The sequence below is a fragment of the Carnobacterium sp. genome (assembly GCF_045617425.1).
GTDB lineage: Bacteria > Bacillota > Bacilli > Lactobacillales > Carnobacteriaceae > Carnobacterium_B.
This window is the reverse complement of the sequence record NZ_JAZLIO010000003.1, coordinates 173,014-230,684: the sequence shown is the minus strand read 5'-3', so window position 1 is coordinate 230,684 and position 57,671 is coordinate 173,014. Positions and strand designations below refer to the sequence as shown.

Below are 57,671 nucleotides of genomic sequence, written 5' to 3'. Positions count from 1 at the left end.
TAATAAATTCCATAAACCAATGGCAGAAAAATGATGAAAAACAAAGCTAAAATACAAGGCAATAAGAATACCCAATAATACATTGAATTTTTTCTCTTTTTCACTCTACTCCCCCCTTAATCAGCATAGGATAAAAAAATGTAAAAGATAAATTCATTCGTATACAAATAGAATTTATCTTTTGACAAAACAAGTTGTATTTCATTAAATTTACTACTGTTTCATACTTGAAAATTGTTCTGCAGTTGTTTGTTCAAATTCATCCCAAGTAATGTCACCATTTAAATATCTTTGAAATTCAGGATGCAAGACATTTTGGAAATACCCGTCTGGATATTGTTTATGAGCCATTGCAGTTGTTTCACCATCAAGAAGTGCCTGGTAAATTTCTTTCGAAACAGGATCTTTGATACTGTCTACATCAAATCCTTCATGCGCAGGAATAAATTGTAACTCATCAACAATCGTTTGCTTTCCAATATCTGAAGTAAACATCCAATCTAAAAATTCTTTTGCCTCTGCTACTTCTTGTTCATCTCCATTTTTATTAATCCCCAAATACCAAGGAGCCCCAACTACAAGCTTACCTTCTGTATCACTCTCAACGAAAAGAGGGAGAATACCTAATTTATTTCCGGCGAATTCTGGATCTAACCCATTCAAAGTTGGTACGATCCAGTTTCCTTGATGAACCATTGCAACCCGTCCGTTGATAAATAAATCTTCTACAGATGAACTGTAATCTACTGTTAAGATAGGTTGGACATTGTGTTCGATGATCAAATCTGTATAATTTTTCATTTTATCGCCATATTCCCAATTTAATTCTGTAGCATCATAAGCTGCAAGAATATTATTATCAAATTCAGGAGCTGTAAAATTAGCTGAAAATTGATTGGTCACAAAGTCCTCTCCACCGCTATAAGCAAAAACCGCATCCAATCCTAAATCATCTTTTTGACTTTCTAGAGTATTAACTGCATCCACAAAATCATCATATGATTGAATTTCTTCTGGATTTATACCAGCTTTTTCAAAAATTTCTTTATTGTACATCCAGCCAAATCCTTCATTATTCATCGGTATACCATAAGGAACCCCATCAATTGTTCCACCATCTAATTGACCCTCTATACTCGATGTCGCAGCGTCCATATCTGAAACATCTAATAGGGTGTTTTTATAGCGTTCAATCTCTGGCAACCCACCTAGCATTAGAATAGTTGGCTCATCTCCTGAAGCAAATTTGGCTTGCATTGCTGCAGCACCATCCCCACTTCCAACGGTAGTAAATCTAATTTGTACATTCGGATTTTCTTCATTATATTTTTCAGCTAGAGCTTCCAATTGTTCATTGATTTCTATTTTTTGATTAAAAAAATCTACGACAACTTCATCTTCACTTCCTGAATCATTCGAAGTGCTACAACCTACCAAAAACACGATCAAAATAAAAAAAGGTAACATTAGTTTCTTAACCTGTCTTTTCATATTTTTCTCCCCTTACCGTATGGTATATTTGTAATAGCCAATAAAATCAGGTGATCATTTCCCCCTCCTACTATTTGAAATACAATCAACTAAATCCTTTTTGTTAAGTTAGCCATTTCACATCAAGAGTAAAGTTACTGTTTACTCCTCCTTAACTTATGGGTAAATTTTAACATATCGTAAAACGGTTTCATAATTTTAAGCACCTTAATAAGATAGAACAAAGGAATAGACTAAATCTTTTTTTTACGAATTATGCAGCAGAACATAGCCAAAAAAAAAGGTTAGGACAATTTAATTTGTCCCAACCTTTTTACTTTATTATTTAATTAAACGTCTAATAATTCTTTTTCTTTATCTGCAGCAATACCATCAATATTTTTAACACTGTCATTTGTAATTTTTTGGATATCTTCTTCAAAAGTACGCAAATCATCTTGAGTAATTTCATTATTTTTTTCTGCTTTTTTCAATTCATCAATTGCTTCACGACGAATGTTACGAACTGAAACTTTAGCATTTTCAGCTTCTTTACCCACTTTTTTTGCTAATTCTTTGCGACGTTCTTCTGTTAGTTGTGGAATGACCAAGCGAATAACATTTCCATCATTTGCTGGACTGATACCTAGGTCACTTTGCATGATCGCTTTTTCAATATCCGCAATAGATGTTTTGTCAAAAGGTGTAATCATTAACACACGAGGTTCTGGTACTGAAATTTGAGCCAATTGTTTTAATGGTGTTGGTGCTCCATAATACACAACATTGATTCTGTCTAATAATCCTGCATTCGCACGGCCTGCACGAATTGTTCCTAGTTCACGCTGTAAAGCACCTTCTGTTTTAACCATTTTTTCTTTCATTGTTTCTAAAATTGCGTTTGTCATAGTTATTTCCCCCTAACCGTTGTCCCAATAGTTTCACCTAATGCAACACGTTTTATGTTTCCAGTTTCATTTAAATTAAATACGACCAATGGAATGTTGTTATCCATACTCAATGAACTTGCAGTTGTATCCATTACTTGTAAACCTTTATTAATGATTTCTAAATGTGTTAATTCTTCAAATTTTGTAGCTGTTTTATCTAGTTTAGGATCCGCTGAGTAAATACCATCAACGTTATTTTTAGCCATCAAGATAACATCAGCATCAATTTCTGCTGCTCTTAAAGCAGATGTTGTATCTGTTGAGAAATAAGGGTTTCCAGTTCCACCAGCAAAGATGACAACTCTTCCTTTTTCTAAATGACGCACTGCTTTTCTACGAATATACGGTTCAGCAATTTGACGCATTTCAATAGACGTTTGTACACGAGTTGGAACTCCTTCATTTTCAAGGCAATCTTGCAATGCTAAAGCATTCATAACTGTAGCGAGCATTCCCATATAGTCTGCTTGCGCTCGTTCCATACCCATCTCAGAGCCTACTTGACCGCGCCAAATATTTCCGCCTCCAACAACAATAGCAATTTCTACACCTAATTCTTTTACTTCTTTAATTTCTTTACAGATTTCTTTGATTGTTGGTGGTTTTATTCCAAATCCTGTATCACCAGCTAAGGCTTCACCGCTTAGTTTTAAAACAACTCGTTTGTACTTTGGTTCATTCATTTATATTTCCCTCCATCGGCTCGTTCACTTTTACTATTTTACCACACTCTGACAGAAACTTCATTTAAAAGATGGACCTTGTACCGGTTCCTTTATTGAGATCACTATGTATCAAAAATTTACAGAACGAACAAGCTTATTCTCTTTTAACTAGCTCAATCCAAAGCAAATGAGTCAACAAAAAAACTGTAGTAAAAAAGGAACGCAATTGTTGCGCTCCTTTTTTAACTAAAATCGAATTATTTATTAACTTGATTCATAACTTCTTCAGCAAAGTTATCTTCACGTTTTTCAATTCCTTCGCCAACTTCAAAGCGAACAAATGATTTAACTGAAGCACCTTTAGATGCAATATATTTACCAACTGTTAAATCAGGATCTTTAACAAAAGGTTGATCAACTAGAGAAATTTCAGCTAGATATTTGTTTAAACGGCCTTGGATCATTTTTTCAACGATATTAGCTGGTTTGCCTTCATTTAAAGCTTGCTCAGTCAATATTTTTGTTTCATGATCGATTTCTTCTTGAGAAACTTGATCGCGAGAAACGTATTTAGGGTTGATAGCAGCAATGTGCATAGCAATATCGCGAGCAACATTTTCGTCAGTTGTTCCTTCAAGAACAACTAATACAGCAATACGTCCTCCCATGTGAGAGTATGCTCCAAAAGCGTCTGCGTCAGTTTTTTCAACGCGTGCAAAACGACGTAACTCGATTTTTTCACCGATTTTAGTTACTCCTGCTAATATTTCAGTTTCTACAGTCCCATTTCCTGCTTTAAGAGATTGAGCCGCTTCAACTGTTTCAGGGTTTCCTTCAGCAATTGCTTCAGTTACATCTTTAACTAATTTTTGGAATTGTTCATTTTTAGAAACAAAGTCAGTTTCAGAGTTGATTTCTGTAATAGAACCAACATTTCCATTAATGTATACACCAGCTAATCCTTCAGCAGCAATACGATCAGCCTTTTTAGCTGCTTTTGCCAGACCTGTTTCTCTTAAGTGATCCACTGCAGCGTCGATGTCTCCATCAACAGCAACCAATGCTTTTTTAGCGTCCATCATTCCAACGCCTGTCATATCACGTAATTTTTTAACTAGTTGAGCTGTTACTTTTGCCATTCTATATTTCCTCCTAGTGAGTTGTATTAGTCTTTTTTTTAAGTTGATTTTCATAAAAAAAAACTGTCTCGTCATGAAAGAAATGACGCCGCTTCGTAAAAAGTCGCTTCTCACTTCTCCCTACTCGAGACAGCCTATATCAATTTAATTAGTTATTATTCAGCGTTATTTCCTTCAACAACTTCAACGATTTCTTCAATTGAAGCAGTTTCAGTAGATTCTGGTGCTTCAGCTGTGAAAGTTTCTTCAACAACTTCATCTTCACCTTGGTTTCCTTCAATCATAGCATCAGCCATTTTTGAAGTAATCAATTTAACAGCGCGGATAGCGTCATCGTTTGATGGGATGATAACATCGATTTCATCTGGATCACAGTTAGTATCAACCATTGCTACTACTGGAATGTTTAATTTGTGTGCTTCTTGAATCGCAATACGTTCTTTACGAGGGTCAACAACAAACATTACATCAGGAATTCTAGGCATATCTTGGATCCCACCTAAGAATTTTTCAAGACGGTCACGTTGTTTAATCAAGATTCCAACTTCTTTTTTAGGAAGGACATCAAAAGTTCCGTCTTCTTCCATTTTGTTGATAGCTTTCAAACGTTTGATACGTTTTTGGATAGTGTCCCAGTTTGTTAATGTTCCACCTAACCAACGGTGGTTTACAAAGTATTGTCCAGAACGAGTTGCTTCGTCTTTAATAGCTTCTTGTGCTTGTTTTTTAGTACCAACGAATAAAGCGATTCCGCCATTTTCAGATACTTCTTTCATGTAGTTGTATGCTGTATCAGCTAACTTAACAGTTTTTTGTAAGTCGATGATGTAGATACCGTTTCTTTCTGTAAAGATGTAACGTTTCATTTTAGGGTTCCAACGACGTGTTTGGTGACCAAAATGAACTCCTGCTTCAAGCAATTGTTTCATTGAAATTACTGCCATAATATATTTCCTCCATTGGTTTTTTATTTTCCTCCTTCAAATTCAACTGTAAGGAGACTTGAATAATCAAGCACCGTCCTTTACATCCTTTGAAGTGTGAAATAATTTTCAGTGCTTTTAGCACCGTTAATAATTGTATAGGATATAGATGAAAAAATCAAGCCTAACTATCGTTTTTTATTTCTTATTACATCCCGATACTCAAAATTTCACGAATGTCATCTTCACTTAACTGACTTCCTTCTTTTTGTATTGTTCCGTCTTCTGTAATAATTTGATCAAACAAGGCTTTTTTCTCTTGTTGCAACTGGTCTATTTTCTCTTCAATGGTTCCTTCAGCAATTAGACGTAACACTTGAACAACTTTTTTCTGTCCGATTCGGTGTGCACGACCTGCTGCCTGTTCTTCAACTGCTGGATTCCACCATAGATCATAAAGAATAACCATATCGGCACCGGTAAGGTTCAATCCTGTTCCACCTGCTTTAAGGGAAATAAGGAATACATCTTTTTCTCCAGCATTAAATTGATTCACCATTTCAATTCGTTCTTTTGGTTTTGTTTGACCACTTAAATAAAACGTTTCAACTTCTTGCTCGTCTAATTCTTTTTCAATAATTGCCAGCATTGAAGTAAATTGAGAAAAAATTAAAATACGTCTCCCATTCTCTCTTGCGGTTTGAATCGTTTCTTTAAGTTGCTCCAATTTTCCGGAACTGCCTTCATAATCATCAATGAATAATTTAGGATCACAACAAATTTGTCTTAGACGTGTTAATCCTGCCAAAATCTCGATTCGATTCTTTTTGAACTCTGCTCCATTCATGCTGTTTACACTTTCTTGGATTCGCTGTAAATATGCAAGATAGACAGTTTTTTGTTCTTTGGTCATTTGACTGTATAAGTTGGTTTCAATTTTATCTGGTAACTCTTTCAGCACGTCTTTTTTAATTCGTCTTAGTACAAAAGGACGAATCATTTTAGCAATCTGTTCATTTGGAAGAGTTTTGAACTTTTTAATTGAAGGGAAAAACCCTGGCATGATCAATTGGAAAATTGCCCATAATTCTTCAATTTTATTTTCAATAGGTGTTCCACTTAATGCAAAACGTTTTTTTATGGTTAGATCTCTTAACGCTTGAGACGTTTTTGTATTATGATTTTTCACCATTTGTGATTCATCTAAAATTAGTGTACTAAACGGCATTTTCTTATAATGAACAACATCTTGCCTGAAACTAGGATAGGATGTAATCAAAACTTGATTTGGTTTAACATTTTCAATTAACTGCATTCTTTCTTCAGCTGTACCAGAAATCACAATGCTTTCAACTGATGGAGCAAATTTTTCGATTTCAAAATGCCAATTATAGATCAATGACGCTGGAGCAACAATAAGAAACGGATCATTTTGCCCCTTTTCCTCAATTTCAGATAAAATATAAGTGATAACTTGAATGGTTTTCCCAAGTCCCATATCATCAGCTAAGATACCGCCAAATCCATATTGAGACAACATTTTTAACCATTGGAATCCTGTTTTCTGATAAGGTCTTAATTCAGCGTTTAAAGACTTAGGAACATCAACCTCGAATTCATCTGGAAAATTTAAATCGCGTATCAAATTTTTGAACTTTTTTGATACGGTTCCTTTGGTTTTTTCATCCAGAGAAAATTTTTCGTTCAATTCTAAACCACGATAACTTGGCAGTTGGACCCCACCATTTTGAAATTTCTTTGTGACACGCAATTCATTCAATACGTCACTCACTTGCTTGAAGCTTTCTGATTCTAATGAAAGGATGGTTCCATTATCAAACTTATGAAAAGCTTTTTTCTCTACTAAACTTTTCAGTACATCATCTACTTCTTCAGGTGTAATTCCTTTAATGTCAAAACGAACATCAAGAAATGACCCTTCATTTTGCAAGTCAATAATAGTTTCAGGATCAATTTGATTCAAGAACATACTGTCCAATAAATCATCTACATAAACAGTAGCATCTAATTCAAGTGTTGGAATCTCTTTTGTAAACAAGGTATAAAAATCATCATCACGAACCATTCGTTTCGTATAATCTGTATCTGTACGGTGATAATCAAATCCAATAAGTTGATTAATAACTTTCATTTCTTTTTCACTGTCTCGAATAATTTGTACGCCTTCTTCTGGTAATTGATTTTTTGAAGGGTCAGTAGACAAAATCATGTGTTTATAATTAAATTCTACTGTCGCATGTACTGCTTCATTTCGATATTCAAAATAAACGGATGTTGCTAAAGGTTCTTGAACAAAAGAATCTTTTAATTGGTCATCAATTGAGACATTTCCTATTTTCACAAGTAATGGCATGACATAAGCAGTGAAATCAGGCATATCCGTAGGTTCTATTGTAATATTGTCGCTATCGTACCGTTGTAAAAACTGTTGTAGTGGACGATACGCACGCATTTGTTCTAAAGTTGGCTGAAATATAATATTGTCAGCAACAAACCAATCGTATTCTTTTAGATGGCTGTCTGCTAGACTTGTAATGGATAACATTACCGTATTATTCTTTTGTGAAATATCAAAAGAAAACGGCATTTTATCTTCTACAAACATAATCGTTTTATGCGTGCTAGCTGTTGCAATAAACTGCAGATTCCCACTATCTTGTAAATCTAAAAGCGTTTCTTCCGCTAAAGCAGTCATCAATATTAAATAACGACTGTTTGACAGTAATGATTTTGCATCTTTATTTTCTCCAGCAATCAATTGAATAGATTTCTGTTGCTTATATAAATTTGTTAAAATTTCATTGTCTTCTTTTCTAATAGAAATATCTTTAAAATTAATTTCTTGACCAGCTTTTAGCTCTACCGTTTCTTTTTTAATAAAACTTTCTAAAAATAACGGCAAATCTTTTATAATATACATTTTATCTGTTCCAGCTTTAAGACTTAAGACTAGTACATCAAACGAGGTTCTTGTAAGTGCTGTAGTCATTGGTTTTACTTCAACTTTATATTCTAGTTTCAATGATTGTTTTTGTTTAGCAGAAGTAGTCATTTTTCTATTCTCATTTAAAAATATACGTGTAAAAGACTCCGTTAACTCTTGACCTGGATTAGGTGAGTCAATAGCAACTTTTTTAGCATTCTCAGCTGTCATTACTCGGCTAATTTTTCTATCTCTCAATTCCAATTCAACAGCAACTGTATGTTTGCAATAACCATGATTTTTCCAATAAAGACATTCACAAAAATCATCTTCCTTTGTTGAACCATCTAATTCAACATGAAATATGTCGCTTCCCATGACTTCGGCAGACCATATTTTTTTATCTAATATTGAGTTGACTGAAAGGACGCGTTTTTCTGCAACATATTGTCTTCCTTGCTCAATTACGCGTTCTGGTATACTCCATTTCATTCAACATTCCCCTACTTTCTTGCTTTTCATAATTTTATTTTTTTCAAGCACGTTTTTTTCTATCTCTCTATTGTACGTCATTATGGGTAAAAAAGAAAATTTTTTCTTTTAAATTTGTAGGCTTCAACCGTTTTTGTTCTGCAAACATTTTATATATTCTAGACAATAATGGTTAAATTAAAAATAGCTTGCTAAAATACAGGTTATGAATCATACTATTAGTATAAAAATGTACTAGAAAATTGAATTAATGAGAGGTTGAATCATTTTGTTTTATAGAATTTTACGCGGCACTTTACGCTTTTTGTTAGCGATCTTAAACGGCAATGCCCATTATGAAAATCGTGACAAACTTCCAACAGACACATCTTATATATTAGTGGCACCTCATAGAACCTGGATTGACCCAGTCTATTTAGCACTAGCTGCAAGCCCTAAACCATTTACATTTATGGCTAAAAAAGAATTGTTCAAAAATCCTATCCTTAGTTGGATCATCAGACACGCAAATGCATTTCCTGTCGATCGAACTAACCCCGGTCCAAGTGCTATTAAAACGCCTGTAAAGATCCTTAAAAAAGGGAATTTAAGTTTAATGATTTTTCCAACAGGAACAAGACACTCAAATGAAATAAAGGGTGGTGCTGCTACAATTGCTAAACTAAGTGGTGTGCCAATTATTCCAGCTGTTTATCAAGGACCCATGACTTTAAGTGGATTGTTGAAAAGAAAAAGAGTAACCGTTCGTTTTGGAGACCCAATCACTATAGACCGTACAGTGAAGCTTTCAAAAGAAAACTTAAAGGCAATCGATGAACAAATTCAACAAGCCTTTGACCAATTAGATAACCAAATTGATCCTTCATTTAAGTACGACTATACGAAATAACAAAAAGAGGAGCTGGGACAAATTGTCCTAGCTCCTCTTTTTGTACATACTATGCCGTATTCATCTTAAACTTTTTTTGATGTGCGTTTAACTGTTTTCGGACACACTCTCTTCATTTTTAAGACCATTATTTTGCAAGCGATACATATCATAATAGATACCATTTTGCTGAATCAACTCATCATGTGTGCCACGCTCGACAATTCTTCCATGATCCAATACAAGAATTAAATCGGCATCACGAATGGTAGATAGGCGATGAGCAATAGCCAACGTTGTACGACCTTTCCGCATTTTTCTGAGCCCTTCTTGAATAAGCGCTTCGGTTTCAGTATCAATATTTGCCGTTGCTTCATCCAAAATCAAAATTTTAGGATCAGTAACTATTGTACTTGCAAACGAAATCAATTGCTTTTGTCCTGTTGAATAACTGGCTCCCCGCTCAATGACTTTAGAATCATATTGATTCGGCAATTTCTCAATAAAGGTGTCTGCTTGAACAAATTGAGCAGCTTCTTCTATTTGAAAATCCGTTATAGCTGGATTCTTTAACCGAATATTGTCTTTGATTGTCCCATAAAATAAAAAAGAATCTTGTAAAACTAAACCCATTTTTTTCCTTAATTCTTTTATCGGGTAATTCTTAATAGGAACGTCATCAATCAAGATCTCACCTTCAAAAAATTCATAAAAGCGCATCATAACATTAATAATAGAACTTTTACCACTCCCTGTGTGTCCTACTAAGGCAACCGTTTGTCCAGGTAATGCAACAAAAGAAATATCATTTAATACATTGTGTTTTCCGTCATAAGAAAAACTCACATGTTTAAATTCAATTTTAGCAGCTTGAATCTCAGCCTCTGCTTTTTTGTGTTGTTGCGGTGTATATTCATCATTATCTAACACGTTCAATACTCGACTACTTGAAACGATACCATCTTGAAAGATACTCAAGCTGTCCATCATACTTGTCATAGGATTAAAGAAATTTCGCGCATAAGATGTAAATGCATAAATCACACCTACACTTACTGATCCGTTTAACGAGTCATATCCAAAAAAACCTAAAATAAGAATTAGTGAAAGAGTATATAGAAAATCGATGACTGGACTTAATAAAATTGAATTTGTCTTCACCATTGCATAGCGTAGTTTGTAATAGTCCATATTTGTTTCATCAAACTCTTTTTGCAATCTTTTTTCTTGACGAAATTGTTGGATAATACTCATTCCATTAATTGATTCAGCTAATTTTGAATTTAACAAACTTAGTTTTTCTCTCATATTTCGGTACAATCTTGAACTAAATTTTTGATAATACCAAATGACCACTCCTAGTATTGGGATTAATGCAACAATCCATAGAGAAACCTGAACGTTCAATAGCATCATAGCGATAAGTGAAGTGATAACACCCAGCATCCCTTGTATAATCGTTAAAAATACCGACCAAAATTCTTTAATGGTTTCTGTATCATTTGTCACTCTTGTAACAATTGAACCAGCAGGAGTTTGGTCAAAAAAACGCATACCTAAAGTGTGCAGTTTTTTAAAAATTGCATTACGGATATTTTCTACGGTTTGTTCAGAAGCCATATTATATAAATAAAGATTCAGGTACCAAAAAACAATTTTTACCATCGTCATACCAAAATATATTAAAGCAAACATTCCAATAATTTGATTTGTTGCCGTCCCTTTTGATAAATAATTGTCAATAAACACCTGAAGGATTCTTGGCAAAATGATATTTGTGATAGCTAACAAAACACCAAATAAGATTCCCGCTATGAATTGAAATTTGAAGGGTGAGGCAAACATAATGATCCGTCTTAAAATAGTCACTTGTTCTTTAGTGGTAAATGATTTTGACCAAACTGATTCTTGTTCCATTAGTCTGCACCTCCTTCAATTTTTTGTTCAAGTTGCTGACTGTCAAACATCTCTTTATACCATCCATTTTGAATGATTAAATCAGCGTGTGTCCCTCGTTCGATGACTTCACCATTGTCGATAACAATAATCTCATCTGCATGCATCACACTGCTGATTCGATGAGCAGCTATAATCGTTGTTTGTTCCGAACGTTCATTTTTCAAAGCAGATAATATCCTCTCTTCCGTTTTAGCATCCACTGCGGATAGAGCATCATCTAGAATTAATAATTCAGGTTTAATAATCAGCGCGCGAGCAATTGAAATTCGTTGCTTTTGTCCTCCTGATAATGAAACTCCCCGTTCTCCAACTACCGTATCATATCCATTAGGCATTTCCATGATATCAGAATGAATGGCCGTTAACTCTGCAGCATTTTCAACTTCTTCTTGTGATAGTTCTGGATTAGAAAAGCGAATATTTTCTTTGATACTCGTAGAAAATAAAAATTGATCTTGTGGTACATAACCGATTTGCTGTAACAAGGCATCTAACGTGTAATCTCTGATGTCTTCATTTCCATATAGAATACGTCCACGATAACGATCGTATTCTCTTAAAAGTAATTTAAAAATGCTGGTTTTTCCAGCTCCTGTTTTTCCTACTACGCCGAGCGTTTGTCCACGTTTCAGCTCAAAATGTACCTCTTTTAACGCTGGAACATCGGATTTAGGGTAAGAAAATTTATCAATGGAATAATGAATATCTCCTCTTACTTTTTTCGTTAATGCCGAGGGTTTTTCAATAATTTTCGATCGTTCTAATAGTAATTTCTCTACCCGATTGTAACTTGCACTTCCACGTTCCAAAATATTAAATAATCGGCCAATGGCAAACATCGGCCATACCAGCATAGCTATATAGTTAATAAAGGAAATTAGTTCACCAATAGTGATGGTGCCTGAATTTATATATCTCCCACCCATTACGATGGTCAATACGTAAGAAATTCCCATGATAAAAGTGATTGTAGGGTCAAACAGCGAATCAATTTTATACACTTTTCGATTTTCAGCAACTACTTGCTCTGTTTTTTGTCTGAATTCTTCAACGTCTTCATCTTCTTGACCGAATGTTTTCAAGACCTTCATCCCTGAAATACTCTCTTGCGCTTTATCATTCATATTAGAAAAAGCCGCTTGCGCTCCTCTAAATCGCTCATGGAGTTTTGAACCCAAAACGCGTGAGGCTATAGCAAGCAATGGGAGTGGTATCAATGCAATCAACGTTAATCTCCAGTCAACTACTAGAGCCATGGCAATAATCGTTGTACCCCCTGTAATAATTGAATCAGCTAAGGTCAATATCCCACCACCTGCGACATTTCGAACTGCCGTTAAATCATTTGTTGCATGAGCCATTAAATCGCCCGTGCGGTATTTTTGAAAAAAACTATTGTCCATTTCAGTAAAGTGGTTGAATAATCGTGTTCTAAGTATCCGTTCCAATTTGGCAGATGTTCCCCAAATATTCACACGCCAAATGTAACGAAATAAGTAACTGGCAATTGCCGCACCTATCAAAATACTTAACCACTGGATTAATTTTTTAAGCGTTAACGTTCCTTGACCAACTTCATCTACAATAATTCCCACTATCCTAGGCGGGACTAGTTGAATGATTGCTACAAGAAATAAAAATATCACACCCGTGATATATGCTTTTTTTTCTTGTTTAAAAAACCAACCTAATTTTTTATAAATACCCATTTTCTTCCCTCACCTCTTTACTAATAATCCTATTAATCAAAAAACGCGAACAGATACATATCTGCTCGCACGTTAGTATTATAAGGCAGTGTGTGCCCTTATTTTTTTTTAGTCGTTTTTGTTGTTTGTGTTTTCATTGACGACATCATTTGTTTAATTTTCTTTTCTGATGGTTTTTGTCCCATTTGCATCATTAACATACGCAACATATTTTCGTCAACTGGCGGATTTTTTTTAAAATAATCCATCATGTATTTTCTAGCAAGGAAGAAACCAGCGACTGCTCCACCAACTAAGGCTAAAATAATTAAAAAGATAGCAAGACCTAAATTCATTTTTGATTCACTCCTTTCGAACCTCTCAAGTCTTAATTGTACTAAATATTATTGGAAAAATAAACTAAAATTCTTCTTCTTACGTTAAAAAGTCGCAATTTATCCCATTTACTCACAAAAGAAAGCCATGTAAGTTGAACTTTCAACTCACATGGCCATTTTTTTATAAGTTGTTGTATGTTTTCACAACGTTTTCAACTGTAAAGCCATAGTTTTCAATAACTGTTGCTCCTGGAGCACTTGCACCGTATTTATCTATCCCTACTGAAGCACCATCTAAGCCAACATAACGTTCCCAACCAAATGTGGCTCCCATTTCAATAGATACACGTTTGCGTACTCCATTTGGTAGAACACTTTCTTTATAAGCTGCATCTTGTTTGTCGAATAAATCAAAACTTGGAACAGAAACAACAGAAACATCTTGTCCGCTTTCTTTCAAAGCTTTTTGAGCTTCAATAGCTAACGCTACTTCAGAACCGGATGCCAACAGAATTCCTTCTGGTTTTTCCCCAGCTTGAGGAGAAATAACATAAGCTCCTTTAGCAACATTTGTACGCGCGCCTTCTTTAGTTCCTGGCAATACAGGTAAATTTTGGCGAGATAAAACCAACATTGTTGGATGATCAACTGAAGTGATTGCTAATTCCCAAGCAGCTACAACTTCATTTCCATCTGCTGGACGAAGAATAGACAGATTAGGCATACTGCGCAAACTAGATAATTGTTCTACTGGCTCATGAGTTGGACCATCTTCTCCTACAGCAACTGAATCATGTGTGAATACGTAAGTTACCGGCAACTTAGATATAGCAGCTAACCGAACTGCCGCACGCAAGTAATCTGTAAAGACAAAGAATGTCCCACCGTAAGTTCTAGTTCCACCATGTAAAACGATTCCGTTCATTGCAGCTGTCATTGCAAATTCACGAACACCATACCAAATGTTTCTTCCATCATATTGACCAGCTTGGAAATCTTTTACATCTGCTATCATTGTATTATTAGATGACGACAAATCAGCAGAACCACCCCATAGATAAGGAACTTTTTTTGCGATAGCATTTAACACTTGGCTACTTGTAACACGAGAAGCCAATGCATTGTCTCCAACTTCATATGTTGGTAATTCAGCATCCCAGTTTTTTGGCAATTCATTTTTTAAAGATAACTCGAATTGTTCTGCTAATTCTGGATATTCCGTACGATAAGCTTCAAATGATGCTTTCCATTCTTCTTCCACTTTAGCTCCTTGGTCAACCATTGTTTCTTTAAAGCGTTCTGCTACTTCAGAAGGTACAAAGAAGTCTTCGCCTTCCCAGCCATAAGCCTTCTTAGCTGCTTCAATTCCTTCTGCTCCAAGTGGTGCGCCATGGACTTTATGTGTTCCAGCATTCGGAGCACCAAATCCAATAATCGTTTTCACTTCGATTAAAGTAGGTTTTTTTGTCTCAGCTTTTGCAGCTTCAATTGCTGCATTAATTTCTTCTAAATCATTTCCATCTTTTACAAGAATATGTTGCCAACCATAAGCTTCAAAACGTTGTCCAACATTTTCAGTAAAAGCTTTAGAGGTTGGTCCATCTAAAGAGATATCGTTTGAATCATAAAGAACAACTAATTTCCCAAGTTCCAAATGAGCAGCTAAACTAGCCGCTTCAGCTGAAATTCCTTCCATTAAGTCGCCGTCTCCACATAAAGAATATGTAAAGTGATCTACGATAGAATGACCTTCTTTGTTATAAACTGCAGCTAAATGAGCTTCTGTCATCGCCATTCCAACAGCATTTGCAATTCCTTGACCTAATGGACCAGTTGTTGCTTCTACTCCATCAGTATGGTTCACTTCTGGATGTCCAGGTGTTTTACTGTCCCATTGACGGAACTGTTTTAAATCATCAATTTTAACGTCATATCCAGCTAAATGCAGTAAGCTGTATAGTAACATCGATCCATGTCCAGCTGATAATACAAAACGGTCACGGTTGAACCATTTCGAGTTTTTTGGATTTACTTTTAATTGTTTAGTCCACAATGTGTAAGCCATTGGAGCAGCCCCCATAGGTAATCCTGGGTGTCCAGAGTTGGCTTTTTGTATACCATCCATACTTAGTGTTCTTATTGTATTTACTGCTAATTGGTCTGTGTTATCAAACAAAAAAATCATCCTTTCGATTTTAACTCTCTTATAGTACTTTATTAGTTTACTATTATTTACACTCAAGTGCAACGCTTTCACGATGAGAATGTTATTAAATGGGAGAATTTCATGGTTATCCCATTATTGAACAAAGATTCTTTTATCTTCCGTGAAGACCTTTATCTTTTTGTATGTCTTTTAATTTATCAGGAGTTACATCATTACCTTCTTCATCTACAATTTTGACACCTTCAATAGTATTTCTCATCCCACCACGAAAAGCCGTTATATAGGCATCTCTTAATTCCTTTTGTTCAACTTGTTCTTGGATAGTCAATCCTTTGCCTTTTGATTTTTTTGCTAACTCATTTATTCGTTCTATTTGATCTTTTGGTAACATCGAATCACTCCACTTTTTTATTTATTAGTCAACTATAACAAATTTCTTTTAAAAAAACATCTTTTAATCCTTTAAATCTACGAACGTTTGTTTGATTTGTTCTATCATATATGGTAATCTTAAAATGATAAAATAATAGAAACGAGGTGTTTATATATATTATGAGTAAAAATCCCGAATCAAGACAAGTTGAAGTTCTGCAATATATATACAGTCAAGTTAAATTAAAAGGTTACCCTCCAACTGTAAGAGAAATCGGAACGGCTGTTTCTTTATCTTCTACCTCAACCGTTCATGGTCACCTTTCTCGTTTAGAAAAAAATGGTTACATCCAAAGAGATCCTAGCAAACCAAGAGCAATAGAACTAACACAACTAGGATTATCAAAATTAGGCATTGCACTTGATAAAATACCTTTACTGGGAACTGTAACAGCAGGTGAACCAATCTTAGCTGTAGAAGAAGCGACAGATTATTTCCCATTGCCTCCAAACTTGCAGTTTGAAAATGATTCTCTTTTTATGTTGACTATACGCGGAGAAAGCATGATCAATGCTGGTATTTTTGATGGTGATGAAGTGATTATTCGTAAACAAAGCTCTGCAAATAATGGCGATATTGTTATTGCTATGACTGTAGAAGATGAAGCAACATGCAAAAGATTTTATAAAGAAGAAGATCATTATCGCTTAGAACCAGAAAATGACACCATGAGTCCTATTCTACTTAATGAAGTAACCATTTTAGGCAAAGTAATCGGATTGTATCGTAGCCATATCCAATAAAAAAACGAAGGAACGGGTTTTATCCCGGTTCTTCGTTTTTTTTGTTTCACAGTAAATCTCTTTATTCTAATAAATTCTTAACAGGAGCAAAAGTTTTTCGGTGGATAGGACATACTCCGTGTTTTTCTAAACCTTCTAAATGGACTTTTGTTCCATATCCCGCATTCTTAGAAAAACCGTATCCCGGATATACTGTATCATATTCCGCCATCATTCGGTCTCTTGTTACTTTTGCAACGATACTAGCAGCAGCTATAGACAAACTTTTTGAATCTCCCTTGATAAAGCTTTCTTGGGGAATATTGCTTGGTAGATGCATTGCATCAATCAGCAATTGGTCTGGCTGTTGAGGTAGTTGCTCAATAGCTTCAACCATAGCCAGTTTAGTTGCTTCATAAATATTGACTTTATCAATTATTCGATGGTCTTTTATACCAATCCCAATAGCTATCGCAGATTCTTGAATTTGGTCAAATAACAATTCCCTTTTTGCACTCGATAATTGTTTAGAGTCATTGATTTCCAGTACATTAAAATCTTGCGGCAATATGACCGCAGCTGCAACAACAGGTCCAGCTAATGGACCTCTTCCTACCTCATCGATTCCAGCAATAAATCGTGTTCCTTGTTCCCAAAAAAATTGCTCTATTTGCAACATTTCCTGTTGTTTTTCGAGAATCAATTGCTGTTTTCTCATTTGATTTTCCCAAGACTTATACGCATTTAATACACCTTTACGTGAATCACTCTTAATTAAAGTCAATCGTCCATCATCCATATGGGTGATGGTCGTTAGTAGTTCCTTTATTGCCGTAATGGTCAACGGTTTTTCCATTTTAACTGTCCTGCCTTTTTGGTAAAGAAATCGGCGCTATATCTAATGTATACTTCCCAATTTTACCGCTTCTAATTTCAAAAACAATCAATTCAGCCGCACGAGTATAATCATCTTTATACCCTTTTCGCTCACTGATCAACATAAGCAGGTCTGGCGATTCAAGATTTAATTCTTCTTCTGTTAATCTGTATCGTTTAGCAAGTAGTTCTGGATTTCGAATTTTCATTTCTTCCAATCCATACATAGCAATTTCGTCTAACTGTAGAATGGTGTCTTTAATTGCTCCAGTTAAAGCTAATTTCTTTCCAATTTCAGGATCTTCAAACTTCGGCCAAAGAATCCCTGGTGTATCCAATAATTCTAATTCTTTACCTAACTTCAACCATTGTTGGGCTTTTGTTACACCTGGTTTATTTCCTGTTTGGGCAATGTTTTTCTTTACAAATCGATTGATCAACGTTGATTTTCCAACGTTAGGAATTCCAATACTCATAGCTCGAATTGCACGAGGTTTGATGCCTTTAGCGGCTCTACGATCAAATTTTGGTTGTAAAAGTTCTTTTGCTTTTGCCATCAATTGTTTCATGCCGTGTCCTTCTTGAGCAACAATTGGAACAGCCGCTATTCCTTGATCATTAAAATAAGCTACCCACTTCTTTGTTTCTAACGGATCCGCTAAATCACTTTTATTTAAAATGATTATCCTTGGTTTTTCTCCAATAATTTCATCTAATATTGGATTGCGGCTTGATAAAGGTAATCTTGCATCTACTAGTTCAAAAATAATATCTACTAGTTTAATTTTTTCTGTTACTTGGCGTCTTGCTTTTGCCATATGTCCTGGGAACCATTGAATGGTCATTTAATTTTCACCTTTCTATTTACACAAAAAAAGAACTACACTATTGTATTGTATTTTTTTTTCATTTCATTTGTTAATCCTCGTCAATCGTACCAAATTTTTCAAGTGGCCAGATACGAAGATTTGTTGTTCCACTAACAGTGGTCGCATCTATAAACCCTACTTCACTAAATCGGCTGTCTTTTGAATTTTGACGATTGTCTCCCATTACAAAATAAGTCCCCTCTGGAACAGTTTCTTCTCCTGTTTTAGCAGCTAATAAGAAGTCTTCTGTAAAATTATCTCCTGGTGTCATATTTTCGATGGAATTTTCTAAATACTCTTCTTCAACCGGTTCTCCATTGATATACAACACATCATCTTGATAACGAATCGTATCTCCTGGCATACCAATAATCCGCTTGATATACTGTTTATCCGGCTCACCTGGAGCTGGAAAAACAACCACATCAAAACGATCTATTTTGTCGATTTTATTTAAAATCAAACGATCTTGATCTTCTAAAGTAGGTGCCATTGATTGACCGTCTACACTCACTGGAGCAAAAAGAAAATGTCGAATGAGTAGAAAAATTATCAATGCCACAACACAATACAACAAGGTGCTTAAAATTTCACTTCCGCGACCTTTATTTTCTTTACGTTTTTGACTTGGAGAAAGATGACGCGTGTTTCTCGGTTCGAAAGTATTTTCATTCTTGTGTTGATTATCAGAAAAATTAATTTTACTCAATTGCATCTCCCTACCTTCTTATACTATTTATTGAATAAAATTTATACGATTAAATGGATAGTAAGTAAAGGATGTTTCACCAATAATTGAATCTAGTGGAACACTACCGAAATAGCGACTGTCATTACTTGATCTCCGATTATCTCCTAGTACAAAATACTCATTTTCTGGAACTATTTGAGTTCCAGTTAGTTCTTCTAAAGTGAAATCGGATGTCCATACCCCACCAGCATGATTAACTAAATTATTATCAAGAAATTTTTCCTCTATTTTTTTATCATTTATATACAGCTGATCATTTTCGTAGCGAACTTCCTCTCCCGGTAACCCAATGACTCTTTTAACAAGTGTTCGATTTGAAGAATCATGAAATACAACTAGATCAAATCTTTCTATATTATTATAGATGGTTCTAACTATGATTTGATCATCCTGTTGAAAAGTTGGTATCATAGAAGAACCTTCAATAGTCATAGGAATAAAGATAAAATTTCGCAGTAAAACAGTGATTGATCCAGCTAATAAGAGAGCCTTAAACCATTCCCATGAAAATTCCTTCCAAGACTTTTGTCTCATTACATTCGCTCCAAATCAATCTATTTATTCTATCATACAAGAAAACCTAAAAAAAAACTATTTATTTAAAACAATGATTTAACCAAAAGAGAGATAGCAAACTCCTATCTCTCTTTTGGCATCAAGTTGTTAACAATCCTGTTTCCTAACCATCACTGTTTATTCAGCAGTTGCATTAGATTGCAATTCTTTGATAGCTGCCTTATATTGAGTATCATTTTCATCTATTAATGTTCTCAATGAATCAATGAGTTGAGTAGCAGTCTCACCTGTTACAATACCATCAACAGGTATTTTTTTATCTTCCTGAAATTGTTTGACGGCTTCTTGAGTAGTTTCATCAAAGTATCCATCTACTGATTCTACAGGATAATCTAACGCTTTTAGTACTTTTTCTAAATTCTCAACTTCTGCGGACACATCTTTTAATTGATACGTTTTTGAACTATCAATAATCAATAAATTAGCGTAATCCGGTAAAGCTACTTCTATAGTAGGTTTAATTCCTTCTTCGTTGATCCACTTGCCGCTTGGCGTTAACCATTTCGCAACGGTCATTTTCAATTCACTACTATCATCAAATGTAGCAACATTTTGAACCGTTCCTTTTCCAAATGTCTGAGTACCAATCAATTTAACATTACCCGATTCATTAACCGCACCTGCTAATATTTCAGAAGCACTAGCACTTCCTTCATCTACTAATAAAACAGAAGGTTCTGTCACTTTGAAGTCACCCATTGTCGCATCATCAGAAACGATTGGGATCGGTTCTTGATCTTTTTCCTGTGTTTGTAAAATAGTGTCACCATTTTCTAAAAATAAATTAGAAATACTCAACCCGGCATTTAATAATCCACCAGGATTTTGGCGAACATCAAAGACAAAAGATTCAGCACCCTGTTCTCTTAAATCTTCAATCGCAGCCACTAAGTCATCATAAGTTGGTGAAGAAAAACTTGTGATAGAAACATAGCCAATTGTTGGATCTTCTTCATCTAATTGGTAAACAACTGTCTCAACAGGTATGGTATCCCTCACAACAGTCACTTCGAAAGTTGAATCGCCACGTTTAATGGTTAACACCACTTCTGAGCCTTTTTCACCACGAATATACGATACAGCTTCATTTAAATTTAAACCTGATAGTTCTTGATCATCTGCTTTTAAAATAAGGTCATTCGGTAGCAATCCTGCTTTTTCAGCTGGAGAACCTGCAATTGGAGACACAATCATGACATTATCTCCTTGCTTCATTACTTCTGCACCAATTCCTTCAAAAGAAGCCGAGATGCTTTCATTTAAAGAAGTAGATTCTTCTACATCAAGGTATTGTGTATAAGGATCTTCAACAGATTCTGTCATGCCGGTGATAGCACCTTCAATGAGCGTTTCTCCTTCAACCCCTTGATAATAATCCGACATCAACGCATCATACACTTCTTGAATTTTTCCAAATTCATCTGCATTCATTTCCACGCTTACTTCTGATGAATTTAACTGATCTTTAGCAGGTGATTCATCATCATTTGCATTTGTAACAGCTATTGTTCCACCAATTGAAAGTGCAGCAACTACTATGAGAGAAGCGCCATACGCCCAAGGCTTAATGGCTTTTTTATTCTTTTGCTTGTTTGGTTCATTCTCCATGTATAAGCTTCCCCTCTGGTTTCAATTAATTATTAGATGCGGTTAGTTGATTTTACTGCTGAAGTTGTTTTTATTTACTGCACATTTATTTGAATTTTAAAGCCGTTTCTAATGCTACGATCATCATATCATTAAATGTTGTTTCACGCTCATCTGAAGATGTTTCTTCCCCCGTAATCAAATGATCACTGATGGTTAAAATAGCTAAAGCGCGACGATTGTATTTAGCTGCTAAAGTATAAAGACCGGCTGCTTCCATTTCAGTTGCCAATACACCATAATCTGCAAGTTTCTTTTTGTCTAGCTCTTCATTATAAAAACGGTCAGCAGACAAGATATTTCCTACTTTAACATCCATTCCTTGTTCAATAGCAATATCATAAGCTGTTTTTAGTAAATCAAAATCAGCAATAGGAGCAAATTGGACTTGATCATTAAATGTATTTTTAACAACAGCAGAATCTGTTGTTGCACCTTGAGCTAAAATCACATCACGTACTTTCACGTCTTTTTGCATTCCACCAGCAGTTCCTACACGTATTAAGTTTTTTACGTTATATCCTGTAATCAATTCTTCAGCATAAATCATCATAGAAGGAATTCCCATTCCAGTTCCTTGAACAGAGACACGTTGACCTTTATATGTTCCTGTGTAGCCGAACATGTTTCTCACTCGATTGTATTGTTCAACATCTGTTAAAAAGGTTTCTGCAATATATTTTGCTCTTAATGGATCTCCTGGTAACAATACCGTTTCTGCGATTTGGCCTTCTTTAGCTTCAATGTGTACACTCATGATTATTTCCTCCTAGTGGTATGGTTGTTTTAGTTATCTTTGTCTAAATAAATTTCCCAAGCTGTGTCAAAAGTTGTCATTTCGTCTAAATATGTGCCATTTAATTCTAGATAATGACTAACTTCATGATAATCTTCTGATTGTTTTGGGAAACCGTCATCTAAATAAACAGCATTTGCAAATAAAGTGACAGCATCTTTTTTATGTGGATCTCTTTCAGTCATTAAATAATGATAAAACGGACGTTGCATTGACCTAATTCCTTTCTTTACTTTGCTGATAATGCAAACGCTCTTCTTGTTCTTGAGCGTATTTTTCTGGATTTTTTTGATAAAACTCCTGATGTTGTTCTTCAGCTGGATAAAAAGGTTTAACCTCTTCAATTACTGTTACAATAGGATTTTTATACTTTCCGCTTTCGCTTAACAGTTGTCTGGATTTCTCCGCAATATTTCTTTGGTTCTCATTCAGAACAAAAATGACGGGACGATAGTTGTCTCCCCTATCTTGAAATTGACCCATTGCATCTGTGGGATCCGTTTGATTCCAATAGATGTCTACCAATTCCTCATATGAAATAACTGAAGGATCAAAGGTTATTTCAACTGCTTCAGTGTGTCCAGTTGTTTGAGTTAACACTTCTTCGTAAGTAGGATCAATGGTATGACCTCCAGTGTAGCCTGATACAACATTTTCAATTCCAGGTTGCTCATCAAAAGGCGAAACCATACACCAAAAGCATCCTCCTGCAAAAATAGCCGTCTCTTTCACTTATCTCATCCTTTCCCACTTCTTTTCACTTTAATCAGCTGGAACGTAAACGTTCACTCGAATATCATTTTCAGCTAAATTAATTTTATCCACTGAAAAATGAATACCGCTATCTAAAGTAAATTCATTTAAATTAAAAACAATCGTTTCTTGTTCACTATCAATCGCTACCCAATCCGGAATATTCAATTGATTTTCAATTTGATTCATCGCAAAGGTAATCGGGACGTTAAATTTCCCAATTGAAAGACCAGTTGCCTTAAATTGTAAATTGCCATTTTCCATAACAAATGGTTCTAAAAATAACTGGAATTGGATATCATGACCAAACAATTGGAAAGTACCCACTAATTGTGCTTGCTCTTCCAATCTAAACTGGTAATTAACGGGACCTTTTACAATTTTTTCATCTTTAAGATAAGAAGCTACCAATTGATTAACGTCATCTTTTTTTGTTGACACTTGAAACATGACTTCATCTTTAGTGTCTATGGTCTCAAGATTTGGTTCTCCTATCATAATAGGAGTCATTTGAGTAAAGGCCCAGATAATCATGCTTACTACCACTGAAAACAATCCCAGAAAAGCCCATTTCCAACCATTTACTTTATTCTTTTGCTGATCTTTTTTTTTCTCCATAACACACCTTTTACTTTCAAAAAAAATTCTTTTTAATTATTTACGATAGCCTTAAACAATACCTCACCCATCAATTCATAACCGGCTCTATTAGGATGAAATAAGTCTTCTTCGTACAAATAGGGATTAACAACTTTTGTTGCATTACTATTTTGGTCATCCGACAACTGATTTTCTTTTCCATCTGACTCTGAGGATTGATTAAATAAGTTAGATATTGAAAGAAAAACAGCATTATCTGTTTCATTTACGATTCCTTGCGTTTTTTCGTTCCATTTATCTACTATCGTTTGCATTTCAGTGATTTCAGGAAAATAAACATAATAGGGATTGTAGATACCAAAAACATAAACTTCAATCTGAGGATTTATTTTTTTTATTTCCGTTAAAAGACTCTTCAAGTTTTGTTCATACGTTTTTTCTGGAGCAATAAATTTTTGCTCGTCGATGGTCAAAAAATCTTTTTTAAATGTCTGGATAATATCATTTCCACCAATAGTTAAAACTACTATATCAGCAGTTTGAATGTCTTCTTGCATCGTTTCATCTTCGTAAAATCGTTTTAATATTTGGTCACTTCGATCTCCACTCTTTCCATAATTGCTCGTAGTCACCTCTTGATAATTTTGAGTTTCTTCTAGTAATTCATCGACAATCGAAACATATCCTCCGCTGTTAGTAGAATCTCCAACACCTTCAGTTAATGAATCACCAATAGCAACAATATGAAGCGGTTCTTTCTTTGTTTCTGTTGTCTCTTGATCATCATTCGAACGAGTTCGGAATAAGACTGTCAGAGTACCCAACACTAAAACAATTCCAATAATTAAAAAAAGGAAGCTTTTTAGAATTGATTTTCCTTTTTTCATGATAAAAACTCCTTTACCTGTAAATATATGGAAATAGTATACCAAATTCTTTATTCTTCGTATACCATTTATAAAGGAAGAATGTGTTTACCTTTTTCGTACAAATGTTTCAAAAGTATGAGGGTATTTATTGCGTTCATCTAAGATACCCTCTTCTGTTTTTTCAAGTTTCCATTTTGTCCAATCTATTTCTGGAATAAAGGTATCTCCTTTAAACTCACCTTCGATCATTGTGCGGTGCAATACATCAACGTCATCCATAAAGAAACTGAATACATTAGATCCCCCAGTAATTAACGTATCTCCAGAGTAGTCTTTTGCAAAATCCAACACTTCTTCCCGGCTGTGCATGATTTTGACCCCATCTGCTTGGTAATTAGGATCAGTAGTTAAAATAATATTGATACGATCTGGTAAAGGGCGTTTGTTCATCCCTTCAAATGTTTTTCTTCCCATCACTACAGCGTTATTTATAGTCATTTGTTTAAAAAACTTTAAATCGTTTGGCAGATACCAAGGCAAAGTACCTTTATACCCTATTGCCCCATTTTTATCTTGAGCCCATAAAAAAGCAATCATTTCATTTCCTACTTTCTCTTCAAATTAAACAGCTATTGGAGCTTTTATTCCTGGATGAGGATCATATCCTTCAATTTGTATGTCCTCCATCTCAAAATCAAAGATACTAGTCTTTGTTTCATTCAATGCAATCTTCGGAAAATCTCTAGGCTCTCTTGCTAATTGTTTTTCCATTTGCTCAAAATGATTTGAATACAGATGTGCATCACCTAACGTATGAACAAAATCTCCAACCTCTAAACCAACCTCATGAGCTATTAGATGTGTTAATAGTGCATAGCTCGCAATATTAAACGGTACACCTAAAAAGATGTCTGCACTTCGTTGATACAATTGGCAGCTTAATTTTCCATCAGCAACATAAAATTGAAATAATGTATGACAAGGAGGCAAAGCCATATTAGGAACGTCTTCTGGATTCCATGCTGAAACAAGCATACGCCTTGAATCTGGTGTTGTTTTGATTTGGTGAATGACTTCTTTCAGTTGATCTATGGTCTCTCCTTGGGTTGTTTTCCATTTTCTCCATTGTGCTCCATATACATTTCCCAGTTCACCGTATTTAGCAGCAAATGTGTCATCTTCTAAAACACGTGTACAAAAGACTTCTTTTTCGCCATCATAAACTGCTTTAAATTCTTCATCAACCAAGGCTCTTCTGCCGAAATCAGTCATATCAGGTCCCAAATATTCTTCACTTTTTACAAAACGCTCAAAAGCCCATTCATCCCAAATATGGTTATTGTGTTGCAATAAATAACGAATATTTGTATTACCTTTAATAAACCAAAGCAATTCACTTTTAATCAAACCAAAGGGGACTCTTTTCGTTGTTAGTAAGGGGAAGCCTTTTTGTAAATCAAATCGCATTTGATAACCAAAAAGACTTTTAGTTCCTGTTCCTGTCCGATCTGTCTTTACATGACCATCTTCCAAGACTTTTTTTCCTAAATTTAAATATTCTGATTCCACCATTTTACCTCCTATAAATTAATCATTCGCATATTGGCTTAAATATTCCCAACGATTCATTTTTTCTTCTAATTCTTTTTCTAAAGTAGCTACTTGTTCTTGTTGTTCTTGTAATAAACTGAAATTACTCCCAGCTTTTAACATTTCTTCTTTAAGCGATTCTATTTTGTTTTCAAGGTCAAGCATCTCTTCTTCAATCGTGCTCCACTCTTTTTGTTCTGTAAAAGTTAACTTCACTTTTTCATTAACCTTAATTGATTCAGGTTGTGTAGCAACTTTTGCAACTGAACCACTATTTTGAACAGAGCGACCTTGTTTTTTCTCTTGTTCTTCTTCTATATAATCTGTAATACTTCCATAAAATGGTCTGATTTTTCCATTACCATCAAATATCAGCAATTTTTCTACTGTCTTGTCTAAGAAGTAACGGTCATGGGAAACTGAAATAACCGCTCCAGGAAATGTTTCAATATAGTCTTCCAAAACTGTTAAAGTTGCGATATCTAAATCATTTGTCGGCTCATCAAGCAACAATACATTTGGTTGTTGCATCAATAATTTCAACAGATATAGGCGTCTTTTTTCTCCACCAGATAGTTTACCAATAAGTGTACCATGCGTATGGCGCTCGAATAAGAATTGTTCCAATAGATTGGTTACGCTGATTCTTTCACCATTGGTTGTTTCCACTTCTTCTCCAACTTCTTGTAAATAAGATATAACACGCTTATTGGGATTCATTTCTTCAATTACTTGCGTAAAGTACGCGATTTTTACAGTTTCACCGACAACTATTTCACCTGAATCTAATGGGAATCTACCAGCTAATGCATTTAAGAAAGTTGATTTACCCGCTCCATTTTCACCGCTGATTCCAATTCGATCTTTCGTTTGAATCAACATGTTGAAGTGATCTAGGATTACTTTCCCACCTAAATTAAGCGACGCATCCTTCAACTCAAATACTCTTTTCCCTAAACGAGAACCTTCTAAATTCATTTCAACTGATTCATCAACGTTTGATTGATTTAAATTGTCTTCTAAGTCTTTAAACCGACCGATTCTAGCTTGTTGTTTTGTTGATCGTGCTTTTGCTCCAGTACGCATCCAAGCTAGTTCTTTCGTATACATTTGTTTTCTTTTATGGTCTGCTACTACAGCAGCTTCTTGTCTTTGAGCTCTTTCGACTACATATTGTTCATAATTTCCTGTATAAAAAGTCGCATTTCCATGGAACAATTCAATCATTCGATTAACGATACGGTCCAAGAAATAACGGTCATGGGTTACTAGCAATAAAGCTCCTCGATACGAACTTAAATAGCCTTCTAACCAAGTAATCGTTTCAAAGTCTAAGTGGTTTGTAGGTTCATCTAAAACGAGTAAATCGGGTTCTTGAATCAACACTTGTGCTAAGCCAACACGTTTTCTTTGTCCACCAGATAGCGTTCCTACCAATTGCTCTAGATCAATGATTCCAAGTTTGTTCAAAATCATTTTTGCATTTGTATCAGCTATCCAAGCATTTTCATCATTCATTGCCTGTTCAGCTCTTGAATATCTGTTTTGGCTTTTTTCATCCATTGGATCTGCTGTTAATAAATCTAAAGCTCTTTCGTAGTTTCTAACAGCGGCTAAAATAGGTGTATCTCCCTCAAAAACAGCATCGAAAACGGATTTATCTGGATTCAATGCTGGTTCTTGCATCAAATAACTGATGGTATAATCTTTTGGTTTTTGGATACTGCCTTTTTCAGCACTATCGTTTCCAGTGATTACATTCAGTAGGTTTGTTTTACCAGAACCATTTACACCGATTAGGCCAATTCTTTCGCCTTCCATTATTGAAAAATTGATGTCATCGAATAATACTTTTTCTCCATAGGTTTTTGTTAAATTCTGTACTTTTAATTCTTTCATTTTTTATCTCCACTTTCCTCTATCAATCATTTTCATTCATCTTTAACATTCTACCATTTTTTATTCATAATATCTTTAAGTTGATCTAATTAAGTTTTATTCATCAATTTTTTAAATTGTGCTAAATCCTTATGAATGGTTTCAACTAATTCTCGATTGTAAAAAATAGACGCCGGATGAAACGTTGGAAAAACGTCATAATGTTTTTCAGTCCAAGTATACGTATTGTCTTCTGAAGAAACTAAACGCATTACTGGCCCATGATAAAGTTTCCCATGTTGCTCAGAAACTTTCATTTTTGGACCGAGCAACCTTTGTAATCCTATATTCCCCATCGTCAAAATATAAGGTGTCTGGATCGTTTCTATTTCATAATCTAATAAAGGCGCGTGAGCAATCAGTTCTTTTTTTGTGGGTGGGCGATTGTATTTTCGAGAAACAAGTTGATGGGTTTTACGATCCATTTTTTCTTTATATCGGTACGGTCGACTTCTAAAAGCACTTGAAATATAAACATCCGTACGATTAACTTCCAATAATTCAAAAAAACGACTAAGTTCCTTACCAGCCCTTCCAGAGAAAGGAATACCGTTCACTGCTTCCGTCTCTCCGGGAGCTTCCCCTACTAATAAAAACTTAGGATGACGAGGTCCTTGCCCGTAAACAAAACCCTCAACGCTGAACTCTTGTGACCGTTTCTTAGCCATTTCAACTAAATGTTTTGTTAACACCGTATCCAAATCTATCAACCTCCTACAGTTAGTTTATCGTATTTTATTTAAACAAGTGAATTATTTAGTCCTACTTTTTTCAAACCACACACCATTGACGAATGTAGCGTTTATTCCTATAATAGCATTAGGTCCTTTCTTATATTACTGTTAAGAAAAATGACTCGATTCTACTTGAACAGCTTATTAGGGGAGGGTGTCGTAGATGGAAAAAGGAAGAGTTAAATGGTTCAGTAATGAAAAAGGTTATGGATTCATTGAATACAACGAAACCGAAGACATTTTTATTCACTTTACAGGAATTGCTAATGAAGAAGAGTTTAAATCGCTAAGCAGCGGACAACATGTTTCTTTTGAAATTTTAGAAGGTACAAGAGGCCCTCAAGCAACTAAGGTTATCGTTGTTGACTAACCACACCCTATTAACTAGATATATTTGTTAAAAACACCTAAAAAAACGATACACCTTTAGGCGTATCGTTTTTTCTTATTCAAATTTAGATAATTCGTCCCACTTGTTTTTCTCTTCTAAAAAAATCAATGGTAGATTCTTTTTTAGATATTTATAAAATTTCTTTTTGTTTTTTATGTTTAAATAAATATGAACTACTTTATCTTGAGTTAAACATAAACTAACTTCTCTTTTAGCAGAAAAAGTTATTTTTTTTATTTCATTTATTGGAATACACTTGTTACGCATTCCTCTATAATAACTAATTTTCAAGCTATTATTTTTTATCCGTAGAGTAGAACCTAGGCCATAAAATATAAGTATTGCCACAAGAATCGCCATAAAAATAAGTATTAAATTAAACGTTTGTGTTTCCAAAACTACAATCAGTAGCGAAAAAAATAGTAACCAGCAAATTGACCAATAAATAACTTGAAAAGCTGGTTCTAATGAAAGGGGAAATTTTACTCGAGAATTCTCATCCAATATGTTGCGCTCCTTATACGAAAGTACTGTTATTCTAACATACCCCAACTTAAAAACCCATTTAAAAGAAAGGAAATGAATGGAATATGATAAAACTATATACAGACGCTTCTACAAAAAATAATCCTGGTCCAAGCGGTGTGGGGATTGTTATCAGTTCTGAAAACAGATATGAACAATTATCTATTCCACTTGATAAAGAAATGAGCAATCATGAAGCTGAATTTGAAGCACTTCTAAAAGGACTTGATTATTTAATTGACCATCAATTAAATGTTGAAACTTTAATGGTATATACAGATAGTAAATTAGTAGCTTCTGCAATTATAAAAAACCACGTAAAAAAAGATATCTTCAAAATTTATCTTGCCCTTATCATAGAAAAACTTCATCACTTCCCTTTATCTTTTGTTCACTGGATTCCACAATCTCAAAACAAAGGGGCAGATCAATTAGCAAGACAAGCTTTACAAAAAATACTTTTAAAAAACTAACCTTTATTAAGAAAGAAATTTTTCTTATAAGGGTTAGCTTTTTTATTCTTATTTTTACTTATGCACGTGGCGCTCTGGGGGGACGTTCGCCCCAAAATTGGAATAAGTCCGTTCTTAAAGCTCCATTATACAATTTACGCTTCTTAGTAGCTCTTTCACCATAAAAAGTTTCAAAAGCTAGATCACTTGTAATAATGTATTTGCTCCATGTTTTTAGCGGACGATAGACTTGTCCCATTTGTTTGTACAAGTAGTGAACTTCATTTTCTTCACCTAATCGTTCTCCATATGGAGGATTAGCCAAAATCACACCGTATTCTTTTTCTGTCGTAAAGTCAGCTACCTGCATTTGTTTGAATGTAATGCTGCTGCCTACTCCAGCTTCATTTGCATTTTCTTTTGCAATTTCAATCATAGTGCCATCGATATCTGAACCCATAATATCCAACTCGATATCATGATCTACTGCAGCTTCTGCTTCTGTACGAACTTCTTCAAAAACGCTTTGATCAAACCATTCCCAATCTTCGCAACTAAATGAGCGATTTATACCAGGGGCAATATTGTGGCCAATCAATGCAGCTTCGATGACGATTGTCCCTGAACCACATACTGGATCATAAAAAGGACGATCTTTACGCCAATTGGTCAATTGAACCAACGCAGCAGCCATGTTTTCTTTTAATGGTGCACCACCTTTAGCAGAACGGTATCCTCGTTTAAATAAACTTGGACCAGTTGTATCTAATGTTAATGTAACTTTGTCTTTTAATAAGGCTACCTCAAGCTGATACAAAGCACCCGTTTCAGGTAATCGAGTATTACGATGATAAACTTCGCTCAAGCGATTAACAATTGCTTTTTTTACAATCGCTTGACAATCCGACACACTGTATAACTTTGATTTTATAGATTTTCCAGCTACAGGAAAATGAGCATCCATTGGCAATAAATCTTCCCAAGGTAATGCCTTTGTTTTTTCAAACAATTCATCAAACTCGTAGGCGTCAAATTCACCAACAATAATTTTGACACGATCAGCCGTTCTTAACCAAAGATTTGTTTTAGCTATATCTTTTTCAGTTCCTTCAAAAAAGACTTTACCGTTCTCTACTTGGCACTCATAACCTAATGCTTTAATTTCTTTTCCTACTAAAGCTTCTATTCCGCTGGCTGCTGTTGCAACAAGTTGAAATTTTTTCATATCATTAATTTCTCCAATTCTTCTCAATTTCTTTATATAAATATAAAACCCTCCAAAAAGGAGGGTTCTATACCTGAATCTGTAAATTTCTGTAAGCCATGTTCTGTCTCAGATAAAAAGTCAGGTCTGTTTTATCCGGAGGTAATTATCTGTCTGCAATTACTGCCTCTTCCATCGGTTCAATTCCCTAGGAAAAGTGCCCCTACCAAAGTTTGGGTTGCTCGCTCGAGGGGTTTACCGCGTTCCACCAATACCGTTTCCCGTATTGCTTCGTCACTGTGGCACTTTCAAGAATACTCAAGCATAGTTTTACAACCTTAGCTCTTTTTTCTGCCGTCTCTCTAAAGTTAAATAGAGGCCCTGGCTTATGATTTCGCCAGGCACGAACACTACAAGCATCGCAGCTTGTGCGAGCATGGACTTTCCTCAGTTTAGTCAAGCTAAACCGCAATTACCCGAAATTTACAAATGTTTTTTTGCTTTTGATTCATTTTAAATTCTTTACTGACTAAAGTTCATCTTCTGTTTCATCTAATTTTGATCCAAATACATGACGTTCTAAATTAGATAGACGTTTTAGGATATCAAAATTAGTCACCGTATTATTCGGTTGAGAAGAATAACTAGGTTTACCAATTGAAGCTTGTTTTGTTAACTCATCAATTTTACTTAATAAACGATCATTTTCAGCTTTTAATTGAGTAATCTCTTTATTGTATGATTCATAATCACGAATCACTTCATCTAAGTATTCATCTACCTCAGTTGGGCTGTAACCGCGCATATTTGTTTTAAATTCTTTTTGAAGAATATCCTTTGTTGTTAATGATCTATTTGCCATGTTTACACCTCTTTGTTTGCTTCATCTTCTAACAAAACATTGTTCTTATTTCTCATTATAACAAAGATTATGAGAAATAAAAACTTATTTTTACATTTATATTGTTCTTACAAGAATAAACTACTAAAATAACTTAGTTTCATAAATTAATCACTCCATTAGTACTCTTCCTCAAGACTACTATTTTGTAATTGGTCAACATCTATTAATCGCAATTCGAATTCTGTTGTTTCTTGTTTCTTTTTTATTGCTTGATAGACAAACTTAGTCTTCCCTTCAAATTCAGGGTCATATACCAATAACGCTGCTTGACAATGATCTAATAAAAATGCTTGATGGTTCTTTAATTGTGATGGATCTTGATACGTTTTATGAGAAGTTGCTTCAACATAGTCTGCTATTTTTTTCAGCTCCATCAATTTACTTTGGTTCTTTTCATTCCAATTTGAACCAAACTCTAAAAAAGGAAAAATAATGCCCACTTTTATGGTTGGATACTCCTTTTTTAATTCATCCACAACTTCAATAGCCCATTGTTCTGTGCCAAACTGCGCACTTGTTAGAACCCATTCAATTCCTTCTTCAATAAACTGACTAATTTCTTGTTTTAAACATTTTTTTATTACTGCTACTTTCGGATCATCATCCTTAAATACACCAAGTTCGAATGTCCGATATCCGCTAATATATAAGTTTCTCATAAACTCATTTGATTCTCCTTTTCTTTAAAGGCCGTTCTTTGATATAATAAACCTTAGGAGTGTGATTTTATTTGGCTATAAGATATCCTAATGGTAAAACCTATATCCATAGTGACAAAGTTCCACCAAAAAAGCAACTAAACAAACAGATGACTTCATTCAGTAAACGAGGTATGTCCTTAGAAGATGATATTAATGCGAGCAATCAATATTATTTAGCAAATGGAAATGCTGTTATTCATAAAAAGCCTACCCCTATTCAAATCGTTAAAGTAGATTACCCAAAAAGAAGTGCAGCTGTCATTAAAGAAGCTTACTTTAGACAGGCATCTACTACCGACTACAACGGGGTTTATAAAAGCTATTATCTGGATTTCGAAGCAAAAGAAACAAAAAATAAAATTTCTTTTCCTTTGAAAAATTTTCATGACCATCAAATCGTTCACATGCAACAATGTATCGAACAACATGCTATTTGTTTTGTCATCATGCGTTTTACTACAAGTGAACGTCTTTTTTTATTAGAAGCAGCTCATTTAATTGAGTATTGGAACAATCAGCAACAGGATGGGAGAAAATCGATTCCATTAAAAGAACTTGAAAAGATTGGATATGAAATGTATTATGAACTTTCGCCGCGCATCCCCTATTTAAAAATCGTGGATCAGCTAATTGCTAAGCGAGAAAAGGTGGACACATTAGCAATAGAATAAATATAGTTCATATAAGAAAGAAATAGTTTATTCTCTTATTAGATTAGAGAATTAAGGAGTAGATTTAACATGTCAGAAAAAAAAGAAATGTCACGTGTATCTAAGAAACAAGCACAAAAATCAAAACATACAAAAAAAGGTAAAAAGAGCAAAAAATCCTCTTCTCCCCTTTGGAAAAAAATCCTTATTGGAATTCTAGCCTTAATAGCAGCAGTGTTGATTGGCGGTATGGGATTATTTGCTTATTACGTTTCTTCTGCACCTGATGTCACAGAAAATAATTTAACCGATACAGTTTCTTCAACATTACTAGATTCAGAAGGAAATGAATTTTTGACTCTTGGAGGAGAAAATCGTGAACTGGTATCAGAGAATGACGTTCCACAAGTTCTAAAAGATGCAATCGTTGCTATTGAGGATCAACGTTTTTATACCCATATTGGTATTGATCCTATTCGTATTGCAGGAGCCGTTGTAGCGAATATCACGGATGGTTTTGCTTCAGAAGGTGGAAGCACAATTACACAACAATTGATCAAGCTTTCTGTTTTCTCAACAGGCGCCGAAGATCAAACGTTAAAACGAAAAGCGCAAGAAGCTTGGTTGTCCCTGCAGTTAGAACAAAAGTATTCAAAAGAACAAATTTTAACTTTTTATATCAATAAAGTCTATATGTCCGACAATCAATATGGAATGGGAACGGCCAGTGAGTATTATTTTGGTAAACCGTTAGCCGAATTAACTTTGCCAGAAGCAGCATTACTCGCTGGAATGCCGCAAGCTCCAAATGCATATAACCCGCTTACCAATCCAGAAGATGCAACAAAACGACGCAACTTAGTATTAGATATGATGGTGGAAAATGAAGCTATTACCTCTTCAGAGGCTCAAGAAGCTAAATCAGTTGATGTTTCAGAAGGTTTAGTCGATCATTCTGGAGAAGAAACAAATAACCTTGTGTTCGACCCTTATGTCAAAGAAGTTCTTGCTGAAGTTGAGAGAAAGACTAATTTAGATCCTTATACATCTGGATTGACTATTTACACGAATTTGGATATGGATGCACAACAACGTCTTTACGATATTGTGAATTCCGATGAATACGTCCTTATTGAAGATGAAGATATTCAAACCGGTATTTCTTTAGTAGATGTCAACACCGGTCAATTAAAAGCTTTAGGTGGCGCACGAGATCAAGAAGTTCAATTAGGAACCAATTATGCTACAGAATTAAAACGAAGTGTTGGATCGAATATGAAACCTTTGTCAACTTATGGTCCTGCTATAGAGTATTTAAACTACTCTACCTATGAACAAGTAGTAGATGAACCTTATACATTTAAGGATGGCTCTCCTGTAAACAACTATGACAACAACTATGAAGGTCAAATTAGCATGCGCAGAGCTTTAGTTGATTCGCGTAATGTGCCAACTACTAAGATTTACAATGACATCCCTAGAGAGCAAGCGGATGAGTTTTTAACCAATATTGGTATTGATACCTCCACTTTAAATACCGATGAAGATGGTTTAGTTGAGTCAAATGCTTTCAATGGAGATATCACTCCCGTTGACTTATCAGCAGCATATGCTGCGTTTGCAAACGGTGGAACGTACACTGAACCTTACACGGTTTCAAAAATTATTTTAGACGATGGTGAAGAAATTAGCTTAAAACCTGAATCGAATAAGGCTATGGAAGAATCAACAGCTTATATGATTACAGATATGTTAAAAGATGTCGCAAGTAATAACTCTTCTAGAGTAGGATTGAATGGTATTCCTCAAGCTGGGAAAACCGGTACGACAAACTATACTCCAGATGAAAAAATTGAACATGGTATCCAAGAAAATGGCGTGCCTGATAAATGGTATACGGGTTACACAACAAATTATGCCTTATCTGTTTGGGTCGGAAAAGATAATTACTTTGATTCAATCGATAATAAAGGCAGCGAACGTTTATTGCCTCAACAAATTTATCAAGCTTTGATGTCATACGTTTCGGAATCCGTTGAATCCAGTGACTGGACAAAACCGAGTTCAGTTGTTGAAGTAGCTGTTGAAAAAGGTTCAATGCCTGCAAAACTTGCAGGACCTAATACTCCTTCAGACAAAATCGTTACAGAATTGTTTGTTAAAGGAACTGAGCCAACTGCAGTAGCTGTTGACAGCTCTGAAGAAGAAAGTGAAGAAGAAATCGAGTTAAATGCACCGGAAGGCTTAACAGCTACCTATGATGAAGAAGCAGATGCTTTATCGATTAAATGGAACGCTTATTCCGAAAAAGATATATCTTATCTGTTAACAATAGGATCTGAATCCTATTCGACTAATGATCTTTCTTATATTTTACAAAATCCTCCTGAAGGTGAAATTTCTATTACACTGGCTGTTCAAGCTGGCGGTCAAACAGGTCCCGCCGCTTCAACGAGCGTCCTCATCCCTCCTAAAGAAGAGGAAGAAGAACCTGAGGAGGAAGAACCTGAAGAAGAACCTGAGGAAGAAAGCAGCGAAAGTTCTTCATCGAGCAGCAGCTCTGAAGAAAGCAGCAGTACTCCACCTGAAAGTTCTTCATCGAGCAGTAGTTCTCAACCTAGCAGTAGTGCTCCACCTGAAAGTTCTTCATCGAGCAGTAGTTCTCAGCCTAGCAGTAGTGCTACTGAAGAATAAGTTTTTTATATATTAAAGTTTATAAAAAAAGCAAGAAGAGGCGTATCTAAAACGATACACCTCTTCTTGCTTTTTTTATTGTACTTTTGCAGATTTATTTTCTTTCAATAATTGAATACAGATGTCATGATTGTGGTTTCTAGCCGTACATTGGTACCGTCCAAAAAAAATTAATCGATGATGCGCAATACTCCAAAGTTCTTTTGGCAATTGTTGCATCAATATCTCTTCCACTTCACGTACAGAAGCTTCTGGAGGGCAGATACCTAATCTCTTTGTCACCCGTTCAACGTGTGTATCAACAGCAATCGCTGGAAAATCAAATGCCACACTCAGAACAACATTTGCTGTTTTCCTACCGACACCTGGTAAAGATTCTAGTTCACTTCTTTTATTTGGGACCGTCCCATTAAACTCATCAATTAATTTACGGCAGCAGCCTTTAATAAATTTTGCTTTATTACGGTATAAACCAATCGTCTTTAGTTGTTCCATAATATCTTCTACAGGAGCATTTAAGAAAGCTTCCGGCGTAGGATACCTACGAAACAATTCTGGTGTAATTTTATTTACAGAAACATCTGTGGTCTGTGCACTTAGCATAACAGCAATCAATAATTCAAAAGCATTTTTATGAACAAGTTCGCAAGTTGCATGAGGAAACAAATTTCCCATTGCCTCAATCATTTGAATCGTTTGCTCTTTAGGTAGCATTTCTTCACCTCTTGTTAAGGATTTTCGTTATTATTTAACCAATTGTGCAAAGGTACTTTAGTTGTTGGTTCTTTAGATATTGAATAATTTTGTGTTTTAGTGCCTGCTTTTCTGCGACGACTCGCTTCTTTTTCAACTTGATCTTTCGTTCGGATATTCTTTCTTTCCCAATTTAGTAAAATACGATCTACATACTTCAAACTGTATACTTGATTCAAAACTGCTTCTCTTAATGCTAATTCAATTAATTCAATAGCATAATGATCTTCATCCAGCCACATCCCTATCGTTTGCATTTCTATTGGCGACAAAGGTCTGCCGAATTCGGCTTCAAATAATTGAAATAAGTCTTGTTCAGATAAATGCTGTTTTTCAAAACGCTGTTGGTTTTCTTGCTGGGAAATAACCATTGCCAGTTTATCCCATAATAAATCCAACCGATAACTGTCGCGCGTTTTTCCTTCATTATTTTTTTCTGTTTCAATGATAATCAATTTTTTATTGATTAATTCATGAATCATTTGAAAGACGTCTGAAGAAGAAATTTGCATTCGTTTTGAAATAACTTCTGTGTCTGGAAAATCATTTCCAGCATCAATAAATGATTTTAATTGCAAAACTAAAATTAATTGTTCATTACTTAAACCAAGACTTTTATAGTGGCTTAACAATACATTTGATATCGTTGTATTTCCAGCTTTCAGCCATTTTTGTAATAATTGATTATTCATTGAGTCCTATCCTCCTTATTGTTCTCAATTAAAAAGGGTCTTTTTATCTTATACGATTAAAAAACAGCAACTTAGAAAGACACAAGTTGCTGTACTCATTTTTTATGGGTAAATACGATTTAACAAGCGTGGGAATGGAATAGATTCACGAATGTGTTCTGTTCCACTGATCCATGTTACTGTACGTTCTAGTCCTAATCCAAATCCTGAATGAGGAACGCTGCCGTATTTACGTAAATCCATATACCATGCATAGTCTTCTTCTTTTAGACCAAAATCTTTAATTCGTTGAGATAATGCATCAAAATCAACTTCACGTTCACTTCCACCAACTATTTCTCCATAACCTTCAGGAGCAATTAAATCAGCACACAACACAACATCTTCTCTCTCAGGATGTGGCTTCATATAGAAAGCTTTTATAGCTTTAGGATAATTTAAAATAAAGACAGGTTTGTCGTATTGGGTTGCAATAAAGGTTTCATGAGGGGATCCAAAATCATCTCCCCAGGTAATATCATCAAACCCATTTTCATTCAATAAAGTTACTGCATCATCATATGAAATTCTTGGATAAGGCAATTCTGTATATTTTTTCAATGTTTCTTTATCTCGTTCTAATGTGTTTAACGCATCATCACAATTATCAAGAACACTTTGGATCAGATAAGCAACATATTTTTCTTGTACTTCTAAACTTTGCTCATGATCCATAAAAGCCATCTCAGGTTCAATCATCCAAAATTCAATTAAATGACGACGAGTCTTTGATTTTTCTGCTCTAAAAGTAGGGCCAAAAGAAAAGACTTTCCCAAACGCCATTGCAGCTGCTTCCATATATAATTGACCACTTTGAGAAAGGAAAGCTTCTTGATCAAAATATTCTGTATGGAACAATTCTGTTGAATCTTCCGCAGCATTTGCTGTTAAGATAGGTGGATCAACCTTGATGAATCCTTCTTCATTGAAGAAATTATAAGTAGCACGAATAATTTCATTACGAATACGCATAATGGCATGTTGTTTTGAAGAACGCAGCCATAAATGACGGTGATCCATTAAAAATTCTGTCCCATGTTCTTTTGGAGTAATAGGATAATCATGACTTTCCCCGATTACTTTGATCGATTTCACAGCAATTTCATAACCGAATTTTGAACGTGCATCTTCTTGAATAACACCTGTTAATAGAATAGAAGTTTCTTGATTCAATGATTTCGCTAATTGGAAAACTTCTTCTTCAACTTCACTTTTCACTACGATTCCTTGAAAAAATCCAGAACCGTCACGTAATTGTAAAAATGCAATCTTACCACTTGAGCGTTTATTTGCTACCCACGCTCCGATCTCCACTTCTTCTCCAACATGATTTTTGGATTCTATAATTGTAATATGTTCCACAGTTAAAACTCCTTTAAATAAATTTTGATGGTCACTTATTTTTACTGCCTTGATTATTATACAAGAAAAACAGACTCTATAACGGTCTTTTTTAAGAAACTTTAAATATTTTCAATATCGCTTACCCATTTGCCTGATTTAGCGGTCAAAACATAATATCCTAGTCTTCCGTTCTCTTGTTTGTAAGTAATCTCCCAGATAGGTGTTTCACCATCAAGTCCGATACGAGCTTCAAGAATGTCAACTGCGCCTTTATCTTCGCGTGTTAATGTTTTAGCTTGTTGTTCGGTAATGAATTCATCTTGATTCAAGACCGTTGTGGCTCCACCATCTTTAGCTACTATCACCATAATTTCTTCATCAGCTTCGTTTACTCCCGAAACCGAAAAATAGGTTTTATCACGATTGTACCAATAAAAGTCAGTTACTTTCACTAGACCAGCAGATTCTTTTGCAATGGCAATCGTCTCTTTTTCTGCTTTTTTTATGGGGTCTTGGCTAATCAATAAAAGAGTAATTGAGCAGACAAGTACCACGCTCATGACAATTGCTAAAGTGATCAGTATTCCTTTTTTCATAAGTATCCCTACTTTTAGTTTATTCTTTTCTTCTTTTTTCATCTGTTGCTTTAATAGTTTATTATAACAGAAAATTCTTCTTTTTACTGAACATTCTAGTATATAATTTAGTCGATTCGTTCATTTCCTACTCGTCAATACTTAGAAAATGACGTAATTGTTCACCAATTTTTTTAGTCGGTACTTCTTCTACAGGCAATTCTTTAGGTAATGCAGCTAAAATCTGTTTTCCATAACTTGTTTGAATCAATCGATTATCCAATACAATCATGATACCTTTATCATTCTCAGAACGAATAAGTCTTCCCAAACCTTGCTTTAAACGTAAGGTTGCTTTTGGCAGTGAATCGATGGTAAATGGATTTAAATGCTTTTGTTCCAAATAGCGATGTTTTGCTTTAACAAAGGGTCTATCTGGAGATTCAAAAGGCAACCGAGTGATGACGATCACACTTAACGATTTTCCAGGCAAGTCAACGCCTTCCCAAAAACTGTCAGCTCCCAAGAGGATACCTCCTGTAGATCTAAAGAAACGTTTTAACATACGTTCCCGACTACCTGAAAAACCTTGTGCTAATAACTCTCGTCCAGAAACGGATGCTTTTTGTTGAAGTGAAAAATACACTTCTTGTAACATCTCATAAGAATTAAATAACACCATTGTATTTTCATTTGAATATTCAATAATATTTTCTACTTGTTCTACAATCATTTGGACATAATCTTTCTTTGATAATGCCTTAATGGGTTTAAGCTCTTTAGGAATCCACAGTCTAGCTTGTTTCTTGTAATCATATGACGAATCAATGACTAATTCCTTTAACTGAGACTCTCCTAGCTGTGCTTCAAAATAGCTAAACGAACCACTAATTTCTAATGTAGCCCCTGTGTACAAAATAAAAGGTGTATAATCTAACAATTTTTCTTTTAAAAATTTACTACTGTCTACTTTTGAACGCTTAATAGTGAAGGTGTTTTTAGGACTTTTCTCTTTATATGAAAACCAAGTCACTTCATTATCTTCATTTTTTTGAAAAACAGCATAAAAAATATCTTTTTGAGCTTCAATCTTCGTCAATACATCAAAAAAATCTTCAAGTAAATAGCGTTCTCTTTGGGTTAATTGGTGTTTTTCATTTAATCCATAGTTGACTAACTCAAGCCCTAAATAATTGATTTCATTCATCAATGTTAAAACATTTTTTGACGCTTTTTTTAATGCCAGATTCCAGCCGGTTTCTCTGTTAAATTGAATATCTATTTGTTCTTGTTCGTAAAGCTTATTGGCTTTAGTGTTTTTACAATACATAAGCAATTGGTGAATAAAATCGGATAGTTCATCCTCTAATGAAAGTAGATTTAACTCCATATTTTCTATATGAGAACGGTCTACTTCAGGAAGCTGCTGAGTGAGTTGAATCAGTCTACCTAAAAAGCTTTTCTCATCATTTCTACGGCCTATTAACTTTATTAATTGCTGCATACCGTAATACCCAAAAATTTCGCTAGAAGCTTCTGTTGCTACATCTGGCAAATGTTGGGCTTCATCAATAATCAGTTTGCCAATTTTTGGCAACTCTTTTTCTTTACGGTTTAAATCATGGCATAAAAAAGAATGGTTCGTAATAATCACACTAGCATGCTTGATTTTTTGTTGGGCATGTACATAAAAATCTTCAATGTACCATAAGTCTGCTTCTGGTTTTGTCAGCCAACCACGATGGCGAATTTTACTCCAAAAAACGTGATTGTAATTGGTTAAATTTAACTCATCCAAGTCTCCGGTTTCGGTCTCCGTCAACCAAGTCAATAACTTCATTTTATAAATGGCTTCTACTTTTTGCTCTATCGGTTCCCTTAATACTTCTTGAAATTTCATTAAGTGAATGTAATGATTTTTACTTTTTAATATGGCTGCTTGCACCCTAAAAGGCAAAATCGTATTTAATTGAACAATGTCTTTTTCTAATAGTTGCTTTTGTAATAAAGTAGTATATGTGCTGATGACTACTGGGTCTTCAACCGTTGCAATATAAGCTAACGGCAATAAATAACCCAGAGTCTTACCTACTCCTGTAGCAGCTTCAATTGCAAAATGACCCTTTTTATTAGTCGTAAAATAATCAAATACTGCATCCATCATTTTGATTTGTTGATTTCTGGTTGTCAACTTCGTTTGAAACAACTGTTCCTTCTTCGCTACAGTTTTTGGATACCTTACCTCTTCGCGGTAAAATTTTTGTTCAAAAATAGGTTTCTTGATCTTTATTGCTAAACCATTTTTAATCATAATAGATTCTGAGAGCGGTAATCGCTCCTGTTTCATTTCAGCTAAGAATTTTCCAAAGAAATAAGATGTTTCCATAGTAAGGTGCTCAGAAATTTCAACCATATTTTCTACAGTAACTAAAGGAAGCTCTTTTAATCTATTCTTCAATTCAAGAAAAAGTTCTGCAGTAACTGCTGCATCGCTATCTGCTTGATGCGGATTAGTGTGTTCAATATTAAATTTGCTGACTAAATCATTTAGTCGGTAACTTGATTCGGTAGGTAATAGAATTTGTGCTAGTTCAACGGTATCTATTCCTTTATTCTTCAATGCTGGCATTCCACAACGCTGCAATTCTCCTGAAAGAAAAATATAATCAAATTGGATATTGTGTGCGACGATTATGCAATCCTCCAATAAATTATAAATGGTTGCTGCAACATCTTCAAAATATGGTGCTAAGGCAACTGATTTATTTGAAAGGCCCGTCAAATGCTCTATTTGTTTTGGGATACTGGTTAGAGGGTTGATTGTTGTTGCGAAACGATGAACAATTTTATCGTCTTCTATTAAGACACACCCAAATTGAATCATACGGTCCCCACTGGCTACATTACCGCCTGTTGTTTCAATATCTACTACAGCATATGTATCTTTATGGTTCAATTTATTCACCTAATTCTTTAGACATAGTATTTTCTTTACCATCATACTATGAAGCTAAAAAAAAAACAAAAAAAGCTCAAGAAAAAATGGACATCCAGCCATTTTCTCTTGAGTCATTTAAGTACTAACTATTTATTTTTAGAATTTATCTTTATAGATATCTTTTACTGTCTTTTCTTTATCAATGACAATGTACAACACATTATCTTGAGAAACAAATGAACTTTGATATGCATTATCAATTCGATCAGAATCAATTGCTTCATAAGGGAAATAAACGGTCTCTTGATCCATAATATCTACAGAATCTAAATTTTCACTATCTATATACAGGATATCCATTTTTTCAATATCTGGATATTTCACTGCACGATCAAACATGCCCATTTCTAAACCGCCAAGATTAATGTCGCTTGAATTCACTTCATCAGCCTCTGGGAAAATTTCAATTTTTAAAGATTCACACGGGAAAATTTCTTGAAGTTCGCTATTGCCAATGCGCCCAAAACTTTTTGAAATGTGTTTAATCCATAAATCTCCAATAAATTCTTTATCGATTGTCCAAGTTTCTCCATTTTTAAACGTCATTTTTAATGCCTTAACTTCTTTTTTCATTATTTTCGCTCCCTTTTTTTACTATTTAAAGAGTTTGTGATTCTTTTACTAGTTTCATTCTACCATAAAATTAACATATGTAAATAAAAAAAATCTAAAATTGTGATTTTATTAACAAGATAAACAAAAAAAAGAAATAGGAAGTTCACCAAACTCCTATTCCTTTATTTACTTCTTAATAGACTATTCGTTTAGTTCATTAATGATTAGTTAAATACAAGAACTCTTTCAGAATCATTCATGTATTCTTTTTCACCAGCTGGAGCTTCAATTGAACCAATTGGCATTTGACCAGTTAATTTCCAGTCTGCAGAAAGATTCCATTCATTTTGAACAGCATCATCAATTAACGGGTTGTAATGTTGTAAACTTCCGCCAATATTTTCAACAGCTAATGCTGTCCATACAGAGTGTTGAGCAATCCCAGTAGATTGTTCAGACCAGATAGGGAAGTTATCTGCATATAATGCGAATTGTTCTTGTAAAGCTTTAACGATACTTGTATCTTCAAAGAATAAAATTGTTCCGAATGCTGCACGGAAGCTATTTAATTTTTCTTTAGTTGGAGTAACATCTTGTCCTTCTGGAATAGCTTTAAGTACAGCTTCTTCAGTAATATCCCAAACTTTGTTGTGAGCATTTCCAAATAATACAACTGCACGTGAAGTTTGTGAGTTGAATGAAGATGGACTTTCTTTAACCGCTTTTTGAATTAATCCCACGATTTCTGTTTCAGATAATGAAACATTTTTTCCTAGAGAATAAATTGAACGACGTTCTTCTAATAATTTTGTGAATTGGTTTTCCATAATTTAAAATTCCTCCCTTATTTAACTTACTTTATTAGTATAACAACTTATTTTTAGTGCGTAAACCTTTTTCTTACTATTTGTTAAAATAGTTACAAAAAATAAGTAAAAGGAATTCATCTCTTTTTTAGACGAATTCTTTTTACTTAGATAACGATATAACAGCTTTTTTAAGCGTCTTTAGTATAATGAGTTGAAATCCATTCAACTATGATTGGTTTTTCATTTGGCAATTCGCCAGATAAAATAGTGGTTTCTATTTCTGTCATTAAATCTCCTAACCATTTGCCAGGTTTTCGATTTAACACTACTTGTAAATCATTGCCATCTATTGCCATGTCATTCTTACTATAAATTGGCAACTCTTGGTACAACGTCTGAACAGTCTTAAAATTAGTTGGGTATCCTAAACACTCCATAACTGTTTCAACATCTAAAGCAATTTGAAGTCCGATTTTGTAAAGAATTTGATGATTAAACTCCTCTTTCAAGCGATGCTCTAAAGCAATCAATGCTGATTTCACCTGATTAATTTCCTTTTTTGAACATTTCCAATCTCTTAAAAAATGGTCAACATCATCCCTCGTTTTGTTCAGATGATGAATTAACAACGTCCACGCAACGATCCGGTTCTCAATCACACAATCTAGTTTAGCAAATTCTTCTAATTCTTTTTTAGAGTTTTTCAGTCCTGGACAATAATAAAAGAGATTCGTTCGGATAAATAACTCAAGCCCTTGTTTTCTTCCACTTCCTAAAAGAAGCTTTACAAATTCAACTTGAATGCGTTCAACTGCTATTTTTTCAAGCAACGGATGATTTTTGTTAATCGCTACTTCTGTTTCACTATCCATACTAAAATTTAGTTGGCTAACAAATCTTACTCCACGCATCATGCGTAAAGCATCCTCAAAAAAACGTTCTTCAGGAATACCGACAGCTTTGATTAATTTCTCTTCTAAATCTTTCTGACCATTGAAATAGTCAATGATTTCTCCATCTCGGTTCATTGCTAACGCATTAATTGTGAAATCACGGCGTTTTAAATCTTCTTTTAATGAACGAACAAATTCAACACTGTCGGGACGTCTAAAATCCTGATACGTTGATTCTGTTCTGAATGTAGTGATTTCATAGCTTTCATCTTTCCATAACACCATTACAGTTCCATGTTCGATACCAACGTCAATCGTTTTTGGAAAAATCTCTTTAATCTCATTTGGTTTTGCACTTGTGGCGATATCCACGTCATTGATTGGCTTATTTAAAAGAGTATCTCTGACACTTCCACCCACAAAATAAGCTTCAAAACCAGCTTCTTCTATTTTATCAATAATTGGCAACGCCTGTTTAAACTGATGATCGAACAAAATCATAAAATATTTTCCAATCCATAGGCTAATTCATGTAATGACATTACCTTTTCACAGCCTAAAGCCACGCCTGTCATAAACGAAGAACGATCAAATGAATCGTGGCGGATCACTAACCCTTCACCAACGCTTCCAAATTGCACTTGTTGGTGAGCCACCAGACCGGGTAAACGCACACTGTGAATTTTCATACCTTCATAATCCGCTCCACGCGCTCCTTTGATCAATTCTTTTTCCTCTGGGTTTCCTTGTTCATGATGTCCACGTTCCGCAAAGATCATTTCAGCTGTTTTAATTGCTGTACCACTTGGTGCATCTAATTTATTGTCGTGATGCATCTCGGTTATTTCAACGTCTGGGAAATACTTAGACGCTTTAGCAGCAAACTCCATCATTAAAACTGCTCCAACAGCAAAATTAGGCGCAATTAATCCACCAAGATTTTTATCTTTCGCTAGTTGCTGAACTTCTTTAACTTCACTTTCTGTAAAACCAGTTGTCCCAACTACTGGACGGATTCCTTTTCCTAAAGCAAAACACGTATTTTTGAAAGCAACAGTGGGAATTGTAAAGTCAATCCACACATCTGCTTGGACTTCTTTCACCATTAGTTCTTTATCTTGAAACACAGGTACATCTACAGTTGAAAATTCGCTCAACTCATTTAATCTTTTTTCAGAAGAATGTGGATCAAGTACGCCTACTAAAGAGAACTTTTCATTTTCTAGTACCATTTTCGTGGCTGTTAATCCCATTTTACCTTTAAAACCTGCAACTACAATTTTAATCATTTTTATTCTTCCCTTTCAATCGGCTTTTCTACCGTAACTTCTTTTTTCACGTTATCTATTTTATCTATGCCAAATGACTATAACACTCTTCATTTCATAGCCTATTATTCTTTAAGTCTACCAAAAAGTGAGAAGGTTGCAAGACTTGTTGCTTGTTTTTCAAAAAAATTGTATTCTTTATAAGATAAATCAAGTCAGGAGTGAATGTATGTTAAACGAAAAAATAGCTGTAAAAGATATACTGATTATTACAATTGGCTGTGCACTTTATGCATTTGGACTAGTGTACATCAATATTGCAAACGAATTAGCTGAAGGTGGAATGACTGGTGTTTCTTTATTGTTACGTTACTGGTTTCAAATTGATCCAGCTCTGTCTACATTGCTCCTAAACATTCCAACGATATTAATCGGATGGAAATTGTTAGGCAACCGTTCATTAATTTACACTATATACGGAACAGCTATGTTATCCTTCTTCTTATATATATGGCAACGAACGTCAATTGCTATTGATTTAGAAAACGACCTTTTTATAGCGGGTATCTTAGCTGGCTTATGTGGTGGGGTGGGTAGCGGTATGATCTATCGTTCAGGTGGAACAACTGGCGGAAGCGATATTCTTGCTCGCATTTTAGAAAAGAAAAAAGGCATTTCAATGGGAAAAACATTATTGATTTTTGATGTTTTTATTCTAACGTTATCGTTAACTTACATAGACTTGCCTCATATGATGTATACGTTACTTGCTTCTTATGTATTTTCTAAAATCGTTGACTTTATGCAAGATGGGTCTTATGCAGCAAGAGGACTACTTATTATTTCTGAGAAAAATGATCGTATCGCTGAAACGATTATGTCAGAAATGGAACGAGGCGTAACGTTCTTCAAAGCTGAGGGAGCTTATTCAAAAGAAGAAAAAAAAGTATTGTATTGTGTTTTAGGCAGTCATGAAATCGTCATGGCTAAACGAATCATTCATGAAATTGATTCAAAAGCTTTTTATTCTCTTCTAACGGTGCATGAAGTTCTAGGAGAAGGTTTTTCATTTGACCCTAAACCAAAGCAACCAATGTTCAAAAAAAAAGCCAAACCTTAATGGTTTGGCTTTTTTTGTTCGTTTTTTAGATCCTCTTCAATTTCTTTTAATTGTTTTGACAATTGAATAAATCTTTCTCGATCCTCTTTTTCTAAAGACAAATCAATTTGATGGAGTGTATTTTGTTTTCGTTCCGTTAATGAGAATGTCTCAAGTGCAAGTTCGACTTCTTCAACGAGTTGCATGCTAATGGTTTCATTCCACTTGTGATAAGGGTTGTCTTCTAATACAGTCAGATATTCGGCAGACTTCCATGGATTTAAAAAAACTAACTCAATATACATTTCTTCTTGCCAATTTAATCGAACTTCATGGAAAGCTTGTTCTGGATCACTAAACACTGTCCCATTTTTATAAAATAGAAATGCTTCATTGCTCATTTCTGTTGTAGATATCATCATTCCCCGCGGAGTTTTATCTACAGACTCTACAAAATGGACTTTATTTAATACTATATCATGATTTAGTAAGTAGTTTAGGATCCACATGGATTCTCTTCTCTTCAATTGGTATCGGTCTAAAAACCAGCCAAGAAAAATCTTTTTAGCTTCTAAAGAAATTTGGATGTTCATGTAAAAAACCTCCCTATCTTACCCTTTTTCTCATTATAACTTAATCAATTAATAGTTGCTATTTATTTCTTCTAGCAATTCTAATATTTCTGCATCTGTTGGATCAAGGAGCAAATAATCGTTTATGACGGCCTTAATAACAGTACGTTCTCCTTCTTCACGTAGAAAATAGATATAAGATTTCAAGAAATCTTTATTCTGACGAAGTAACGGATATGCTTTTTGATAGGCAGTACTTGCTGCTGAATATTCTTCCAAACCTTCATTGGCTAATGCTAGATTCCAATAAAACTGAGGATCGACTTCGTTTTGCACGAGCATTTTTTGAATCCAATCAACTGTTTCATCAAAACGTTCTTGTTTCAGCAATAAATTTGTATAGGCTAACTGCACAGTTGAGTTTTCTGGAACAAGTTGAATGGCTTTTAAGTAATAAGTTTCCGCTAAAGGTTCATCTTCTAATTTGATGGCTATATCAGCGCCATAATAGAAAAGTTCATAATTGTATTCATCAACTCTTAATCCCTCTTTGATGATTTCTAGAGCCTTGTCCAGTTCATTTTCTTCTTCAAGTCCTTTAGCTAAATATGGATATAGGGTTGTATAGTTCGGATCTAAGTCTTTTAATTTATTCAAAGTTTCAATTGAACGACGGTATTGTTTGTCTTGTAAATAAGAGAATCCCAGTTGGAATAATGTATCAACGTTCTCTTTTTCTTCCAAACTTTGCTCTAGGTATAGTATAGCTTGCTCCAGATCACCTAAAGCACTATATGAGCTACCACATCTAGCTGCAAGGTTGATGCCTGAAAAATCGGATAGACCTTGGTTCATCAATTCTTCATAACTATGAATCGCTTGAGCGTATTTCCCCATAGAAAAATGTAATTCTGCTAAGGCAAAATCTATAACCGGTTCATCAGATAAGATTTCCTTCGCTTTGAGTAGCTTTTGCTCACTCACTTCATAAAGACCTTGAACTTGGTATAAGTCGGCTAAAACAAGCAACGTTTGAGGATAAACAGCACTATCTTCCGTGACTTCTAGTAGCCAATCCATTGCTGTATCTAATTCATTTGCTTCAATAGCTATTTCCGCTAAACCTATTCTTAATTCATCGTCTTCAGGATAACGTTCCAGCAGGTGCAGATTTATTTTTTTTACCTCATTTAAAAAACCAAGGTGATAAAGAGAATCTGCGAGATTATAAAGTTCTTCATCTGTATCTTGTTTTAAAGCTTGTTCAAAATAATTCATTGCTTCTTCTAATTGATTATTTTGAAGCGTGTCGATCATCATTTGTCCATATGACATGTCAAAAACCTCTTTCATTTTACAATCTTCTATATCTTCCATTTTAACATAAATTAGAACAAGTAGGGTCCTACCCTTTTTCTATTTATTAAAGTGTACAAAACTTATTGAACTCAACTCTAATATAAAGTAAGCTTAAAAGGTTAATATTTTCAGTCAACTACATTTTTAACAAAGGGGATAGTACTTTGCAAGAATATACTAAAGAAGAGCTCATCTTACAAATGACTTCTTTGAAAAGATTGAATAAAGAACTATTGGTAGCTCTCCAAGAAACAGAACGTCTAGAATTTGAATGGACACAAAATTTAGGACAATGGTTTTGGGATTTTACATTGAATGAAGTCACCTTTAATCCACTAAAAGCAGAAGCAATCGGATACTTAAAAGAAGACTTACCGGAAAAAGTTCCCTATCATTTTTTTACAGATAAAATTCACCCTGACGATATTGATGAAGTTATGCAACTAATGACAGACCACCTTAAAGGAGACATACCTGCTTGGAATACAAAATACCGTATTCAAGCCAAAGATGGTTCATGGAAAGTGTACCGCGATTTCGGAAAAGTAACAGAGCGAAACGAACAAGGAGCTCCACTATTTCTTAAAGGAATTGTATTTGACATTACACAGGAAGAACAAGAACGAGATCAACTAATGGTCAGAAATCAAAATTTATCCAATCAAATGAAAAAAGATACACTCACCGCTCTATATAACAGAACTGCTGTTACAGTGGAGCTAGCAAAACATGCAAACCATTCAAAAAAACATGACCGTCCTTTATCCGTTATGTTTTTGAAAATTGATAAGTATTCTGAATATGAAGAATTATTTGGAGTTGTCCTAAGTGAAGAAATACTAAAAGTCACTGGCCAAATCATACAAGTAGCCATTCAAGAAAATAGACACATTGCTGGCAGATACAGAGAATCTGTATTTTTGATCTTGTTAAATGATACTAAAAAAGAAGAAGCTTATACCTTTGCTGACACAATAAGACAAACTGTTTTAGAAACTTTTTTCGATGTTCCTAAACATGTGAGCATAAGCGTTGGTATATCCGAATTCAATAAAGAAGAAACAATCAGCGAGTTAGTTAATACTGTCTCAAAAAAATTAGTAGTCGCCGTTAAAAACGGAGGAAATCAAATTGTTATGTAACTAAAGGGTCATTTCGTAAATTCATTTACGAAATGAGCCTTTAGTTTTTATGGTGGTGTTTAATTTGTCTTTAAAACAATTGGGAGAATGAACTAGTCTAACTAACTTGGTCCCTTTTTCTATGCTATTCTTAAACACACTCATATCTTCTTAGCAGACGCTTTAAAGAAATCTGTAGCTATATATCATTGAGTGTTTGAGAAGAGTAGATTACAAAAAAATGCTTTTTTCTTTTTTCCCTAAGTTACAGCACTCTATAAAACAGCAAAAACCCCTGATTTCTCAGGGGTTTTAAGTACTGTATTATTTAACTGCGTCTTTAAGAGCTTTACCTGGTTTAAATGCAGGTACTTTGCTTGCAGCAATTTGGATTTCTTCCCCTGTTTGAGGGTTACGACCTTTACGTGCAGCACGATCGCGAACTTCAAAGTTACCAAAACCAATAATTTGAACTTTTTCACCTTCACTTAATGAAGTTTGAATTGATTCAAAAACAGCATCTACTGCTGAAGTTGCATCTTTTTTAGTAAGTCCTGTTGAAGTAGCAACGTTTTCGATTAATTCTGCTTTGTTAGCCATGTGTATTTCACCTCCCTCGGAAAGAAGAATTGATGTTTTATTTTTAAGCAAATAAACATCATTTAGACATTTTTGAGTGGCCCAAAAATGAATTATTGCGAAATGTAAAATTAGTATTCTAAATGACATTTCATTTAAAAAGATATCATATAAATACTGATACTGCAATGATTTTTAGCTTTTCAGGAAATTTTCTTATGCATTTTATAAATAATGATTAAATTATTTGAAACCCCTTAAGAGTTATGTTAAAATGCCAATTTAGTTTTTTATTTCCTTCTTCTTGTAATCAAGTGAATCGGCGTTCCTTCAAAAGTAAAGGCATCCCGAATGCGATTTTCTAAGAAACGAGCATAAGAGAAATGCATCATTTCAGGTTCATTCACAAATACTACAAATGTTGGCGGCTTAACGGCTACTTGAGTAGCATAATAAATGCGCAATCGTTTTCCTTTATCTGTTGGAGTAGGATTCATAGCTACTGCGTCTAATATCACTTCATTTAAAACAGCTGATTGAATACGTAAGTTTTGGTTCATACTTACTCGCTCAATAATTTCAGGAAGCTTGTTTAATCGTTGTTTTGTTAAAGCTGAAACAAATATGATTGGTGCATAGCTGAGATACAAAAATTCGGCTCTAATTTGTTCTTCAAATGCTTTCATTGTATGGTTATCTTTTTCAAGAGTATCCCATTTGTTTACAACAATGATGATTCCTTTTCCAGCTTCATGAGCATATCCAGCAACTTTTTTATCTTGCTCTCTAATACCTTCTTCTGCATTCAATACACATAAGACGACATCAGAACGTTCGATTGCTCTTAGGGCTCTTAAAACACTATATCTTTCAGTGTTTTCATAAACTTTCCCTTTTTTACGCATTCCAGCAGTATCGATCATAACAAATTCAGTTCCATCTTCGCCTTCAAATGCTGTGTCGATAGCGTCACGAGTCGTTCCTGCAATGCTCGAAACAATCACTCGATCTTCTCCTAATATAGCATTTACAAGTGATGATTTCCCAACGTTTGGTCTACCAATCAAGCTGAATTTTATAACAGAATCATCATAGTCTTCTTCTTGCTCTTCTGGAAAATGGCTGATTGCTGCATCCAACAAATCACCGATTCCTAAACCATGACTTCCTGATATTGGGAAAGGTTCACCTAACCCTAAAGAATAAAAGTCAAAAATGTCGTTACGCATTTCAGGATTATCTACTTTGTTAACAGCTAACAATACTGGTTTGTTTGTACGGTAAAGAATTTTTGCTACATTCTCGTCTGCATCTGTTATGTGTTCTTTTACACTTGTGATAAAAATAATCACATCTGCTTCATCCATAGCTATTTCAGCTTGGTGTTTAATCTGTTCTAAAAATGGTTCATCACCTAAATCGATCCCGCCTGTATCAATCACATTAAATTCTTTTCCTAGCCATTCTGCTGGTGCATAAATACGATCACGGGTTACTCCTGATACGTCTTCTACAATTGAGATGCGTTCTCCAACAATACGATTAAAAATAGTTGATTTTCCTACGTTAGGGCGACCAACGATGGCTACAACTGGTTTTGCCATTGTTTTTGCCTCCTTTTTTATATTCTCTTGTAAGTTTATAGAAATACCTCAAAACATGCAAGCTTTTGCTTAAGGAATAAGGCAAACTCTCATAAATACTTTAGTTTTTTGTTAAATTTTACTCAATAAATGCAAAAAAAAAAGAACATGAGAACAAAAAATGCTCACATATCCTTTTTAACAATGTACTTAGTTCTCATCATCTGTTGTAATATCAGACAATTGATCGCCTAAAATATCACCTAAAGTAAAACCAGTATCTTCTTCAGGCAAGTCGTAATTGGTTTCTTCATAGCTTGCTTTTGGTTGATTCGGTTTCTCTTCTAATGCTTTGATACTTAAAGAAAGTCTTTGATCTGTTGGATTAACTTCTAACACTTTCACTTTAATTTCGTCACCTTCACTTAAAACTTCATGCGGAGTAGCAATGTGGTTGTGCGAAATTTGTGAAATATGAACAAGTCCTTCAACTCCTGGGAAGACTTCAACAAACGCTCCAAAACTTGTTAAACGTTTAACTAAGCCATTTAGAACAGAACCTACAGCCGCACGCTCTTCAATATTGTCCCATGGTCCAGGTAATGTTTCTTTAATAGAAAGAGAAATACGTCCCTCTTCTTCGTTTACAGAAAGAATCTTCACGTTAACTTCTTCTCCGACTGTTAAGACATCAGCAGGATCTTTTACATGCTCATAAGCAATTTGAGAGATGTGGACAAGACCATCTATACCGCCAAGATCAATAAACGCTCCAAAGTTAGTTAAACGAGCGATTTTTCCTTTTACAACATCGCCTTCAACCAAATGATTAAGCAAGTCTTTTTTCTTTTCTTCATTTTCTGCTTCAACAACAGCTTTATGAGAAAGAATTAAACGGTTTTCACTCGGTTCGATTTCAACGATTTTAAATTTCAACGTCTGTCCTTTATAACTAGAAAAATCTTCTACAAAATGAACATCTACCATAGAAGCAGGTACAAATCCTCTGACGCCAACATCTACAACTAAACCACCTTTTACTACTTCTTTAACAGGTGCTTCAATAATGGTGCCTTCATCAAATTCTTTTTGAACTTTTTCCCAGACTTTTTTAGCATCAATACGACGCTTTGATAGCAAGTAACTACCATTTTCTTTCTCTTTGATCTCTTTGATAACAACTAAATCTACGATATCTCCAACATTTACAATATCTGTAACATTTTCAAATGGAGCAGCAGATAATTCATTGTTCGGAATAACACCTTCAACTCCACCACCAATGATGCCAACTATAGCCTGCTTATTATCTTGAATCGTTAAAATTTCACCTTTAACAATATCTCCAATATTAATTTCTTGAACACTATTCATTGCATCCATCATTGATTCTTGTTCGTTGATCTCTTGGTTTTTTTCATTTTCCGTCATATGTTTGCCCTCCTATAACTAGCCAATAAAGTACTTTCTTTCTATATTTTAACCAATTATTTAAATTATTGCCACCAAAACGACTGAAAAAGTAAAAGATTCCTTAATTAATCAGTTTTATTTGGATTAATTCTCTGATTTTTTCCACAACTTCTTCGATAGATAAGCTAGTTGTATCCACACGAATAGCGTCTTTCGCTTGTGTAAGCGGAGACACTGCACGATGTGAATCTTTATAATCTCGATCCGTAATTTCTTGCTTTAATACTTCTAGTGAAGTAGGTATACCTTTGCTTAAATTTTCTTTATAGCGTCTTTCTGCACGTTCCTCAACACTAGCAATAAGGAATATCTTCACTTCTGCTGTTGGCAAAACGGCTGTGCCAATATCACGACCGTCCATAACTACTCCACCGTGTGCCGCTATTTCTTGTTGTCTTTTTACTAGTTCTTTTCTCACTTCACCATGTGCTGAAACAGCTGAAACGGCATTTGTTACATCTGTTAAACGAATAGCTTCGGTCACTTCTTCACCGTTGATAAATACTTTTTGATTGTCTTTGTTTGGTTCAAAAGAAATAATCATTTCTTTTAATAAATGAACTAATTGTTTTTCATCTGTTACTTCTATTTTATTTTTGATTGCTTGATAGGTTAGAGCACGATACATTGCTCCCGTATCGCAATAAATGTACCCTAATTCTTTCGCTAATATCTTAGCAACTGTGCTTTTTCCAGCTGAAGCCGGACCATCAATGGCAACTTGTATTGTTTTTTTCAATTTTTTTCCTACTTTCTTTTTTCATATTAAAAAGGCTAGGTTAACCCTAGCCTCCTGCCGATTATAAAAATCCAACTCTAAAGAACGTTTATTTAACTTTCAAAACCATTCCAACACTAACTGAATCGCCTGATATACCATTTAATGCTTTCAATTCATCTGTCGACATGCCATGATTTACGGCAATACGATACAGGTTGTCTCCTGCTTGAACAGTATAAGTATTTGTTGCTTCTTCCACCACTTCAGACTCTGGTTCTTCAACACTTTCAGGTTCTTCGATCACAGGTTGTTCTGCCACTTGTGATTCAGGCTCTTCTGGTAGTATAGCTTCATTTTCAGATGATTCTTCTGCTATGCTTTCAGATGATTCTTCTGATTCAGGTTCAGATTCCGACTCAGAAACTGATTCTTCTGAGCTACTTGATTCAATACTGCTATTTTGTGTTATCGTCATTATTTCTTCCGTTTCATTCCGTTTTTCACTACTATTGGAGTCTACATTAGACCACCAAAGATAAGCAATAGTTGGTAAGATAAAAATTAAGAGTAAGAAAATAAGTAAAGATGTTACTACAGGATGTACACTTTTCTTTGCTTTTTTCCGTGCTGTTCTAGAATATTTATCGTCCACTAAACTATCGTCATCATCAAATTTACGATTCCATGCGTTTTCTTTTTTGGGGTTGTTTTTAGAATTTTTTTTACTCATCTTTTAGTACTCCTCCTAGACTAAACTCTGTATTATTGTATCATTTTTACGCAGAATTGTCTTATTAATTTCCTATTAAAAATAAATCCTTTATAGTTTCTTCCCAACTTTTTTCATTTCGAGAACCTATTTTTTGTTTCAAATCAGATTCGCCGTAAAAATCAACGACTTTAAGATTACAATTAATACAGCAACGATTTGGTTTGTCCTCTAATATTTCATCAAAATAATGCAAAAGAAAGCTTCTTTTGCAACTAGCTGTTTCCGCATAATCCATCATATAATACAATTGTTGCTGCTTGTATACAATTCTACTTTTTACTTGCTGCTTAGCTGTTTCAATAGATAGATCGGATTTTACATAATTTTCTATTAGTTGCTTTTGGGAAGGGCTGCAACTCCCTTCTGGAATCACGCCTTTTTTATATCCGTATTCCAACATCTCAACTGTCGGTAATGTATCCTCTTGCAACCGAAATTGAATCATACTATCTCCTTGTTCGTATAGCAATAGAGCCAAGCTTGGTTCTCCATCTCTGCCGCATCTTCCGACTTCTTGCAAATAAGCTTCAGGACTGCCAGGAAGATGATAATGAATAACAAATCGAATATTACTTTTATTGATACCCATTCCAAATGCGCTTGTTGCACAAATAATATCAATTTCATCATGAACAAATTGCTGTTGTATTTTAATTTTATCTTCTGATTCTATATCGGAGTGATAACTTTCTGCACTAATGGTTGTTTTTTCTCGAATCAAACCAGCAATTTCATCAGCTGTTTTCTTACTAGAAAAATAAATAATCCCTGGTTTCTTCAATTTTTCAATTTGATTCATTAAGTGCTGATTCTTGTCTCGGTCGCAAATAATTGTAGAAAAAGCAATATTTGAGCGGTCGACTGAATAAACAATTTCCTTTGTATTTCCATCGTCAATATGCAATGACGTTAAAATTTCTTCTCGTACACGTTTTGTAGCTGTAGCGGTTAACGCCATGGTTAACGGGAAGTTTAGTTGTGTTCGAATCAATCCTAGATCTAAGTAATCAGGTCTGAAATCCAATCCCCACTGAGAGATACAATGGGCTTCATCAATGGCAAAAAGACCAATTGGAATTTTTTTTAAATAAGCCATCACATATTCCTGCTGAAGCATCTCAGGTGAAAGAAAAATAAATTTATACTGAGATAAATGCTTTAAAACCCATTCTTTTTCCTGTGCATCCATCAAACTGTTGATAGCTGCAACTCTTTTCTCACCGTTAAGTTTTAACTGTTCTACTTGATCTTGCATTAATGACAGTAGTGGCGAAACGATCACTACCAGACCATCTAAACAATAACCTGTTAATTGGTAACAAATTGATTTCCCTGTGCCTGTTGGCAGCATAACTAAAGTGTGCCTTCCTTCTAAAGCTGCTAACACGGCTTCTTCTTGCCCATTTCTAAAAGAAGTGTACCCAAAATAGTTCTCTAAATTTTGTTTGATGAGTTCTTTATTATCCATCAGCACGACTCCTTTCAACTTGAATCAATCTATACCATGAAAAAGGGACCTGTGGTATCTCTTTTTCTAATTCTTCATAGGTAATTTTTTCATTAGATTGAAACGCTGTAATTAAACGTTGATACTCACTATCTGGTATTACATTAGAAACATTGAAATCCGGAAAAATAATAGCCAATTCAATCACGTGTTCTGAAATAGTATTTGCTTTTAATTTTCTCTTTAGTGCAATATTTTCAATAGATAGTCCTTTATCTAAATAATAAGCGGTCAATCTTGTGCTTTGACTTAGACTGCTATAAGGATCTCCAATACATTCTTGATAAATTAAATAAAACAAAGAATAATTTTCTTTATTTTGAACAACTTGATCCATTAATTGAATAATAGCATGTTGAAGTAAAAAAGCTATTTCTAAAGCTTCAATTTTATGTATCGCAGCTAATTGAGCGATCGTTTTTCCAAACTTTTCATGGCCTGTCAATTGTGATACTACTATTTCTGCAGAAAATGGATCCAAATTGGTTAACGCCTGAATCCATTCCTTCCCGAAAGATTGAGCAAGATCTTGTTTATCCAATGGAATATTTTTCAACCAATTTTTTACCCAAAGTTGGTTTTTCCATTCTTTTTCAAGAGGCAAATACCGTTTATTTTGGTACCGTAATTCCGAAAGAACTTGAGTCAAAAATACTATTCTCTTCCAAAATTCCTTAGTAG

The 57,671-nt window shown here is 34.5% G+C and carries 56 protein-coding genes and 1 other RNA gene (2 of these 57 only partly in view); 8 read left to right on the top strand and 49 right to left on the bottom strand.

The features are described 5' to 3' along the window. The 7 genes from ACKI3H_RS01670 to ACKI3H_RS01640 form a co-directional block, all read right to left on the bottom strand. Window positions 1-83 carry the start of a carbohydrate ABC transporter permease gene (locus ACKI3H_RS01670; RefSeq protein WP_407370644.1) on the bottom strand. It extends 763 nt beyond the left edge of the window, so the window shows 83 of its 846 coding nt (coding positions 1-83); the start codon lies at window positions 81-83; its stop codon lies beyond the left edge, outside the window. A 130-nt stretch (window positions 84-213) separates the two neighbouring features. Beyond that, on the bottom strand, window positions 214-1,491 hold the full coding sequence (locus ACKI3H_RS01665; protein WP_407370566.1) for an ABC transporter substrate-binding protein: 1,278 nt from the start codon (window positions 1,489-1,491) through the stop codon (window positions 214-216). A 329-nt stretch (window positions 1,492-1,820) separates the two neighbouring features. After that, the gene (gene frr, locus ACKI3H_RS01660) at window positions 1,821-2,378 is read right to left on the bottom strand and encodes a ribosome recycling factor (protein WP_407370565.1); all 558 of its coding nucleotides are present in this window, start codon (window positions 2,376-2,378) and stop codon (window positions 1,821-1,823) included. 2 nt (window positions 2,379-2,380) lie between these two features. Next, a complete protein-coding gene (pyrH, locus tag ACKI3H_RS01655; protein WP_013710712.1) occupies window positions 2,381-3,103 on the bottom strand; it encodes a UMP kinase in 723 nt (240 codons plus the stop codon). 239 nt (window positions 3,104-3,342) lie between these two features. Further along, window positions 3,343-4,224: a translation elongation factor Ts gene (tsf, locus tag ACKI3H_RS01650; RefSeq protein WP_407370564.1), complete on the bottom strand. Its 882-nt coding sequence runs from the start codon at window positions 4,222-4,224 to the stop codon at window positions 3,343-3,345. 155 nt (window positions 4,225-4,379) lie between these two features. After that, window positions 4,380-5,168, bottom strand: coding sequence for a 30S ribosomal protein S2 (gene rpsB / locus ACKI3H_RS01645; RefSeq protein WP_407370563.1), 789 nt, complete (start codon window positions 5,166-5,168; stop codon window positions 4,380-4,382). Window positions 5,169-5,355: 187 nt separating this feature from the next. After that, on the bottom strand, window positions 5,356-8,583 hold the full coding sequence (locus tag ACKI3H_RS01640; protein WP_407370562.1) for an SNF2 helicase associated domain-containing protein: 3,228 nt from the start codon (window positions 8,581-8,583) through the stop codon (window positions 5,356-5,358). 268 nt (window positions 8,584-8,851) lie between these two features. Between ACKI3H_RS01640 and ACKI3H_RS01635 the strand changes: the two genes are divergently transcribed. Beyond that, window positions 8,852-9,472 carry a lysophospholipid acyltransferase family protein gene (locus ACKI3H_RS01635; protein ID WP_407370561.1) on the top strand — a complete coding sequence of 207 codons (621 nt, stop codon included), beginning with the start codon at window positions 8,852-8,854 and terminating at the stop codon, window positions 9,470-9,472. An 87-nt stretch (window positions 9,473-9,559) separates the two neighbouring features. Here ACKI3H_RS01635 and ACKI3H_RS01630 read toward each other — a convergent pair whose 3' ends face one another. From ACKI3H_RS01630 to ACKI3H_RS01610, 5 genes are all read right to left on the bottom strand, one after another. Further along, a complete protein-coding gene (locus ACKI3H_RS01630) occupies window positions 9,560-11,368 on the bottom strand; it encodes an ABC transporter ATP-binding protein (protein ID WP_407370560.1) in 1,809 nt (602 codons plus the stop codon). Beyond that, the gene (locus ACKI3H_RS01625; RefSeq protein WP_407370559.1) at window positions 11,368-13,119 is read right to left on the bottom strand and encodes an ABC transporter ATP-binding protein; all 1,752 of its coding nucleotides are present in this window, start codon (window positions 13,117-13,119) and stop codon (window positions 11,368-11,370) included. Before ACKI3H_RS01625 ends, ACKI3H_RS01630 begins: the two co-directional genes overlap by 1 nt. 98 nt (window positions 13,120-13,217) lie before the next feature. Continuing rightward, window positions 13,218-13,454 carry a YneF family protein gene (locus ACKI3H_RS01620; RefSeq protein ID WP_035022758.1) on the bottom strand — a complete coding sequence of 79 codons (237 nt, stop codon included), beginning with the start codon at window positions 13,452-13,454 and terminating at the stop codon, window positions 13,218-13,220. Between the two features lie 163 nt (window positions 13,455-13,617). Next, window positions 13,618-15,621: a transketolase gene (tkt, locus tag ACKI3H_RS01615; protein ID WP_407370558.1), complete on the bottom strand. Its 2,004-nt coding sequence runs from the start codon at window positions 15,619-15,621 to the stop codon at window positions 13,618-13,620. A 133-nt stretch (window positions 15,622-15,754) separates the two neighbouring features. Next, window positions 15,755-15,994, bottom strand: a complete 240-nt coding sequence (locus tag ACKI3H_RS01610) for a DUF896 family protein (protein WP_407370557.1) — start codon at window positions 15,992-15,994, stop codon at window positions 15,755-15,757. Window positions 15,995-16,155: 161 nt separating this feature from the next. Between ACKI3H_RS01610 and lexA the strand changes: the two genes are divergently transcribed. Further along, complete coding sequence (gene lexA / locus ACKI3H_RS01605; RefSeq protein WP_407370556.1) at window positions 16,156-16,779, top strand: transcriptional repressor LexA; 624 nt, start codon at window positions 16,156-16,158, stop codon at window positions 16,777-16,779. Window positions 16,780-16,840: 61 nt separating this feature from the next. On the opposite strand, the gene ACKI3H_RS01600 is transcribed toward lexA, so the two are convergent. From ACKI3H_RS01600 to ACKI3H_RS01535, 14 genes are all read right to left on the bottom strand, one after another. Next, window positions 16,841-17,614, bottom strand: a complete 774-nt coding sequence (locus ACKI3H_RS01600; protein ID WP_407370555.1) for a ribonuclease HII — start codon at window positions 17,612-17,614, stop codon at window positions 16,841-16,843. 1 nt (window position 17,615) lies between these two features. Continuing rightward, window positions 17,616-18,479 (bottom strand): ribosome biogenesis GTPase YlqF, encoded by an 864-nt coding sequence (ylqF, locus tag ACKI3H_RS01595; protein WP_407370554.1) that lies wholly within the window; start codon window positions 18,477-18,479, stop codon window positions 17,616-17,618. Between the two features lie 73 nt (window positions 18,480-18,552). Next, window positions 18,553-19,218, bottom strand: a complete 666-nt coding sequence (gene lepB / locus ACKI3H_RS01590; RefSeq protein WP_407370553.1) for a signal peptidase I — start codon at window positions 19,216-19,218, stop codon at window positions 18,553-18,555. Window positions 19,219-19,239: 21 nt separating this feature from the next. Then, window positions 19,240-19,788, bottom strand: a complete 549-nt coding sequence (gene lepB, locus ACKI3H_RS01585; RefSeq protein WP_407370552.1) for a signal peptidase I — start codon at window positions 19,786-19,788, stop codon at window positions 19,240-19,242. A gap of 159 nt (window positions 19,789-19,947) precedes the next feature. Further along, window positions 19,948-21,438, bottom strand: coding sequence for a S41 family peptidase (locus ACKI3H_RS01580; RefSeq protein WP_407370551.1), 1,491 nt, complete (start codon window positions 21,436-21,438; stop codon window positions 19,948-19,950). Between the two features lie 85 nt (window positions 21,439-21,523). After that, complete coding sequence (deoD, locus tag ACKI3H_RS01575; RefSeq protein ID WP_407370550.1) at window positions 21,524-22,234, bottom strand: purine-nucleoside phosphorylase; 711 nt, start codon at window positions 22,232-22,234, stop codon at window positions 21,524-21,526. Between the two features lie 29 nt (window positions 22,235-22,263). After that, the gene (locus tag ACKI3H_RS01570) at window positions 22,264-22,485 is read right to left on the bottom strand and encodes a YozE family protein (RefSeq protein ID WP_407370549.1); all 222 of its coding nucleotides are present in this window, start codon (window positions 22,483-22,485) and stop codon (window positions 22,264-22,266) included. A 4-nt stretch (window positions 22,486-22,489) separates the two neighbouring features. Beyond that, entirely contained in the window at window positions 22,490-23,005 is a 516-nt protein-coding gene (msrA, locus tag ACKI3H_RS01565) for a peptide-methionine (S)-S-oxide reductase MsrA (RefSeq protein ID WP_407370548.1), read from the bottom strand. A gap of 30 nt (window positions 23,006-23,035) precedes the next feature. Continuing rightward, window positions 23,036-23,644 (bottom strand): YpmS family protein, encoded by a 609-nt coding sequence (locus ACKI3H_RS01560; protein WP_407370547.1) that lies wholly within the window; start codon window positions 23,642-23,644, stop codon window positions 23,036-23,038. Between the two features lie 32 nt (window positions 23,645-23,676). Next, complete coding sequence (locus ACKI3H_RS01555) at window positions 23,677-24,513, bottom strand: SGNH/GDSL hydrolase family protein (RefSeq protein WP_407370546.1); 837 nt, start codon at window positions 24,511-24,513, stop codon at window positions 23,677-23,679. Window positions 24,514-24,600: 87 nt separating this feature from the next. Continuing rightward, complete coding sequence (locus ACKI3H_RS01550) at window positions 24,601-25,092, bottom strand: dihydrofolate reductase (protein ID WP_407370545.1); 492 nt, start codon at window positions 25,090-25,092, stop codon at window positions 24,601-24,603. A gap of 24 nt (window positions 25,093-25,116) precedes the next feature. Continuing rightward, a complete protein-coding gene (locus ACKI3H_RS01545) occupies window positions 25,117-26,064 on the bottom strand; it encodes a thymidylate synthase (protein ID WP_407370544.1) in 948 nt (315 codons plus the stop codon). 18 nt (window positions 26,065-26,082) lie between these two features. Beyond that, on the bottom strand, window positions 26,083-27,984 hold the full coding sequence (locus ACKI3H_RS01540; RefSeq protein WP_407370543.1) for an ABC-F family ATP-binding cassette domain-containing protein: 1,902 nt from the start codon (window positions 27,982-27,984) through the stop codon (window positions 26,083-26,085). 89 nt (window positions 27,985-28,073) lie between these two features. Beyond that, window positions 28,074-28,715 carry a uracil-DNA glycosylase gene (locus ACKI3H_RS01535; protein WP_407370643.1) on the bottom strand — a complete coding sequence of 214 codons (642 nt, stop codon included), beginning with the start codon at window positions 28,713-28,715 and terminating at the stop codon, window positions 28,074-28,076. Window positions 28,716-28,920: 205 nt separating this feature from the next. On the opposite strand from ACKI3H_RS01535, the gene ACKI3H_RS01530 reads away from it, so the two are divergent. Beyond that, window positions 28,921-29,127, top strand: coding sequence for a cold-shock protein (locus tag ACKI3H_RS01530; protein ID WP_407370542.1), 207 nt, complete (start codon window positions 28,921-28,923; stop codon window positions 29,125-29,127). A gap of 75 nt (window positions 29,128-29,202) precedes the next feature. Here ACKI3H_RS01530 and ACKI3H_RS01525 read toward each other — a convergent pair whose 3' ends face one another. Next, the gene (locus tag ACKI3H_RS01525; RefSeq protein WP_407370541.1) at window positions 29,203-29,652 is read right to left on the bottom strand and encodes an EbsA family protein; all 450 of its coding nucleotides are present in this window, start codon (window positions 29,650-29,652) and stop codon (window positions 29,203-29,205) included. An 86-nt stretch (window positions 29,653-29,738) separates the two neighbouring features. Here ACKI3H_RS01525 and ACKI3H_RS01520 point away from each other — a divergent pair, with 86 nt between their 5' ends. Further along, the gene (locus tag ACKI3H_RS01520; protein ID WP_407370540.1) at window positions 29,739-30,146 is read left to right on the top strand and encodes a ribonuclease HI family protein; all 408 of its coding nucleotides are present in this window, start codon (window positions 29,739-29,741) and stop codon (window positions 30,144-30,146) included. Window positions 30,147-30,204: 58 nt separating this feature from the next. Here the strand turns inward: ACKI3H_RS01520 and ACKI3H_RS01515 are convergent, their stop codons facing one another. The 4 genes from ACKI3H_RS01515 to ACKI3H_RS01500 all read right to left on the bottom strand — a co-directional run bounded on the left by ACKI3H_RS01515 (window position 30,205) and on the right by ACKI3H_RS01500 (window position 32,892). Then, window positions 30,205-31,350: a class I SAM-dependent RNA methyltransferase gene (locus ACKI3H_RS01515; protein WP_407370539.1), complete on the bottom strand. Its 1,146-nt coding sequence runs from the start codon at window positions 31,348-31,350 to the stop codon at window positions 30,205-30,207. A gap of 87 nt (window positions 31,351-31,437) precedes the next feature. Continuing rightward, window positions 31,438-31,813, bottom strand: an RNA gene (rnpB, locus tag ACKI3H_RS01510) — RNase P RNA component class B. A 45-nt stretch (window positions 31,814-31,858) separates the two neighbouring features. Further along, entirely contained in the window at window positions 31,859-32,191 is a 333-nt protein-coding gene (gene gpsB / locus ACKI3H_RS01505; RefSeq protein WP_089974938.1) for a cell division regulator GpsB, read from the bottom strand. A gap of 158 nt (window positions 32,192-32,349) precedes the next feature. Continuing rightward, complete coding sequence (locus ACKI3H_RS01500) at window positions 32,350-32,892, bottom strand: DUF1273 domain-containing protein (protein ID WP_407370538.1); 543 nt, start codon at window positions 32,890-32,892, stop codon at window positions 32,350-32,352. Window positions 32,893-32,963: 71 nt separating this feature from the next. On the opposite strand from ACKI3H_RS01500, the gene recU reads away from it, so the two are divergent. Both recU and ACKI3H_RS01490 read left to right on the top strand, forming a co-directional pair. Continuing rightward, window positions 32,964-33,605 (top strand): Holliday junction resolvase RecU, encoded by a 642-nt coding sequence (recU, locus tag ACKI3H_RS01495; RefSeq protein WP_407370537.1) that lies wholly within the window; start codon window positions 32,964-32,966, stop codon window positions 33,603-33,605. A gap of 69 nt (window positions 33,606-33,674) precedes the next feature. Continuing rightward, complete coding sequence (locus ACKI3H_RS01490; protein ID WP_407370536.1) at window positions 33,675-36,278, top strand: PBP1A family penicillin-binding protein; 2,604 nt, start codon at window positions 33,675-33,677, stop codon at window positions 36,276-36,278. A gap of 75 nt (window positions 36,279-36,353) precedes the next feature. Here the strand turns inward: ACKI3H_RS01490 and nth are convergent, their stop codons facing one another. The 9 genes from nth to dapB all read right to left on the bottom strand — a co-directional run bounded on the left by nth (window position 36,354) and on the right by dapB (window position 46,225). Continuing rightward, window positions 36,354-36,992 (bottom strand): endonuclease III, encoded by a 639-nt coding sequence (gene nth / locus ACKI3H_RS01485; protein ID WP_407370535.1) that lies wholly within the window; start codon window positions 36,990-36,992, stop codon window positions 36,354-36,356. Between the two features lie 14 nt (window positions 36,993-37,006). Next, a complete protein-coding gene (locus ACKI3H_RS01480) occupies window positions 37,007-37,723 on the bottom strand; it encodes a DnaD domain protein (RefSeq protein WP_407370534.1) in 717 nt (238 codons plus the stop codon). Window positions 37,724-37,825: 102 nt separating this feature from the next. Next, complete coding sequence (gene asnS, locus ACKI3H_RS01475) at window positions 37,826-39,124, bottom strand: asparagine--tRNA ligase (RefSeq protein WP_407370533.1); 1,299 nt, start codon at window positions 39,122-39,124, stop codon at window positions 37,826-37,828. Between the two features lie 101 nt (window positions 39,125-39,225). Next, a complete protein-coding gene (locus ACKI3H_RS01470) occupies window positions 39,226-39,702 on the bottom strand; it encodes a DUF5590 domain-containing protein (protein WP_407370532.1) in 477 nt (158 codons plus the stop codon). A gap of 127 nt (window positions 39,703-39,829) precedes the next feature. Further along, complete coding sequence (gene dinG, locus ACKI3H_RS01465; protein ID WP_407370531.1) at window positions 39,830-42,646, bottom strand: ATP-dependent DNA helicase DinG; 2,817 nt, start codon at window positions 42,644-42,646, stop codon at window positions 39,830-39,832. A gap of 129 nt (window positions 42,647-42,775) precedes the next feature. Continuing rightward, on the bottom strand, window positions 42,776-43,252 hold the full coding sequence (locus tag ACKI3H_RS01460) for a hypothetical protein (RefSeq protein WP_407370530.1): 477 nt from the start codon (window positions 43,250-43,252) through the stop codon (window positions 42,776-42,778). A gap of 206 nt (window positions 43,253-43,458) precedes the next feature. After that, the gene (locus ACKI3H_RS01455) at window positions 43,459-44,061 is read right to left on the bottom strand and encodes a nitroreductase family protein (RefSeq protein ID WP_407370529.1); all 603 of its coding nucleotides are present in this window, start codon (window positions 44,059-44,061) and stop codon (window positions 43,459-43,461) included. Window positions 44,062-44,231: 170 nt separating this feature from the next. Beyond that, window positions 44,232-45,437, bottom strand: coding sequence for a CCA tRNA nucleotidyltransferase (locus ACKI3H_RS01450; protein WP_407370528.1), 1,206 nt, complete (start codon window positions 45,435-45,437; stop codon window positions 44,232-44,234). Further along, window positions 45,434-46,225, bottom strand: a complete 792-nt coding sequence (dapB, locus tag ACKI3H_RS01445; RefSeq protein WP_407370527.1) for a 4-hydroxy-tetrahydrodipicolinate reductase — start codon at window positions 46,223-46,225, stop codon at window positions 45,434-45,436. Before dapB ends, ACKI3H_RS01450 begins: the two co-directional genes overlap by 4 nt. Window positions 46,226-46,433: 208 nt before the next feature. On the opposite strand from dapB, the gene ACKI3H_RS01440 reads away from it, so the two are divergent. Beyond that, window positions 46,434-47,324, top strand: coding sequence for a YitT family protein (locus ACKI3H_RS01440; RefSeq protein WP_407370526.1), 891 nt, complete (start codon window positions 46,434-46,436; stop codon window positions 47,322-47,324). On the opposite strand, the gene ACKI3H_RS01435 is transcribed toward ACKI3H_RS01440, so the two are convergent. Together ACKI3H_RS01435 and ACKI3H_RS01430 are read right to left on the bottom strand one after the other, a co-directional pair. Then, window positions 47,321-47,896, bottom strand: a complete 576-nt coding sequence (locus ACKI3H_RS01435; protein WP_407370525.1) for a ReoY family proteolytic degradation factor — start codon at window positions 47,894-47,896, stop codon at window positions 47,321-47,323. The two genes, ACKI3H_RS01440 and ACKI3H_RS01435, sit on opposite strands and share 4 nt — an antisense overlap. Window positions 47,897-47,944: 48 nt before the next feature. Beyond that, a complete protein-coding gene (locus ACKI3H_RS01430; protein WP_407370524.1) occupies window positions 47,945-49,210 on the bottom strand; it encodes a tetratricopeptide repeat protein in 1,266 nt (421 codons plus the stop codon). Between the two features lie 188 nt (window positions 49,211-49,398). On the opposite strand from ACKI3H_RS01430, the gene ACKI3H_RS01425 reads away from it, so the two are divergent. Beyond that, window positions 49,399-50,376 carry a GGDEF domain-containing protein gene (locus ACKI3H_RS01425; protein WP_407370523.1) on the top strand — a complete coding sequence of 326 codons (978 nt, stop codon included), beginning with the start codon at window positions 49,399-49,401 and terminating at the stop codon, window positions 50,374-50,376. Between the two features lie 303 nt (window positions 50,377-50,679). Here the strand turns inward: ACKI3H_RS01425 and ACKI3H_RS01420 are convergent, their stop codons facing one another. The 7 genes from ACKI3H_RS01420 to ACKI3H_RS01390 all read right to left on the bottom strand — a co-directional run. Continuing rightward, the gene (locus tag ACKI3H_RS01420) at window positions 50,680-50,955 is read right to left on the bottom strand and encodes an HU family DNA-binding protein (RefSeq protein ID WP_013710665.1); all 276 of its coding nucleotides are present in this window, start codon (window positions 50,953-50,955) and stop codon (window positions 50,680-50,682) included. Window positions 50,956-51,224: 269 nt separating this feature from the next. Next, complete coding sequence (der, locus tag ACKI3H_RS01415) at window positions 51,225-52,538, bottom strand: ribosome biogenesis GTPase Der (protein ID WP_407370522.1); 1,314 nt, start codon at window positions 52,536-52,538, stop codon at window positions 51,225-51,227. A gap of 189 nt (window positions 52,539-52,727) precedes the next feature. Continuing rightward, on the bottom strand, window positions 52,728-53,948 hold the full coding sequence (gene rpsA, locus ACKI3H_RS01410; protein ID WP_407370521.1) for a 30S ribosomal protein S1: 1,221 nt from the start codon (window positions 53,946-53,948) through the stop codon (window positions 52,728-52,730). 103 nt (window positions 53,949-54,051) lie between these two features. Then, window positions 54,052-54,729, bottom strand: a complete 678-nt coding sequence (gene cmk / locus ACKI3H_RS01405; RefSeq protein ID WP_407370520.1) for a (d)CMP kinase — start codon at window positions 54,727-54,729, stop codon at window positions 54,052-54,054. 88 nt (window positions 54,730-54,817) lie between these two features. After that, entirely contained in the window at window positions 54,818-55,441 is a 624-nt protein-coding gene (locus ACKI3H_RS01400) for a LysM peptidoglycan-binding domain-containing protein (protein WP_407370519.1), read from the bottom strand. 64 nt (window positions 55,442-55,505) lie between these two features. Further along, complete coding sequence (locus tag ACKI3H_RS01395) at window positions 55,506-56,951, bottom strand: RecQ family ATP-dependent DNA helicase (RefSeq protein ID WP_407370518.1); 1,446 nt, start codon at window positions 56,949-56,951, stop codon at window positions 55,506-55,508. Next, window positions 56,944-57,671: the 3' portion of a helix-turn-helix domain-containing protein gene (locus tag ACKI3H_RS01390; protein WP_407370517.1), read on the bottom strand. 343 nt of this gene lie beyond the right edge of the window; 728 of the gene's 1,071 nt are visible here — the last part of the coding sequence; the start codon falls outside the window, past its right edge; its stop codon occupies window positions 56,944-56,946. Before ACKI3H_RS01390 ends, ACKI3H_RS01395 begins: the two co-directional genes overlap by 8 nt.

Excerpts from the sequence above, each read along its gene's own strand:
- ACKI3H_RS01440 (WP_407370526.1), top strand. The coding sequence starts at position 46,434 with ATGTTAAACGAAAAAATAGCTGTAAAAGATATACTGATTATTACAATT.
- ACKI3H_RS01480 (WP_407370534.1), bottom strand. The coding sequence starts at position 37,723 with ATGAATAATCAATTATTACAAAAATGGCTGAAAGCTGGAAATACAACG.
- ACKI3H_RS01395 (WP_407370518.1), bottom strand. The coding sequence starts at position 56,951 with ATGGATAATAAAGAACTCATCAAACAAAATTTAGAGAACTATTTTGGG.
- ACKI3H_RS01625 (WP_407370559.1), bottom strand. The coding sequence starts at position 13,119 with ATGGGTATTTATAAAAAATTAGGTTGGTTTTTTAAACAAGAAAAAAAA.
- rpsA (WP_407370521.1), bottom strand. The coding sequence starts at position 53,948 with ATGACGGAAAATGAAAAAAACCAAGAGATCAACGAACAAGAATCAATG.
- dapB (WP_407370527.1), bottom strand. The coding sequence starts at position 46,225 with ATGATTAAAATTGTAGTTGCAGGTTTTAAAGGTAAAATGGGATTAACA.
- deoD (WP_407370550.1), bottom strand. The coding sequence starts at position 22,234 with ATGAGTGTACACATTGAAGCTAAAGAAGGCCAAATCGCAGAAACGGTA.
- tkt (WP_407370558.1), bottom strand. The coding sequence starts at position 15,621 with ATGATTTTTTTGTTTGATAACACAGACCAATTAGCAGTAAATACAATA.
- ACKI3H_RS01570 (WP_407370549.1), bottom strand. The coding sequence starts at position 22,485 with ATGCAACGTCCGTTTTATCATTATTTAATGACTGAAAGAGATCCACAT.
- ACKI3H_RS01460 (WP_407370530.1), bottom strand. The coding sequence starts at position 43,252 with ATGAAAAAAGAAGTTAAGGCATTAAAAATGACGTTTAAAAATGGAGAA.
- lepB (WP_407370553.1), bottom strand. The coding sequence starts at position 19,218 with ATGCAATTGAGTAAAATTAATTTTTCTGATAATCAACACAAGAATGAA.
- ACKI3H_RS01400 (WP_407370519.1), bottom strand. The coding sequence starts at position 55,441 with ATGAGTAAAAAAAATTCTAAAAACAACCCCAAAAAAGAAAACGCATGG.
- ACKI3H_RS01600 (WP_407370555.1), bottom strand. The coding sequence starts at position 17,614 with ATGGAAAAACCGTTGACCATTACGGCAATAAAGGAACTACTAACGACC.
- ACKI3H_RS01550 (WP_407370545.1), bottom strand. The coding sequence starts at position 25,092 with ATGATTGCTTTTTTATGGGCTCAAGATAAAAATGGGGCAATAGGGTAT.
- ACKI3H_RS01540 (WP_407370543.1), bottom strand. The coding sequence starts at position 27,984 with ATGAAAGAATTAAAAGTACAGAATTTAACAAAAACCTATGGAGAAAAA.
- ylqF (WP_407370554.1), bottom strand. The coding sequence starts at position 18,479 with ATGACCATTCAATGGTTCCCAGGACATATGGCAAAAGCAAGACGCCAA.
- ACKI3H_RS01515 (WP_407370539.1), bottom strand. The coding sequence starts at position 31,350 with ATGAAAAAATTTCAACTTGTTGCAACAGCAGCCAGCGGAATAGAAGCT.
- ACKI3H_RS01665 (WP_407370566.1), bottom strand. The coding sequence starts at position 1,491 with ATGAAAAGACAGGTTAAGAAACTAATGTTACCTTTTTTTATTTTGATC.
- ACKI3H_RS01500 (WP_407370538.1), bottom strand. The coding sequence starts at position 32,892 with ATGAGAAACTTATATATTAGCGGATATCGGACATTCGAACTTGGTGTA.
- ACKI3H_RS01560 (WP_407370547.1), bottom strand. The coding sequence starts at position 23,644 with ATGGAGAAAAAAAAAGATCAGCAAAAGAATAAAGTAAATGGTTGGAAA.
- ACKI3H_RS01640 (WP_407370562.1), bottom strand. The coding sequence starts at position 8,583 with ATGAAATGGAGTATACCAGAACGCGTAATTGAGCAAGGAAGACAATAT.
- ACKI3H_RS01455 (WP_407370529.1), bottom strand. The coding sequence starts at position 44,061 with ATGGAAAACCAATTCACAAAATTATTAGAAGAACGTCGTTCAATTTAT.
- ACKI3H_RS01520 (WP_407370540.1), top strand. The coding sequence starts at position 29,739 with ATGATAAAACTATATACAGACGCTTCTACAAAAAATAATCCTGGTCCA.
- ACKI3H_RS01620 (WP_035022758.1), bottom strand. The coding sequence starts at position 13,454 with ATGAATTTAGGTCTTGCTATCTTTTTAATTATTTTAGCCTTAGTTGGT.
- ACKI3H_RS01420 (WP_013710665.1), bottom strand. The coding sequence starts at position 50,955 with ATGGCTAACAAAGCAGAATTAATCGAAAACGTTGCTACTTCAACAGGA.
- lexA (WP_407370556.1), top strand. The coding sequence starts at position 16,156 with ATGAGTAAAAATCCCGAATCAAGACAAGTTGAAGTTCTGCAATATATA.
- ACKI3H_RS01490 (WP_407370536.1), top strand. The coding sequence starts at position 33,675 with ATGTCAGAAAAAAAAGAAATGTCACGTGTATCTAAGAAACAAGCACAA.
- rpsB (WP_407370563.1), bottom strand. The coding sequence starts at position 5,168 with ATGGCAGTAATTTCAATGAAACAATTGCTTGAAGCAGGAGTTCATTTT.
- ACKI3H_RS01430 (WP_407370524.1), bottom strand. The coding sequence starts at position 49,210 with ATGTCATATGGACAAATGATGATCGACACGCTTCAAAATAATCAATTA.
- gpsB (WP_089974938.1), bottom strand. The coding sequence starts at position 32,191 with ATGGCAAATAGATCATTAACAACAAAGGATATTCTTCAAAAAGAATTT.
- lepB (WP_407370552.1), bottom strand. The coding sequence starts at position 19,788 with ATGAGACAAAAGTCTTGGAAGGAATTTTCATGGGAATGGTTTAAGGCT.
- ACKI3H_RS01470 (WP_407370532.1), bottom strand. The coding sequence starts at position 39,702 with ATGAAAAAAGGAATACTGATCACTTTAGCAATTGTCATGAGCGTGGTA.
- frr (WP_407370565.1), bottom strand. The coding sequence starts at position 2,378 with ATGACAAACGCAATTTTAGAAACAATGAAAGAAAAAATGGTTAAAACA.
- ACKI3H_RS01435 (WP_407370525.1), bottom strand. The coding sequence starts at position 47,896 with ATGAACATCCAAATTTCTTTAGAAGCTAAAAAGATTTTTCTTGGCTGG.
- ACKI3H_RS01450 (WP_407370528.1), bottom strand. The coding sequence starts at position 45,437 with ATGATTTTGTTCGATCATCAGTTTAAACAGGCGTTGCCAATTATTGAT.
- ACKI3H_RS01530 (WP_407370542.1), top strand. The coding sequence starts at position 28,921 with ATGGAAAAAGGAAGAGTTAAATGGTTCAGTAATGAAAAAGGTTATGGA.
- ACKI3H_RS01555 (WP_407370546.1), bottom strand. The coding sequence starts at position 24,513 with ATGAAAAAAGGAAAATCAATTCTAAAAAGCTTCCTTTTTTTAATTATT.
- der (WP_407370522.1), bottom strand. The coding sequence starts at position 52,538 with ATGGCAAAACCAGTTGTAGCCATCGTTGGTCGCCCTAACGTAGGAAAA.
- nth (WP_407370535.1), bottom strand. The coding sequence starts at position 36,992 with ATGCTACCTAAAGAGCAAACGATTCAAATGATTGAGGCAATGGGAAAT.
- tsf (WP_407370564.1), bottom strand. The coding sequence starts at position 4,224 with ATGGCAAAAGTAACAGCTCAACTAGTTAAAAAATTACGTGATATGACA.
- pyrH (WP_013710712.1), bottom strand. The coding sequence starts at position 3,103 with ATGAATGAACCAAAGTACAAACGAGTTGTTTTAAAACTAAGCGGTGAA.
- ACKI3H_RS01630 (WP_407370560.1), bottom strand. The coding sequence starts at position 11,368 with ATGGAACAAGAATCAGTTTGGTCAAAATCATTTACCACTAAAGAACAA.
- ACKI3H_RS01610 (WP_407370557.1), bottom strand. The coding sequence starts at position 15,994 with ATGTTACCAAAAGATCAAATAGAACGAATAAATGAGTTAGCAAAAAAA.
- ACKI3H_RS01580 (WP_407370551.1), bottom strand. The coding sequence starts at position 21,438 with ATGGAGAATGAACCAAACAAGCAAAAGAATAAAAAAGCCATTAAGCCT.